The organism is Agrobacterium sp. K11, from assembly GCF_059429395.1.
The window spans coordinates 112888-169654 of record NZ_JCAHRB010000011.1 but is presented as its reverse complement, the minus strand read 5'-3'; the positions used below and the strand labels follow the sequence as shown (position 1 = coordinate 169654).

Genomic DNA, 56767 nt, shown 5'->3' with positions numbered 1-56767 from the left:
GCGACAGCGACTGCACCATGGTTGACCAGAAGGCCACCGAAAGCCGCCGCAGATAGGAAGGCTCGCCGGAAAAGGCCCGCCTTTCCATGCGGCTGCCGAAAAAGCGATAACCGCCCACCAGAAACAGCAGCGCCGCCATGATCGACAGCATCACCGCCCCGAACATCGGCAGGCGTTTGTAGTTCCAGACGAAACCCGCCCAGCTGCTGAAGGCGTTGTTGAGATTGGTCAGCTCGCTCACGAAGGCGGAAGAGGCGTCGCCCAGCGTCTGGGAAGAGACTTCGGTGCGCTTGAACAGGGTCGCGGCAAAAAGCGCCCGGCGAACTGCCGTTATGTTGTTGGAAATCTGCGCGGCGTTGGTGGCAGTACTCTCCACCTCGCCGGCAATGGCATTCACCTCGGCACGCTCCGCCGTCAGCCGGGAGCGCTCCTCCGTCACCATGCTCGCTTCGGGTGGCTGTCCTTCCGCCGGAGCAGCGCCAAGCGCGTCGAGACGCGTCTTGATCTGGTCCAGGCGGGTCCGCAACTTGGTGTTGGCGGCGGCAGCATCGGCTGCAATGGTATCGGCGCGTCCCTTCAGGTCCACCAGCTGCACGTCATCGCTGCCGCCCGCCTCAACCTGTTTGGCGATTGCCGAAATATCGGCCTTCCATTTTTCCAGATCCGTGCGCGCCTGCTCGACGATGGAAGCCTGGATAGCGACTGGTGCGGCCGCTGGCGCATCCTGCGCCGACGCCAAGGTTGCGGACGACAGAAAGCTGCCAAGGAGGGTGAATACCGCGACCATTATTGCAGCCAGGGCGGCCTTTCGCCGCCGACCGGATAAAGGTCCGCCGAACATCCGCCTACCGTCAATCATTCCGCCAAACATCAACCGCACATCCATGCCTTTCATATCTTCACCCAGCATCAGGCTATTTATCGCCTGCCGCGCGGAAAACCACCCGCAAAAAGCGAGGTTTTCGGGAGTCTACCTTGCTTTTCACCCGGAGAATCATCACCTTCAATAGTGCAGCAATCATGGGAGGAAATCATGGAATCTGCTGGTATTGGCTGGATCGCAGCTATCATCATCGGTGGTGTCGCCGGGTGGCTCGCCGAACAATTCATGAAAAGCAATATGGGTGTTTTCATGAACATCCTACTTGGAATCGTCGGCGCGATTGTCGCCAACGCCATTCTCTCGGTATTCGGAATCGTTTTGACCGGATGGATCGGTTATCTCATCGCCGGCTTCATCGGCGCCTGCATCCTCATCGTCATCGGCAGAGCCTTCCGGCGAGGATAGCAAAAGACAAAAATCCGTAAAATCCCGGATTTCCAGCCTTTTCCAGCGCGACTGAAATTTTTTCGTCACAAAAATCGAAGAAATTTCATTTCCGCGCTGGACAAGCCGAAACTTCCCCTTTATAGCCCCCCTCACACCGCCACACGGTGTCGGTCGGGTGATTAGCTCAGTTGGTAGAGCAGCTGACTCTTAATCAGCGGGTCGTAGGTTCGAGCCCTACATCACCCACCAAATTCTTCAAAAATGACAAGACGTTGCGGTGCTAAGTTAAAGCATCGCCTTCGACGCCGGGCACTGAAAAAATAGTTCGCATTCGGCGCCCCTAAACATGCGGCCGCGACAGCGGACCTAGCTCCCAAGAAAACCTACAACTTCGTTTCGGGTATGATTTTTGTCCCGATAAAGCGTGGCCCCAGGGGCCGCCCGGCAATACGGCTTGCGAATTCCTCGGTGAAAGGAACAGGCGTTGCCCGCTTCACCGCGTCGATGGCGGAATCGATAAAGGCTTGCCGTCTTGGACTGTCTTCCTGCGGGCGCGCGGCTGTGACGACCACCTTGCCCCTTATCTGCCCATCCTTATGCAGAATGAACTGAAGCGTCACGACAAGCCCCTCCGTGTCTTCCGGCGGCACCCAGCATGCGTAAATCGCATCGAACATTTCTTTGAGGTTGCTGACCGGAGCATGATCGTTGCAGACCCGCGACTGGCCCAAAGCCTGCGTCAGAAAACCCGCGTACAGGGTGGCCAGTGCCACGATACCCGGCAGCTTGAGGCCGCAGAAGAATAAAAACGAACGCTTGATCAAATCCATTATCCTCTGTCGGAAAGCGATCAGCCTGGCCCATCCACCAATTAACGTCATTTTTTGAAAGAATATTTTTGTCAGTAAAAACTCTTCGCTGATTCAGAAATCGATATATACAAAATAATAAAGTCCACGATACACACAGAAAAATCATAAATACATCAAAATAAAAATCAAAATAAATGAAAAAACAATTGAAAACAAAAAATAGTTTCGGAATAGAAAAATAATATATTTGTTTCATAAAAATAAAATCACAAATAAAGGCAAAAATTCGAAATACTTATTTATATATATTTGTAATATTTAAAATAGACTGGATATCTCGAAAAGTTACCCACAACGAACCCTTCGCAATTTAACCAAAACCCGCAGTTTGCATTGCAAGCCACTGGTTTGGTTGTATGCATTGCCAAGCCAGAACGATGGCGCAAAAGGGGGATATCATGAAATCAAAATGGGTAACGGCGGTGTTTTTCGGAGCTACGCTGACGGTTGCTGGTGCGGCGCAGGCGGACGACCTCGTCTTTTCGCTGAAGAACGGAACGAACTCCGTTCTCAATGCCTTCTACACCTCGCCGGTCGGCGTCGATGACTGGGAAGACGACGTTTTCGGAAAGAAGGCGCTTGGTCCGGGCGAAACGATGGAGATCACCATCGCCGATGGCCGCCGCGTGTGCAAATACGACATGCGTTTCGAATTCCAGGGCGATGAGCTGGAAGACCTCGAGGATACGCAGAACCTGTGCGAACTCGGCGAATATACCATCACCGAGTAAGAATCCGTCAATAACGGCCCTGCCCGATCATGGCGGGGCCTGCACCAACAAGCGGCCTTCAAAAAAAATCAGCCGCTCCGGCAACGCCGGTTTTGCAACACAGCTACTGAAACGACGAAATATCAGCGCGGCAGTGCCACCCGCTCCGCAAAGCGGTCTTAATCATGCCTATGATTGGCGTGATGAGATTGATGGTCAACATATTGCTTTTCGCCCTCGGCGCAGTCGGAAGCGGCGTATGTGCGTTTCTATTGTCGGGTACGCTTGCCGATTCCGGATTTCTCGGTTCCTGTTTCGAGGGAAGTTGTGCCTATGCGGCGCTTTTCATGGTGCTGCCCGTCACATGGTTCGTGCTTTTTGCACTTTATGTCATGGCATTGCTGGTCTGGAGACGAAAACCTTTCCGGAACGGAAGGCTCTGAAATAGGTAAGACGGCGCCGTCGCTACCGGACGTTCGTTGACAGCCATCGAGACTTGCCGTTAACGTCCCGCCTGCTGGGGGATTCGCTGCCATTGATATACGGGCCTGCCCGATATCATAGGCCTCTGAATGTGCATGTTTCCGATTTGCACGTCGCTTAACGACGTGCATGGCGGAAAACAGGGAGACCAAACGATGCGGGCCGCAATTAATTCTCCATCGCTTTCTATTGATACCATGGACTATCAGGCCGAGTGCCAATTCGCGCTGGAGCCCTCCATTCAAGGGCTGATCGAAAAAGCGGAAGACGCTGGCTGGAACCGCCAGCAAGCCGCGCTTGCCATCGTCGCGCTCGCCAGTGAACATCTGAGTGACCTGCTTCCCGGCCTCACCGTACCCGATCAACGCCCCCTGTCCTGACAGCCTCCCGCCCGCCGGAGCCGATCGGCACCCGGCATGATTGCCGAAGCATCCCGAAAATTGATTGATCAGGCCGGAGTATCCCCCGTCGCGCCCGCACGGGCCTTCGATGCTCCGTCGCAAGCGCGAGGGGAGAAAACGCTCCAGGCAAAGCCCTGCCCCCTCAATGCAGCCGGTAGCGCCCCCGTCACAGACCAACTCCAGGGCATTTCAGCTGCCCTTTAAGTATCGCTGTCACAGTGTTGACATAAGCGACCGATAATGAGAACATAAAGTGAACATTATGGAGGTCAGCGATGAACGCAGCAGACGCAACCATAGAAAATGCCCTGTCCGTGGTCGCTCGCTCCCGCGATATGCGCGAGCGCGCGCTCGAGAGACGACGGGAATTGCAGCGGCGAACGGAAGTCATCATCGCCCGGCCGCTCTACGTGCTGAAAAAGAATGAAGGCCCGAAGCAATTGTCGCTGAAACTCGACAGCTAGATGGCAAAAAGCAAATCCCGTGCGGATTACCTCACACACGGGATTTTCAGAATGAAACGATCATTGTCTTGTCTTATTGCATGCGTTGCATTGCGGCTTCGGGTTCGCCAGTCGTCGCAACCGTTGCCGCCGGAAGGCGATCGGTCTTTTTCAGTATGACGATGGGCTTGTCCACCGGATCCGTCGGCGGAACGATGCTTGCAGTTTTGAATTCACGGTCGACAGCAGGAACGGAAGCGTTGATCTTTTCATGACCTGCGCACTCCGCCAACGCTGCACTGGCGGAAAAACCAAGTACAGCGGCGATAATGAGAACTGATTTCATGTCATTCTCCCTTCGCTTTCGTGGCGAGCTCCCAATCTAAGGGGAGACGGTCCGGATTGAAAATCACACTTTAGAGACATCTAAAGCTCTCTGTCATTGCGGCAGTCGTCATCGGTGGCAATGGGTGAGGCGTGCCGCTTTATTTTTTCCGCAGATCCAGCGGATTTTGGCAAAGCGGCCTGCGGAATATCATCGCCACATAACTTCCCTTCAGGGAAATGAGGCTAGGCTTGTAAGTCGTGGCCTGTGCCGCGTTGGCGGCCTTTATCGTTCGTCCATCTGGAGAATTATGCTGCATGGCACGCCTCCTTCCATGAGCGATAACGAAAAAACACCGGTCTTGTTCCGCAGCGGCGAAACGGCGGACAATTGAAAAGATAAGGCACCGCCGCGTGCTTCGTCTCCACGCCGGTGATACGGTGGCACGAATAGTCGCATGAAGGCGAAGTCTCGCCGCATAACTCCGGCCTCGCCGCCTCATCCCGCTCCCGCTGAGAAGAGCGCTCCCAAACCCAACCATGACCCAAGGCTTGAAATTTTGCCCGAAACCGCTATATGGCTTTGCGAGAGGACGACCTCGGCCATTATGGCGACAGCATGCGGGACGGCCCGGTCACATACCGGAGAATAAATTGCGTTCCCTGCCCGATCGTATCCGCCACGCTCTCAGCTTCGAAATCATCGGCCTTCTGCTGGTCGTGCCGCTGGGTGCATTCGTATTTCACATGCCCATGGAAGATATCGGCGTTGTCGGCCTCGTCAGCGCCACGCTCGCCACCGCCTGGAACTATCTTTACAATCTCGGCTTCGACCATGCCATGCAGCGCCTGAAAGGCACGACGCTGAAGACGCCTGCTATCCGCGTCGCCCATGCCCTGCTGTTCGAACTGGGTCTGCTGATCGTGCTGATGCCCTTCATCGCCTGGTATCTCAGCATCAGCCTTGCCCAGGCGCTGGTGATGGATATCTCCTTTGCGCTGTTCTACGTAGTCTATGCCTTCGTCTTCAACTGGGGCTACGACCGGCTTTTCCCGCTGCCGGAATGGCAGTCGCAGGACGCCGTCTGATCGACGGCGGCACCGGCGTGTGCGTCAGGGTAGCGAAGCCGTGAAAAAGCGGATGACTTCGCTGTTCAGTCGACGATGAAACTCCGCCCGGTCAAACCCCGGAGTATCGCCGCATATCTCGGCCAGGGCTTTTTCCATCTCGGCGGGGCAAGGTGTTATGAACGAAAAATGCCCTGCCCCTTTCACCGTCTGATAGTCCGGTTTTGCTGGCAGGTCGTCGCGCAGTCCTAAAATATCCTCCGGCGCCACACCGTCGCCGCCGCGCTCTGAACTCCAGAGCTGAACGGGGATTTTGATATCTCGCAGATCGGCCCGCCCTGGAAAGGCGTTGAGGGGGTCTGCAATAACCACAGCCTTCACCCGCGCATCGTAGACCCGGTCCTCAGGCGAAGCAGACCTTTCCAGCATCTGAGCACACACTGCCGCCTGCCCATCAGGGCACGGCAATCCGGTATTTGGAAAATCCGGAACGCCGCCGGCAAGCACCAGCGCCGTATAACCGCCGCGCGAAAATCCGAACACCCCGATCCTTCCGGCATCGATAAAACGGGCATCGTTCCAGTTCGCCAGCATATGGTCGAGCAGGCGGACGATATCGGCCGGTCGTTCGGTCAGCGCGGAAAGATCGCCTGCCCGCTTCATGTCAATGGCGTTATCGCCGGGATGATTGATCGCCGCGACGATGAAACCGGCATCCGCCAGCGCCGCCGCGGTATCCCGATGGCTGAAATACGTACCGCCGAAACCGTGGGAGATGATGACGAGCGGATATTGCCCATCGACAACAGGGCAATCACGCACCGCTTGCAGAGCGAAGGGGCCGATGCGGGTCTCCACCGGAGTCGCCGCGCAGGGCGACCACACCGCCGCCCTCATGGAAGGCTTGCCGCCTGCCGAGGGAATCTCGATCAACCGAAGACCGGCTGCCAGAACGGTGCCCGTTCCGCACATGGCGGAAACAAGGGAAAGGCAAAGCAACACCAGAAATCGCATGACGGACCCGCGGATCGGAAACATTGAATGCAAGGCCGTCACCAACAGGCCTCACCCGCAACATAGAGCAATCTCTTGTAGCGGAAATGACCGTCGTCAGACTTAGAGCGACTTCAGCGTCCAGGCCACGATTTCGCGGGTGGCGGCGGCGAAAGCCTGGTCCAGCGCTTTGACGAAATTGGCATTTCCGGAACCGCTGACGCGTGCGCTGGCGCGGAATACTTCCTGCGCCTTTACCGTGCCGTTGCGATCGTTCAAGAGCTTCACCGAAATCTCGATATCGGCGGTGTTTTTTGCCGTATCGATTTCGAAGGTGCGAATATCGCTGACCACCTGGTAATCGATCGCCAGCCCCTGCCCCGGCCGGCCGACGCCACCGAGCTTGCCGGTATCCTCGAAGGCTTGCACCAGCTTGGATTGCACCATGCGCGGCAGGCGGTCGCTCCATTGCGAATTGCCGAGATATTGCACTTCCGAGCCGGAAAGGCGCACCACGATGTTTTCGCTATCAAGCGCTTTCAGCGCCGTCGGATCGGCGATCAGCAATTGCCGGCCTTTGAGCGACGGCCCCTGCGTCACAGTCGCCGAAGAGACGGAAAGGTCGAACGTATCGTTCGATGGGGTTCCCGCACAGCCCGCCATCGCAACCGCGAGCAGCGGAGCCAGAAGCAGGGCACGGCGCTTATGGCCGTTCATCAATCGTGTCATTGGCCCATACCCCTTTTAGCGCCTTGTTCTGCCGTCATATTGTTTCACGGTTTCGCCGCCGAAAATCAACCGCTGCGGATCGCGGTCGATATTGGTGATCGCATTGTTGAGATTGTCGACCGTCTGCCGCGTGCTGCCGATAAGCGCCTGGAAATCCTTCAGGCCCGAACTGGAGAAGCGCGTGAGATTGTCTGCAATCGGCCCGATTCGGGCATTGAGATTGTCGGCCACGGCCTTGAACGAGGTCAAAGTCTCGCGCGCCTTTGCAAACAGCGAATTGGCATCGTCGGTTCCAAGCATCCCGTCCACCTTGGCAAGAATGCCATCGACACGGCTTGAGGCAAGGTTCAGCTTGCGGCCCATGTCGGTGAAATCGGAGACCGCCTGGTCGATATCGGCCCGGCGTGCGCCGACATCGTCGGCAATTCGCTTGAAGTTCGCCACGGCATCACGCGCATCGGCAGTCGCTGCGGAAACATCACCCACCACGGTGCTGACCTTTGCGGGATCGACCGACGCCAAAAGCTCATCCGCGCGCTTCACCACCGTCTGCACTTCCGTGCTCGCCGCCTCGAAGTTGCGCGCCGTGCTCTGCACCGTTTCCATGATACCCTGAATATCGCTCGAAGCGGAAGCGACGTCCTTCGTCACCTTGTCGACATTAGACAGGATAGAATCGATCTTGCCGGCATCCACCGCCTTCACCAGATCTTCGACAGCAGTCAGCGTGCCGTCCAGGCGTACCGAGACCGATTGAACGGTGGTGGAAAGCGAACTGAGGCTGGCGATGAAACTCTTGATACCATCGGAATTTGCGGCCAGCGCATCGGAGAATTTCTCGGCGTTACGCACCGTCTGCGTCAGCGGCCCGCGGGCATCCTGCACGAAACCCTGCAATTCGCCGATGGCGCCATCGGCGCGTTTCAGGATCTTGTCGGCGGTGGCAAGAAGGTTGGTGACGCTGGAAAGATCGGCCGTCAGCTCGGCGGGAACGCCGCTTTCGACGGATTTCTGCAGAATGCGCTCACCATCCTTGTTGCCGCCGGATAGCTCGATATAGGCAGCGCCCGTCAGGCCCTGAATTTCAAGCACGGCGCGGGTGGACGGGAAAACCGGCGCGTCCGCCTGCACTTCGGTAAAGGCGATGGAATAGGCCGGATCGTCACGGTCGATCGCAAGACCGCGCACCGTGCCGACAGGAATGCCGTTGAAGCGTACCGGAGAGCCGACGGAAAGGCCGTTTGCCGAGCCGGGAATACGCACCACGAGCTGCGCCGTCGGTCCACCCCGGCCGAATTCTGCCATCCAGTAAACGAAGCCGAATGCGGCGGCGATCACGATCAGCGTGAAAATTCCGACTATGGTGTAGTTCGCCTTGGTTTCCATGCTTCTTGTTACTCCACCGGATTTTCGTGTCTGTCGTCCGGAAGAACGACAGAGCGCGCCCGTTTGCCACGGAAATAGGACTGCACCCAGGGGTCGTCACAGGCAAACATGTCCTGCAAGGTCCCTTCCACCAGCACCTTCTTCTGCCCTAGCACCGCAATGCGGTCGCAGACGGAGAACAGGCTGTCGAGGTCGTGCGTCACCATATACACGGTCAAACCGAGCGAATCGCGCAAGCGCGCGATCAGCATATCAAATTCCGCCGCCCCGATGGGATCGAGGCCGGATGTCGGCTCATCGAGGAAGACAAGGTCGGGATCGAGCGACAGCGCGCGCGCAAGCGCCGCACGCTTGATCATGCCGCCGGAAAGCTCCGACGGGTATTTGTCGCCCGCATCGGGCTTCAGGCCCACCATCTCGATCTTGAGATAGGCAAGCTCGTCCATCAGCTTTTTCGGCAGGTCCAGATATTCCCGCATCGGCAGCTGGATGTTTTCCTTCACCGTCAGGCCGGAAAACAGCGCCCCCTGCTGGAACAGCACGCCGAGCCGCTGGTCGAGCATCATGCGGTCGTCTTCGCTGGCCTTGTCGTAATCGGTGCCGAGAATGCGGATTGCACCCGCCTGGCGTGGCAGAAGCCTCAAGATCGCACGCATCAGTACGGATTTACCCGCGCCGGATGGGCCGATGAAGCCAAGGATTTCACCGCGATAGACATCCAGATCGAGATTCTCGAGCACGTTCCTGCCGTTGAAACCGACAGTCACACCCTCGACGGAAAGAACCGTCTCACGGCCGTCCTTTGCAGTTTTTGTCTCTTGCGGCTTCTGGTCCAAAGTTTCCAACGCGCCCTCCTTAAAAATCGATGGCTGCGTAGAAGATGGCAAAAAGGCCATCCACCAGAATGACGACGAAGATCGATTTGACCACCGACGACGTGACGTGTTTGCCGAGCGATTCCGCCGAACCGCCGACCTTCATACCCTCAACCGCCGCAACGATGCCGATGATCAGCGCCATGAACGGCGCCTTGATCATGCCGGCGGCGATGGTCGATTCCTCGACCGCGCCATGCAGACGCGACAGAAACACTTCGAAGGTGATGCCGGAATAGAGAAGCGTGACGATGGCGGCGCCGAAAAGTGCGGCGAAATTGGCAAGGATGGTCAGAAGCGGCAGTGCGATTGTCAGCGCCACGAGACGCGGAAACACCAGCACGCCAACGGGGTTGAGACCGATCACCTTCAGCGCGTCGATTTCCTCGCGCATCTTCATCGAGCCGATTTCCGCCGTGATCGCACTGCCGGAGCGACCGGCGATCATGATTGCGGTCAGAAGCACGCCGATTTCTCGCAATTGCAGGATGCCGACGAGATCGACGACGAACACTTCCGCGCCGAAGTAACGCAGCTGGAAGGCGCCCTGCTGGGCGATGATGGCGCCGATCAAAAACGACATCAGCATGATGATCGGCACGGCGCGCACGCCCATATGGTCGATCTGGTTGACGATGGCCGCCGGCGAGACGCCACGGCCGCGCCCGAGCTTCATCTGCGCGCCGCGCACGGCAGAACCCAGAATATACATGCCCGCGAGGAAATCCGCACCATTCTGGACGACAGCTTGTCCTATCGGCGAGAAGAAGCGTTCGGCAAGTCCCACCTTGGCGGCAGGCTCACCCTCCATCGCCGCTTTATCCGGCAATTGGCCGATCAGATCCTCGATTCGCTCGTTTCCGGTAAGCGTGACGGTAACGCCCTTCGCTTCCATATCTTCGCGCAATCGCCGGATGACCCAGGCGCCGGTCGTGTCGATTGCCTCCACCGAGGAAAGATCGATCTCCACCGGACCGGCAGGGCCGCTTTTCTCGATGTTTTCGAGGCGTGCAAAAATGCCGGAAAGATTGCTGTTGCGCCAGGAACCGCTCAAGGCATACCGCTGGCCGCCGCCGGAGACGGCGTCGTCTTCGGTGATTGCGGCCGGGTTCGCCTGTTGCCGTATATCCTGTTCTTGCATAATGCTCCGAGCGAGTGCAGCCGTCACGAGATTCTTAAAGGTTTCATAACGGTTTGGCCTTCGGCAAGCCACAGTGACAGCCGACAATTCGCGATAAATTTGGCGTCATGTGTCTTTTAACGCCTGTCAGGAAGTGAAAAAACATGCCCCGTTACCTTCAAGCCACAACAGAACGTTTCGCCGTTGCTGGCAGCTTCACTATTTCACGCGGCACTCGCACACATGCGGATGTCGTAACGTGCACCATCCGCGATGGTTCCTTTACCGGCAGAGGTGAATGTGTGCCCTACCCGCGTTATGGTGAAAGCATCGAAGGCGTTATCGCCGATATCGAAGCGATGGCTGAGCAGATTGCCGGCGGCCTGACACGGCATGAATTGCAGCAGGTGATGAAACCCGGCGCCGCCCGCAATGCAGTGGATTGCGCACTATGGGACCTCGAAGCCAAGATGAGTGGCAAAAGTGCTGCCGAACATAGTCTCGGACACGCGGCAAAACCGCTCCTTACCGCCTATACCATCTCGCTTGCCGATCCCGAGACCATGGCGGCGAAAACGGCGGAAAACGCTGGCCGCCCGCTGCTGAAGATCAAGACAGGAACGGCGGATGACGAGGCGCGCCTGCGGGCCGTGCGCACCGCAGCACCTGACGCGCGCATCATCATCGACGCCAATGAGGGCTGGAACGACGATAATATCGAATATTATCTGAAACTCGCAGCGGAACTGAACATCGCGCTCATCGAACAGCCGCTTCCCGCCGGCAAGGACGCCATCCTGGCCCGCATCGACCACCCGGTCCCCATCTGCGCCGATGAAAGCGTGCATTCCACCAAGGACCTCGCAGACCTGCGCGACCGTTACGATGCGATCAACATCAAGCTGGACAAGACTGGCGGTCTCACGGAAGCACTTGTCATGAAGGCAGAGGCGGAGCGGCTAGGCTTCATCATCATGGTCGGCTGCATGCTCGGCACCTCGCTCGGCATGGCTCCCGCCGTTCTGGCCGCTCAGGGAGCCGCCTTCTCCGATCTCGACGGCCCGCTGATTCTCAGGCAGGACCGGCAGCCGGGCCTCGTTTACGAGGGTTCGCTGGTTTATCCGCCGCAGCCGGAGTTGTGGGGATAAGAGCCCTCGTTCGGGTTTCGTGTGAAAGCACTACGCCGCACATCGCAATAGTCTTTGCAGTATCACGTAAACTGTATGACCAGCCTTGCCTCACACTCGGCGTCATCCTCGGGCTTGTCCCGAGGATCTATCCACGTCGCGCGAAATCAATCGGTTGCAAATCCTTGGGACAAGCCCAAGGATGACGACAGAGAGCTGAACCATCCCGCGCTTAGGGATCGCCCTGCCTGTTGAAACAACCCCAATCAGGCCGCGTGCTTGCCAATCAGACCTGGAATATCCACCGGCTCCATCTCGTCCGATGTCTGCGAAGGGACATCGCTCGTCTGCATCCAGGTGATCAGCTCGAAAGTGCCATCGGCATTTTCGGCAATCGCAGTGCAGCTTTCCACCCAGTCGCCGGTGTTGATGTAGCGGATGCCGTCCATGTCTTCCATCACGGCGTGGTGGATATGGCCACAGATCACACCATCCACATTGTTGCGGCGCGCCTCGTCGGCCACTACGCGCTGGAACTCGCCGATGAAGTTGACGGCGTGTTTGACCTGCAATTTCGCCCAGGCCGAGAACGACCAGTAAGGCAGGCCGATGCGGCGGCGCACCGCAGCAAGGACGATGTTAATCGCAATCGCCGCGTCGTAGGCCCAGTCACCGAGATAGGCGAGAAGGCGGGCATTGCGCACCACCACGTCGAACTCGTCGCCATGGATGATGAGATATTTCTTGCCGTCTGCCGCCTCGTGGATCATGCGCTCGGCCACTTCGATACCGCCGAAATGCATGCCCGGAAACTCGCGCAGGAATTCATCGTGGTTGCCGGGAATATAAACGATACGTGTTCCCTTGCGGGCCTTGCGCAACAACTTCTGCACCACGTCGTTGCAGCCCTGCGGCCAGTACCAGCTGCGGCGCAGGCGCCAGCCGTCGATGATGTCACCGACCAGAATGATCGTATCGGCCTCGTGATGTTTCAGGAAGTCGAGCAAAAAATCCGTCTTGGCCGCCTTGGAACCGAGATGGACATCCGAAATGAAAAGCGTTCTGAACTGTCTGGTTTCAATTTGACCGGCCACGGATTTAATCCCCTTGTTCGGTTGCGTCCCTGCGGCTTTCTTCCCTCTCAGAACCAGACTCGTGTTGCAGCAACATGACAATGGCCGGTTTTTGTATGGAATATGACTGATGGCATCACGAAAACGCGAATAAGCCATGCCCGCATTTGCATAAGGGGGCGGCAAATAACGGCTGTACCACGGGAAAGTTTGTTGTATTCAGAGGGCCGGAATTGAACCAGACATGACGGTGGAAGACATGACCTCTCACGATAAGAACAACACGCCCGCCAACACGGCAAAGGCCGACATCGAGGAACAGGCGCTCTTTTTCCACCGCTACCCGCGCCCCGGCAAGCTGGAAATCCAGGCCACCAAGCCCCTTGGCAACCAGCGCGATCTGGCGCTTGCCTACTCGCCGGGTGTCGCCGCCCCCTGCCTCGCCATCCATGAAAATCCGGAAATGGCAGCGGAATATACCGCCCGCGCCAATCTCGTTGCAGTGATTTCCAACGGTACGGCAGTGCTTGGCCTTGGAAATATCGGCCCGCTTGCGTCCAAGCCTGTTATGGAGGGCAAGGCCGTCCTCTTCAAGAAATTCGCCGGCATCGACGTTTTCGATATCGAGATCGATGCGCCCGGCATCAACGACATGGTCTCCACCATCGCAGCGCTGGAACCCACCTTCGGCGGCATCAACCTTGAAGACATCAAGGCGCCCGAATGTTTCGAGGTGGAGCGCCAGCTGCGCGAGAAGATGAACATCCCGGTCTTCCACGACGATCAGCACGGAACGGCGATCATCGTCGCCGCCGCCGTCACCAACGCGCTGGAACTGGCCGGAAAATCGCTTTCGAGCGTCAAGATCGTTGCGTCAGGCGCCGGTGCGGCAGCCCTTGCCTGCCTCAATCTGCTTGTCGCCATGGGCGCAAAGAAAGAAAACATCTGGGTCCACGATATCGAGGGTCTCGTTTATGACGGCCGCAACTCGCTGATGGACGAGTGGAAGGAAGTTTACGCGCAAAAGACCGACAAGCGGGTTCTGGCCGACTCGATCGACGGCGCCGATGTCTTCCTCGGTCTTTCGGCGGCAGGCGTGCTGAAGCCGGAACTTCTGGAGCGCATGGCGGAAAATCCGCTGATCCTGGCACTTGCCAACCCCAATCCGGAAATCATGCCGGAAGTGGCCCGTGCTGCCCGCCCGGATGCGATGATCTGCACCGGCCGTTCGGACTTCCCGAACCAGGTCAACAACGTGCTGTGCTTCCCCTATATCTTCCGCGGCGCGCTGGATTGCGGCGCAACCACGATCAACGAGGAAATGAAGATGGCCGCCGTGCAGGCCATCGCCGAGCTTGCCCGCGAGGAAGTCTCGGAAGTCGCCGCCAAGGCCTATAGCGGCGAAACGCCGATCTTCGGCCCGAACTACCTCATTCCCTCGCCTTTCGATCCGCGTCTCATCCTGCGCATCGCACCGGCCGTTGCCCGTGCTGCCGCCGCAAGCGGCGTCGCCGCCCGGCCAATCAGCGATTTCGAAGCCTATCTCGACCAGCTCAACCGCTTCGTCTGGCGTTCCGGCTTCATCATGAAACCGGTCTTCAACGCCGCCAAGGTTGCCGAAAAGAAGCGCATCATCTTTGCTGAAGGCGAAGACGAGCGCGTGCTGCGCGCCGCACAGGTGCTTCTGGAAGAAGGCACCGGCATCCCGATCCTCATCGGTCGCCCGCAGATCATCGAAACGCGCCTGAAGCGCTTCGGCCTGCGTATCCGCCCGAATACCGATTTTGCGGTGGTCAATCCCGAAGACGATCCGCGTTACCGCGACTACGTCGATGATTATTTCGCCCTGGTCGGCCGCGCCGGCATCAACCCGGAGGCGGCCCGCACCATCGTGCGCACCAACTCCACGGTCATCGGCGCGCTGTCGGTGAAGCGTGGTGAGGCGGATGCGCTGATCTGCGGTCTGGAAGGCCGCTACGACCGGCACCTGCGCGACGTGAACCAGATCATCGGCAAGCAGGAAAGCGTTCGCTCTTTCGCAGGCCTCAGCCTGCTCATCACCCAGCAGGGCGCGCTGTTCCTCACCGACACCTTCGTCAACAACGATCCGACCTCCGAAGAAGTGGCCGAAATGGCCATTCTCGCGGCAAAGGAAATCCGCCGCTTCGGCATCACGCCGAAGATCGCGCTCGCCAGCCACTCCAATTTCGGGTCGCGCGATTCGGAAAGCGCCCGCAAGATGCGCCGCGCCCTGAAGATCGTGCAGGCAGCGGCACCCGAACTGGAAGTGGACGGCGAAATGCAGGGCGGCTCGGCACTTTCGGAAGCGCTGCGCAAGCGCGCCATGCCCAACAGCGTGCTGACCGGCGAAGCGAACCTGCTGGTCTTCCCGAACCTCGATGCCGCAAACATCACGCTCGGCGTCACCCGCACGCTGACGGAGGGCCTGCATGTCGGCCCCATCCTGCTTGGCACGGCTCTTCCCGCCCATATCCTGTCGCCCAGCGTCACCTCGCGCGGCGTTGTCAACATGGCGGCCTTTGCCGTCGTGCAGGCATCGCACCCTTCGGTGTGATGAAGGCGTATTAACGCAGTTTTGAACATGCTGTTGCCGCATTGCGGCAACAGCTTATGTTATCTTCCTGAAACACGGATTTCCCGAAGCATAACACCCTCGCCACCGGCCGGGGACATCGAACGGATCGCACCATTGACCCGGCGCCGCAGCATTATCGGCCTCCTGCTTCCCCTTGTTTTCATCGCCCCGGCCGCTGCTTTCGCGGATCAGGTCTGCGATACGCTTTATGCGCAGCTGCGCGAACCGCCGCGTGTCATCGGCAACACCGCCGAGGTACGGCGTTACGCCAATGCGCTCACCCGCCAGAACATCGAGATCCGCAGGATCAGGAACGATCTGCGCCGTTACGGCTGTTCATCCGCAAGCGTCACCGTTTATGGCAGCCCGAATGCCGAACTCTGCGCAGAGATCAGCGACGCGATGGCGGATGCGCAGAGCGAACGCGATGCCATCATCCGTGACCGCGACTATGCCATGGCGGCCCAGGGCAGCGATGATAGCGACATCAGACGCCAGCGCATTCTCGCCGCACTCGACGCCAATGGCTGCAGCGCCATTCCGGAAACGGAAGCGCGCCAGCCGACGGCACCCGATGTGACACGTTACCCCGACGCCTTCGGCGAACAGAGCAATCCGCCGGGACAGGCAGGGCTTTCGCCCTACCCCAATGCCGCTGCTGAAGGCGGGCTCAGGACGCTGTGCGTGCGCACCTGCGACGGCTCGTTCTTCCCCATCGCTTCCAATGCCTCGCCGCTCGATTTCCGTGCGCAGGCCGAACAATGCCAGAAAATGTGTCCGGGTACGCAGACGGAGCTTTATTTCCACTCCATGACGGAGCAGGAAACGGCTGACATGGTCTCGGCTGAAACAGGAAAGCCCTATAAGGACCTGCCGACCGCCTTTGCCTATCGAAATGCCTCAACCAAAGCCCCAGGCTGCGCCTGCAACATGGCCGCCTATCACGAGGAGATGAAGCAGCAGGAGGCTGCGCGGCCGGAAGCTGAGAAACCCTATTCAAGCATCACGACCATTCCATCACCGCAAGGTGACACCTCCAAAAAACCCACCGAACTGCAGCAGGCCGCAAAGCCGCCGGAACAACCGGTTCCGGAACGCGACTATGACCCGAACAACAGCAGGGTCCGCGTCATCGGCCCTAAATTCCTGCCCGACCAGACAGGCCGGATCGACCTGAAGAACCCGGCGCTGAAGGGCATTCAGCCGCAGCAATAGCTCCCATCAGGCACACGGTATGGAGTTGGCAACGCTCTGTCTCACTCACAAGACGGTCGCGTCTTCTCTTTACCGTCCACCCCAGCGATTGCGAAACACCAGCTCCTCCAGCGGCACGCGCTGGCGCCACCCCTTCACCGCCAGTTCCGGCTCGGTATAAAGTGTATCGACGCGGCCGAGGCATAGCCAGGCGACGATCTCGATGTGGTCGGGAATCTCGAGAATGGTGCGAATGTCGCTATCGTGGAAAATGCTGACCCAGCCGACGCCGATGCCTTCGGCGCGCGCTGCAAGCCAGAGGTTCTGGATGGCGCAGACGGTGGAATAGACATCGGTGCGCGGATTGTGGGTACGGCCCAGCACCACCTTGCCGCCACGCGTCGGATCGCAGGTGACGCAGATGCTGAGCGGCGCCTTGCGGATGCCCTCAAGCTTGAGGCTGCGGTAAAGCGCCTGCTGCTCCCCCTCGAACATCGCCGCCGCCTCGCCATTGGCGCGGCTGAAGGCAACCCAGGCTGCCTGCCTGACCGCACCGTCAGTGACGAGCGTGAAATTCCACGGCTGCATGAAACCGACCGAGGGCGCGGAATGCGCCGCCTTCAGCAGGCGCTCGACCACATCTTCCGGCAATGGATCCGGAAGGAACTGGTCGCGCACATCACGGCGGGTTTCGATGGCACGGTAGATCGCCTCTCGCTCCCCCTCGGAAAACGGGTAGGCGGGCGAAAGCGCGTGATCGAATGCATTTGCGTCGAGCGAACTGGTCGCGAGTGGATCGGTCGGCATCGTCTATCCCCAACAATGCTGGCGCGCCGCCACGAAAACCGGCTCCGGTTTTCGCCTGCACGACGCGCTGCTGCAACAACCTGCCGCCGTCCACGCGGTCTGGTCTATCCTGTCAGGCCGGTCTTCTGACTCGGCTTCATCCGCCCACTTTCGCCTTCCCGAATGGATTCAGTGGCATCAAGAAAAAGGGCATCCGCCTCACAGCGCTGGGCACGTTCCGGTCTTGCACCGGATTCCCGATTCTCCCGCCCTAAAGGGCAGGCACCTGACGAAGAAGCTTATGAGCAACAAAGATTGCAAATACAAGTATCTTGCGCAGCGATGCGGCAATGTGACCGTGGCCACCTCACCGGCGTATTGCGGCCTTCAGCCGCCGCGCAGACGCGCGCCAGCTGAAGCACTCCCTACCGCATCACCCAACAGGAAAATACCGCACATAAGCGAACTCATCCCCGTCCGGTGACCAGTTGGGGGAATTCATCGTTCCCTGCCCGCCGAAAAGGTCAAACAGCGTTTCGGCATTGCCGCCATCCATATCCATCAGCCGCACGCGCACGTTGAGGTCGCGCGGATGGTCGAAGACATCGGCGTCGTAGGAGACGAAGACGACCTTGTCACCGCTGGGGGACGGATGCGGGAACCAGTCGCCATAGGCGCTGTCGGTGATACGCTCGACGGCCGAGCCATCCACCCGCACGCGCCAGATCTGCATCTGGCCGGTGCGGCTGGAGTTGAAATAGATCCATTCTCCATCCGGCGAATAATCCGGCCCGTCATTGCGGCCCTCACCATGGGTAAGGCGTGTCTCAACACCGCTGTCTATGTCCATGGAATAAATATCGAAAACCTGATCGCGAATGCCGCAATAGGCGAAACCTTTCCCGTCCGGCGACCAGCCGTGCCAGTAGGACGGAAGGTTCTTAGTCATCAGACGCGGCGTTCCGCCCGTCGAAGGCAGCAGATAGATGGCACTCTTGCCGAACTCCACCTTGTCGGAAATGGCATAAAGCGAACCGTCAGGCGAAATGCCGTGGTCATTGTTGCAGATTGTCGCAAAGCCGGTATCGACCTTTTCCGGCGAAGGGTCGCCGGCAAGTGACAGGCGATAAAGCAGACCGTCGCAGTTCAGAAGCAGGTATTTCCCGTCCGGCGACCAGTTCGGAGCCTCGAACAGCTCCGGCGTCTGCCAGACCACCCGCATCTGCCGAGTGCGGATGTTGAAGATTTCGATGGAACTGCGCATGCTGCCTCCCGGGCCTGTCGATCGTCTGGCGTGGAGCGTTGAATGGCACAAACATTCCGTTTGCATCCGCCACCGCCGTGATTATGATCCTATTGCCGCAGGCACCGCCCTGCAAATTCAAATAGGAAAAAACAGCAGCGTTCCGGCACCGCCCGCTCCCCTGCCCGTTTCTCCCAGATCCGAGGTTCCGCGATGAACACCATCGCCGATCACGGCATCCGCTTCGGTCGGATCGCCGCAATGCTTCCTGTCAAGAATATCGAGAAGGCCCATGACTTTTATGTCCGTGTGCTGGGCTTCGAAAAGACCTTCGAAAACGGCAACCCTGTCGGTTTCATGATCCTGAAACAAGGTAATGCCGAGTTGCACCTGACATTGCAGTCGACGCACAAACCGGCCCCCTTCAATGTGGCGCATATGCTGGTCAGCGACGCCGGCGCGCTGCACGCGCTTTGCAAAAGCCACGGGCTTCGCATCATCAAAAGTCTGCAGGACAAGGATTATGGCCTGCGGGCCTTCGTTTTCGAAGACCCGGATGGTAACCGCATCGATGTGGGGCAGGTTATTTAACGAGATAGGGAGACGGCGCGGCGTGTCCGCGCCGTTGGAGGAAAAGGATGCTTCTTCGCCATCGATATATGGCGAAGCCGCAGCATCCGCACTCCGTCACCCCGAACTAGATTCGGGGTCCAGCAAGCTCCCCCATGCCCTCCTTCGACTACCTGTCCCTGAAACGGTTGGTAATCGGATAACGGCGATCGCGGCCGAAGTTCTTCTTGGTGATCTTCACCCCGGGCGCGGATTGGCGGCGTTTGTATTCGGCGAGATAGAGCAGATGCTCGATCCGGTGCACCGTCGCGATATCATGGCCACGCGCGAGGATTTCCTCGACCGACATTTCCTTTTCCACCAGGCACTCCAGAATATCGTCCAGCACCGGATAGGGCGGCAGCGAATCCTGGTCTGTCTGGTTGGGTCGCAATTCGGCGGATGGCGCCTTGGAGATGATATTGGCGGGGATCACTTCGCCGGATGGCCCGAGCGCGCCCGGCGGCACATGGGAATTGCGCCAGCTGGAGATGGCGTAGACCTGCATCTTGTAGAGGTCCTTGATGGGATTGAAACCGCCATTCATGTCGCCATAAAGCGTCGCATACCCCACCGACATTTCCGACTTGTTGCCTGTTGTCACCACCATCGAGCCGAACTTGTTGGAAACGGCCATGAGAATGGTGCCGCGTGTACGGCTCTGCAGGTTTTCTTCGGTAATGCCTTCTTCCGTGCCTTCGAACATTTCCGAAAGCGCCGAAAGGAACCCATCCACCGGTTCGGCAATGGGCACGATATCGTAACGGCAGCCAAGCGCCCTGGCGCAATCGGCTGCGTCCTTTAGCGAATCCTCGGAGGTGTAACGATAGGGCAGCATGATGCAGCGCACCCGTTCTTCGCCCAGCGCATCAACAGCGAGCGCAGCGCAGATCGCCGAATCGATACCGCCGGAAAGGCCGAGAACAACGCTCTTGAAGCCGTTCTTGTTGACGTAATCGCGAAAGCCCAGCATGCAGGCGCGGTAATCCGCCTCCTCGCCTTCAGGGATTTTCGAGAAAGGACCGCTCTCGCAGCGCCAGCCTTCTGCGGTGCGTTTCCAATCGGTGACGGCAAGGGTCGCCTCGAACTGGCTCATCTGGAAGGCAAGGGTCTTGTCGGCATTGAAACCGAAGCTCGCGCCGTCGAAAACCAGCTCGTCCTGCCCGCCAAGCTGATTGGCGAAGACCAGCGGCAAGCCGCTTTCGATTACTTGCTTCAGCGCCACCTGATGGCGCACATCCAGCTTGCCGCGATAATAGGGCGAACCATTCGGCACCAACAGGATTTCCGCCCCGCTTTCGGCAAGCGTTTCGCACACACCCATATCGTTCCAGATTTCCTCGCAGATCGGAATGCCGATCCTGACACCGCGGAAATTATAAGGACCGGAGATCGAACCTTCGGCGAAAACACGCTTTTCATCGAACTCGCCGTAATTCGGCAGGTCGATCTTGTCACGCAGCGCGATGATCTTGCCGCCATCCAGAAGCGCAACCGAATTGTGCCGGCCCGTTTCGCCCTGACGCGGAAAACCGATGACGACGCCCGGCCCGCCATCGGCGGTTTCCGCCGCCAGTTCTTCCACGGCCTTCAGGCACGCTTTCAGAAAAGCCGGCTTCAATACCAGGTCTTCCGGCGGATAGCCGGATATGAACAGCTCGGTCAGAAGCAGGAGATCGGCACCCTGCGTCGCCGCATCGGCCCGTGCTTCGCGCGCCCTGGCGAGATTGCCCGCCACGTCGCCAACAGTCGGATTGAACTGCCCGACGGCAATTCGAAGATGGTTTTTGATGTCGTGTCTGTCGCTCATGGCTTTTCAATACCGCGCCCGTGCCCGCTCCGCAACGCGGCAATTGCATGCCGCACCACCTTGATAGGATGAAGCCGCAACCGGCATTCACGCTAAGGTTATCACCGCACCGGCCACACTCCGCAAAGTTCATGTCGCGTTCATCGCGCTTATGTGACAGTTACATGACAGTTTTGCGACGCCCCGATTCACCTCCCCGAATTGCGCGGTGTTGCCTCGTAATACCGGAGTATGAGTTTGAGAAATTCGGCGCCAAAAACAACGGCTTCCGAAAAGGCTGATTTTGTCTTTTCGCCTGCATGGACGCGGAGCCTTTCCAAGCTTTCGGGCAAGGCCTACACGCTTGCCAATCTGACGTTTTCGTCGGTCGTGCTTGTCGTCGCGCTGGAATGGATCGCCCGCGGTTCGCTAGTTGATGTCGGCACCTTCCTCACCTCATCCGCCCGCCCCGGCATGACCACCATCGCCGCCGTGCTGCTGCTGCTCGTAGCGCTGGATTCCATCCTCGGCCGCCGTTACCTGTCGCTCATCGCCGTTGCGCCGCTTTGCGCGCTGACAGGGCTGATTTCCGCGCAGAAACAGACCTATCTCTCCGATCCGCTTTATCCCTCCGACCTGCTGTTCGGCCGGCAGATCCTCGAGCTTCTGCCCACCATGCTGAAAGCCCAGCCGCTGACGGCCGTGCTGGTCGGCCTTGGCCTTTGCGCCACGGTTGCGGCCCTTTCCACCCTGTGGCTGCTGGCGCGGCGTTATTCGCCGGGCTTGAGCTGGCGCGAACGCGCCGCAGGTCTTGTGCTGGCGCTGCCGCTTCTGGCCGGCCTCGCCTCGCTCATGGACTATTCGCATTATTCGTGGGTGCGCGATCGTCTCAACATCATCCCCATGATGTGGGATCAACAGGAGAATTACCGCCATAACGGTTTCCTGATGGCCTTTGCCTTCAATATTCCCATGGCCAACGTCTCGGCGCCGCAGGGTTACGGCGAAAACAGCATCGCAGACCTGACCTCGGAACCCGCCGCCTTTGCCGCCAACACGGGCGATTACCCTGATGTCATCATGTTGATGAGCGAATCGCTTTGGGATCCGACACGGCTTGAAAACGTGAAGCTCTCTGCCGATCCGATGCCCAACATCCGCGCCAAGCAATCCGGCAACGTGTTCTCGCCGGAATTCGGCGGCATGACGGCGAATGTGGAATTCGAGGCGCTGACCGGCTTTTCCAACGCCTTCCTGCCCTATGGCAGCATTCCCTACCAGCAATATATCCGCCGCCCGGTGCCCTCGCTTGCCAGCTTCTTCCGTGGCGAAGGGTATTCGGCCATCGCCATGCATCCGTTTCAGGAATGGTTCTGGAACCGCAAGGAAGTCTACAGGAATTTCGGCTTCGAGGAGTTCCGCTCGGAAGAGACATTGCCGCCCATGGAAAAGCGCGGCAACTTCGCCTCCGACGACGCGCTGATGGACCAGATCATGGTGGCCGCGGACGATGCGCGCAACCCGCTCTTCCTCTTCGCCGTCACCCTCCAGGGACACGGACCTTACGAGGCGGGCCGTTATGCCAGCGACACCATCGGCGTAGAGGGCGATCTTTCCGCTTCCGCATCGCAGGCGCTTGGTACCTATGCGCAGGGCGTGGCGGAGGCCGACGACGCCCTTCTGAAGCTGATGCGCTGGGCAAAAAAGCGCGAGCGCGAAACCATCATCGTGCTCTTCGGCGATCACCTGCCGCCGCTTGGCCAGACATTCGTGGAAAGCGGCTACATGCCGGGCATGGTGGCCAGCCGCCGCGCGCCGCTGGAAGTCATGAAAAAGGAACACGAGACGCCGCTCGTCGTCTGGTCCTCGAAGACAGGCGTGCGCAAGAATATCGGCACCATCAGCCCGGCGCTGTTGCCCTATCACGTACTGAAAACAGCCGGTTTCTCAGACCCCTTCTATACGGGGACTTTGGGCGAAGTGCAGGATGCGTTTTCCGTCGTCGACCGGCATATGCTGGTGGCAACGGATGGCAAGGCCCTGCCCGACTGGTCGATTTCACCCAATTCCATTCCGGACGTGGTGCGCAATTATCGCCTGCTGCAATTCGACATGATGTTCGGCGAGCAATATGGCCGAGAGCGCTTCTTCCCCGGCTTCAACTGGGTAAATGACGCTACACCCTCCGTCTGATGGGGCTGGATGCCTAAACGGCATGGCAGCGGAAATCGTTTGAATTCCATTGCCATGCGGGTTTATCTCGACAGGGCCGTAACGAACCATCAGCACCACGAGAAGCACCGTGTCAGACATCTCCGACTATATCGTTTCGCACTTCAAGCGCTCCTCCCGGGAAATCGGCGAGGTCGAGCGTCGTATTCTGGAACTGTCGCACCAGAAAAAGCTGGTCTCGACCGACACCAATGCGGAATTTTCCGCCGGGGCAAACCTGGGCGACAGGCTGGCCGACAGCATTGCAAGGGTTGGCGGCTCCTGGGGATTTATCCTCAGCTTCTGCTTTTTCCTGGTGTTCTGGGCAATCATCAACACCATCGTGCTGACGACGCGGGCCTTCGACCCCTACCCCTTCATCTTCCTCAATCTTCTGCTCTCCATGCTCGCGGCCATTCAGGCGCCGATCATCATGATGTCGCAGAACCGGCAGGCCGCTCGTGACCGTTTCGAGGCCGCCAAGGATTATGAGGTGAACCTGAAAGCCGAGCTTGAGGTGCTGTCTCTGCACGAAAAGATCGACGTGAAGGTACTGGCCGAACTGGCAGCACTCAGGCAGGACCTCGCTGCCCTTCACCGCCATGTGACCCGGAAAGAAGACTGACGAGAAAGAACCGGCGCGCGAAAATCCATCCCCGCTTTTCCCCGCCCCGCCTTACCCTGTTATCTTGACTGCAGTCCTGCCGGGTAGACGCCAGACGTGGCGTAAACCGAAGGACGGTCCTGGTGGTGGGAACGGTGGCACGTTCATGGTGACAGGACCATTTCGCAAAAGGCCGTGCACTGCCTCTTGCGAAATACGGCTTTCTGGAAAGGCCCGGTCGCGCAAGCATCCGCCCACTCCAACCCCAATCAGCGCGTGACCGGGCACAACCCGTCTGAAACCACGAAAACCCGACGGCGAAGGCCGTGCCGGGCGCAAAGGCGCATCTTTGCGTCGCAAAACGACACGCGGACAAAACGGTTACGAATCCGTCAGATTATTGCGCTACAGATTGACGCAGGCGTTTGTTGCATTGCACTCTTGTGTGCAAGGCTGACAAGGGAATCACTTCCCCTGGTCAAAATGGCATCACGACCATTTCGCGGCAGCGCCATCCCGGATGCGACATCCGGTCATTGCAATACATTCTGTTCCGGGGTTTTCATGTACCAGTTCGATCTGATTGTTATCGGCAGCGGTCCGGCGGGAAGACGCGCCGCCATCCAGGCCGCCAAGCTCGAAAAGAGGGTTCTGGTCATCGAGAAGGGCAGCCGCGTCGGCGGCGTTTCGGTGCACACAGGTACCATCCCTTCCAAGACATTGCGCGAAACCGCGCTCAATCTCACCGGCTGGCGCGAACGCGGTTTTTATGGCCGCTCCTACCGCGTCAAGCAGGAGATCGACGCGGACGATCTGCGCCGCCGCCTGCTGATCACGCTCGACCACGAGGTCGAGGTGCTGGAACACCAGTTCGCCCGCAACCGCGTGCAGCACATCCGCGGCACGGCAAGCTTCGTCGATGCCAACACGGTGAAGGTGGTGAAGAACGACGGTGAAGTCATGAACGTCACCGGCGCTTCCATTCTGCTCGCCATCGGCACGCGGCCCTACCGGCCACCGCATATTCCCTTCGACGGCGCAGCAGTGCTCGACTCGGACGAGATACTCGAGATCAAGGAACTGCCGCGCTCCATGGTCGTTGTCGGCGCGGGCGTCATCGGCATCGAATATGCCACGATCTTCAGTGCGCTCGACACGCAGGTAACGGTGGTGGAACCGCGCGAAACCATGCTGGAATTCATCGACAAGGAAATCGTCGAGGACTTCACCTATCAGTTGCGCGACCGTAACATGAAGCTGATCTTCGGACAGAAAGCGGAAAAGGTGGAGCGCGACGACAGCGGCAAATGCCTCGTTTCGCTCAGCAACGGCCGCGTCCTTAAAGCCGAGACGGTGTTGTTCGCCGCCGGACGCGTCGGCGCAACCGATACGCTCAATCTTTCCGCCTGTGGGCTGGAAGCCGACAGCCGCGGCCGCCTGAAGGTCAATCCCGAGACCTTCCAGACAACAGTGCCGAACATTTACGCCGCCGGCGATATCATCGGTTTTCCAAGCCTCGCCTCCACCTCGATGGAACAGGGCCGTATCGCCGCCCGCCACGCGGTCGGCGCACCGGCCGGTGAACCGCCGCAGTTCTTCCCTTACGGCATCTATGCCGTTCCGGAAATCTCCACCTGCGGCCTGACGGAAGAAGAAGTCACTGAACGCCACATTCCCTATGAATGCGGCATCGCCCATTTCCGCGAAACCTCACGCGGCCATATCATGGGTCTCGACAGCGGGTTGCTGAAGATGATCTTCTCGCTGAAAACCCGCCGTCTGCTCGGCGTCCACATCGTCGGCGAAGGTGCCACCGAACTGGTGCATATCGGCCAGGCGGTGCTGAACCTGAAGGGTACGGTGGAGTATTTCGTAGAGAACACCTTCAACTACCCCACGCTTGCCGAAGCCTACAAGATTGCCGGTCTCGACGCGTGGAACCGCATGGGTGAGCTGAAGAAGGATTGAGGTTGGCTGTTGCGGGTGGAGATCGTTTGTAATGTGCGCAAACCTCTCCTCCGTCATGCTCGGGCCTGTCCCGAGCCTCTGCAACGTCGCGATTTTATGCGACATGATTAGATCCATGGGACAAGCCCAAGGATGACGCCGAATGCGACGCAAGAACGTCCATCACTTTCTGCTCATCCATACGATAACCGGTGACGCCCCTCACCATCGAATACTATACCGCGCACTCACACCCGGCCGAAAATGATCCGCATATCCCTGATCGAGCGTTCCGCGCACTGTCAGGTGATCGCCGATCTTCTGCTCCACGGCGACGCCGCTGCTGAACTCGTTAAAGCTGTTGCGGCTTGCCCCCGTCAGCACGAAGGCCGTGCCGGTTTCCGAGCGGGAAAGGCGCAGCGACTGCGATACGTCCAGGCCGTTCCATTGCTGCGCCGTGCCGTCATAACGCACCGTGAAATTGCGGTTGGCCTCGATATCCAGTTCCGGCGTAACAATGCGTTTCTGTCGCGACGTCATGGAAACGCTGCTCGACCCCGTCAACGCGTTGAAGAGGACACCGACATCACGGGCAAGCGACACGCCGGGCAGCTGCTCCGCCAAAAGCGTGACATTGCCCCACAACCTTACTGGCGTATCCACCACCTGCCCCGTCCTGGAGGCATTCATGCCCATTTCCAGCCCCGCCCGGATCGGCGTCTCGACCGGCAGCTTCGCACCGATACGCGCCGTATAGGAACGATCGGAATTCTTGACCGGCTTCCAGATCAAACCAGCCTCATCGGCATGGGCGTTGGTGCCAATCGCGGCGAACAGAGAAAACAACAGGGCGAAGCCCGTTCGTGGCGACATATCTTGTCCCCTGGCAAATTAAGGGCGCACCGGGTGAACCCGGCAGGCACGGTAAAAGCTTAAGGCCAAAGGTTTTGGCAGCGATGACAGCCGCGCGTTGGCGGCACATGTTTCCTTGACGGCTGCACAGGCAGCCAAGGCAAATCATGCTGCGCAGGGTGCCAGATGAACCGGAGATGAACAAGAGCAGATGCAGCAAAAAATCATGCTGCACTGCATTGTGATCAAAACGAAGGTGACGGGAAGCGCAGCGTGTTAATTTCCTGCCTTCGGAACAACGCAACGCGCCAGAATATCATCCACCACCACTCCCAAAGCCCTCGATGAATCAATGGCAGATGCACCGACAGGAAGGTCTTCTTTCGTTGCGTGAAGTTGCAGGACAAATTGTCTTTCGGCCAGATTGCCACCGAACTCATCCTCCGGCCTGGCAGCCAGCCGTCTTTGTAAGGTCGCTGCATCGATATCCAGAATGAAGACCTCATCGAACAGATCTACAAAGCGTCGAAAATTTCTCGATCCGCCACAGAAGAAGGTGACGGCGTGCTCTTGATCAGCCACAAGCTGCCGAACTTTTTCGACATTCCAGATATGATGTCGGTGACGGAAGGCGATCTTTGTGTCGTCGTCCTGAAACAGCGCGACATCCATGGGTTCGCCCGTTTCGGGGTCGCCTTTGTAAGCCAGTTCACGGTCGCCGTGAATCACATGAAAGCCGCGTTGCTGAAGTTCCGTTGCAACCGAGGTTTTACCAGCCCCGGAGACACCCTCGATCAAATAATTTCTTCTGCCCATCGCCGCGACTGCCCAACGCCCTGTCATGCCTTCTGAAGATAATATTCGAGAAAGACGTGAAGATGTCGGAGTGTCGAATTCTCCGGTTCATGTAACGCGAAATTGCGGTAGCTTGACGACTCAACGTTTTCCCACTGATAGTGAAAAAAAGGCGAAGCCTGCGCCTAACCTCCCAGACCTTCCCCAGCATGGTCTTGAACGGAGGCAAAGGGACTGTCGTTGTCTCAGGCTACTGTCTTGGTCCGATCGTTTCGGGCGGGTTGCTGGGGAATCGCGTCCGGGACGTGAAAGGCCAGATCATGACGCAAAATAATAATTTCAAACGCCGCGTAAGAGCTCGTGCAGCGAAAACCGGCGAGTCCTATACGGCGGCGCTCAAGCATATCCGCCGAACTCCCGACATGCCAGTTAGCCCTTCTTTACGAATGGCTGTCGCGCAAACGTCGCTGGTCGACGACCCTCGTATGGTTTCGGCACTGAAAGCAGCCGGGCAAGAAATACGTCGCCTCATGTGCGATGCCCATAAGGCCGGCGCCCGTCTCATCCATTTCCCGGAAGGGGCAACGTGCTGGCCCAATAAACGCATCATGTCCGAAACTGGGCCGAGAGAAATCGGGCCTTCCGACTGGACGCGCTTTGAATGGGAAACTCTGCGCAGAGAACTGGAAGCGAGCAGAAAACTGGCGCGAAGGCTGAAGCTTTGGACGATTCTCGGGTCCGTCCATCAGCTTACTCCGCCACATCGACCGTATAACAGCCTGTACGTCATCTCCGATCGCGGGAAGCTTATAACTCGCTACGATGAGCGCCTGCTGTCGAACACCAAAATCTCGTTCATGTACTCGCCGGGAACTGTACCGGTGACGTTTGAAATCGATGGCTTCCGTTTTGGTTGCGCGCTCGGCATGGAGGCGCACTACCCAGAAATATTCATGGAATACGAGAAGCTGAACGTCGATTGCGTGCTGTTTTCCACCGCAGGTGATGGCCCGTCCAATGCCCCGGCATTTGCAGCCGAAATATTGGGGCATGCGGTGAGCAACACCTATTGGGCCAGCTATTCCACCTTGGCGGCTCAGAGTACAGCTGCTCCCTCGGGAATCGCCGCACCGGATGGCCGTTGGGTGGCGCAATGCCCGATGAACGGTTTACCGGCTATCGCAATAGCAGACATTGCTATCGATCGTGAAAATCCCGCACGACCATGGCGGCGAAAAGCCCGTAGCGATCTATATGCGCCTCATCAGGTGAATAATGATCCCAGAAGCGATAGCCGGGAGCAATTTTAACAGGCGAGATCGGTCAGCGGCGCGGTTTGGGCCCGCTGACCACCGCGCAAGGCGGATGGACCGCATCGCGCAGACGAAACAAAAAAAGGCCGCAGCTTTCGCCACGGCCCTTCCATTCATTCAGCTTTCGCCCGCCAAGATTATTCGGCGTCGGCCTCAGTGGCCTTCTTCTTGGCCGGAGCCTTCTTCTTCGGAGCGGCTTCTTCGCCTTCAGAGGCGTCGTCAGCCTTGGCAGCAGTCTTTTTCTTGGCAGGCGCCTTCTTCTTGGTTTCCGTTGCTTCTTCGCCGTCGTCAGCCAGAAGCTCTTCCTTGGAAACGGTCTTGTCCGTTACCGAGATTTCCGTGAGCAGCTTGTCGATGACCTTTTCTTCGAAGATCGGAGCGCGCAGCGAAGCGGAAGCGCCGGGGGTGTTGCGGAAGAAATCGAGGATTTCCTTCTGCTGGCCGGGGAACTGCTGCAGCTGCTGGAACAGCGCGCGCTGCATTTCTTCTTCGGTCACTTCGACGCCGGCCTTTTCGCCGATTTCGGAGAGAACGAGACCGAGACGAACGCGGCGCTCAGCAAGCTTGCGATATTCTTCGCGGGCTTCTTCTTCCGTGGTGTCTTCGTCAGCGAAGGTCTTGCCGGACTGGGCAAGATCGGTGTTGATCTGGCGCCAGATGTTGTCGAATTCGGCATCGACGAGGCCAGCCGGCGTGTCGAACTTGTACATTTCGTCGAGCTGGTCGAGAATCTGACGCTTGACCTTCTGGCGGGTTACGTTGCCGTACTGGCTTTCGATCTGGCCGCGAACGATTTCCTTCAGCTTTTCAGCCGATTCGAGACCGAGCTTTTCCGCCAGTTCGTCGTTGATTTCAACAGCAGCGGCAGCAGCGACTTCCTTGACGGTGATGTCGAAGTTGGCTTCCTTGCCTGCGAGGTTCGCAGCCGGGTAGTCAGCCGGGAAAGTCACGGTGATGGTCTTTTCGTCGCCGGCCTTGACGCCAACGAGCTGGTCTTCGAAGCCGGGGATGAAGCGACCAGAACCGAGAACCAGTTCAGCGTCTTCAGCAGCGCCGCCATCGAAGGCTTCGCCGTCAACCTTGCCGAGATAGTTCATGGTGACGCGGTCGCCTTCGGCGGCCTTGCCCTTCTTGGCTTCAAAGGTACGGGCGCTCTCAGCGATCTTGAGGATCTGCTCGTTGATTTCGTCTTCGGAGACTTCAACAACTTCGCGGGTAACCTTGATGCCGTCATTGGCCTTCAGTTCGATGGCCGGAATGATTTCGTAGGCAACGGTGAATTCGAAATCGGTTTCAGCCGAAAGGATCTTTTCGGCTTCCTGCTCGTCTTCGGTCATGGAGATGGCCGGCTGCGTTGCAGACTTCTCACCGCGGCTGGAAAGGATTTCGGAAGGCTTTTCACGAACCAGCTCGTTGACGAGGTCGGCCATGATGGACTTGCCATACATCTTCTTCAGATGGCCCATCGGCACCTTGCCGGGACGGAAACCGTTGATGCGAACCTTGTCCTTGGCGTCAACCAGGCGCTCGTCCAGACGGGCCTTCATGTCGGCAGCCGGGATAACGACCTTGAGTTCGCGCTTCAGGCCTTCAGCCAGCGTTTCGATAACCTGCATTTTCTCAAACCTTCACATCATGGCGGCGGTGCTCAGACAGCCGTTGGTTTACTTTCGAGCACTGCGCCGGAAACGTCGTTCCCCGGCCGTGGCTTCCATTATTTCTTCACACAAGCGCCTGCCGGACAAAATTGCGCTCGCGCCGGAGACAGGGGCGCTAAGGGGATGATGAACCCCAAAGCTCCCTGCATCACTAAGGATGCACTCTGGCACAAGCGTGGCACAGCCATGCTTTACTTGTGGTGCGGGTAGAGAGACTCGAACTCCCACGCCGAAGCGTTGGTACCTAAAACCAATGCGTCTACCAATTCCGCCATACCCGCACGTTGGGCGGCGGTATGTCACAATGTTCTGGAAGGGTCAAGCACGCCTTATCGCCGCGTCCCGTTTCGCCCGGACTTTTCTTGGGTCCCCGCCCCAGCCGCAAAAGCCGGCCGGTACGTTCTTGCCGTTTCGTGCCCGCATGAAAGGGAACGGCGCGCCCGCAGACGATGACACGAGGGGCCGCAAAACTGCGCACGCCGTCTCCCTCTTTCCCGTCCGGCTTCACATGTTCCGACAGGAAAAACGCGCAACATTTATGCGGCTACATGACATTATATATAGGACATGCCGCCCGTCATTTTACGAGAATGCGCGCTTCCAGCCGAATCCCTTATACGAACGACCTTTGCATCCCCATCCTTGCCTCTGCCCTGCCCGACCCCTTGTATTCAGCCGAACCGCACGGCTTGGCAGCGACAGATGCCGCCAAGTTCACTAAAAGCACACAAATTGGTCACAAATTATGCATTAGCCGCCGCAATTGGGGTCATTTACCGGCTTGCTTTGCGTTTCATGCATAGGTGGCATCTTGCTTTGTCTGTTTTTGTTTTTATTAAACCGATTATATTCATGGTCATACAGAGATCGAGTTCAGCCCCGAGCCTAATCCTCCCAAGACGGGCCGGAAACGCTGGACAGCACGAAGAGGAAGATTACAATGAACATTACACGCTCGCTCACCAACTGGCGCAAGTATCGTCAGACAGTAACCGAACTCGGCCGCATGACCGACCGCGAACTGAGTGACCTCGGCATTGGCCGTCAGGACATCCGTCGCGTCGCACGCACCGCCGTCGGCATCTAATACGCTCCGCTGCTTGAAGCGGCGGATGCGAGACGACCCTCCCAAAAGGCCAGAGGCTCCCGCCTCCGGCCTTTTTTTCGTTCTGGCACCCTCTCGGGATCGAGCCGCGCCGCCCACCGGCATGTGCGCGTGACAAACAGATGAAAAATGCATCGATTAGGCGGCTGCATCCGGCATGTCTTGAGAGCCCCAACACCCTTCAAGCACCGCTGAGGGGAGCAAAAAGCCGGTCTAACACCGCCAATGGCCGCAACCCCCTTCAAAACCGCCCGAAAGACAGGCATTTCCGCTCATATTTTGCTCATGCGGTAGTCAAAGCCGCAAATTTAGCCGACATAGTGCACAAATGCATGGCAGTCGCCTAAATTCTGCACTGCACAACATGGCTCAATGTCTATATATAAAACCTCAACAGCCGAGAGCACAGAAACACTGAGCCGGCCGACGAAATCAAAGAAAGATTGAGGAAACGATCATGAACCCTATCCGCATCGCAAAGAACTGGATCTCCTACCGTCGCACGATCAACGAACTTGGCAGCCTGTCCAACCAAGCCCTGAGCGACATCGGCCTGACACGTTACGACATCCGTAACGTAGCTTCCCGTTCGTTCCGCTAAGGCGTAAAAGATCGTCCCGCTGCCCGACCTCCAGGGCGCGACGATTGAGCGACAGGTAAAAGAAAGCGGCGCCTCTGGCGCCGTTTTTGATTCTGGCGGTATTCGCCGGAGATTTTTGGCTTACAAGCATAGAGACCACATTCCCTCCGCCCCAATCGTGCCACCCGCAAAAACATTTGGCTGTCGCAGCCATGCATGGTAGTGCATCGCCCTGAAAAACGCGTCCTTCGGGACCCGCGCGGAACAATCACTCGAAAGACAGCCGCCGGAGGGGAGCTTTTGCCCCCACGCGGCCTATGGGCGCCAGCATGCAAGACAAGACCTATTCTCCCATTCACGTCGTGGGCGGCGGACTGGCCGGTTCGGAAGCCGCCTGGCAGATCGCTGAAAGCGGCGTTCCAGTCATCCTGCACGAAATGCGCGGCGTGCGCGGCACGGAAGCGCACAAGGGCGATACGCTGGCGGAACTGGTCTGTTCCAACTCCTTCCGCTCCGACGATGCGACCGCCAATGCAGTGGGCGTCATCCATGCGGAAATGCGGCTTGCCGGCTCGTTGATCATGGCCTGCGCCGACAGGCATCAGGTGCCTGCCGGCGGCGCGCTTGCCGTCGATCGCGACGGATTTTCTCAGACCGTAACAGACCGACTCGAAAGTCACCCACTGGTGACGATCCTGCGCGAAGAGGTTTCCGGCCTGCCGCCGAAGGAATGGGGCAGCAGCATCATCGCCACCGGCCCGCTCACCTCGCCGGATCTGGCGGCGGCGGTTCAGGCCGAGACGGGTGAGGATGCCCTGGCATTCTTTGACGCCATTGCCCCCATCGTGCACCGCGACAGCATCAACATGGATATCTGCTGGTACCAGTCGCGTTACGACAAGGTTGGCCCCGGCGGCACGGGCAAGGATTACATCAACTGCCCGATGGACGAGGAACAATACAACGCCTTCATCGACGCGCTGATCGCCGGCGACACGGTGGGTTTCAAGGAATGGGAAGGCACACCCTATTTCGACGGCTGCCTGCCAATCGAGATCATGGCTGAACGCGGCCGCCAGACGCTGCGCCACGGCCCTATGAAACCGATGGGCCTGACCAACGCCCACAACCCCACCGTCAAGGCCTATGCCGTGGTCCAGCTTCGCCAGGACAATGCGCTCGGCACGCTTTACAACATGGTGGGTTTCCAGACCAAACTGAAATACGGCGCGCAGGCGGATGTATTTCGCATGATCCCGGGTCTCGAAAATGCGGAATTCGCCCGTTTGGGCGGCCTGCACCGCAATACCTATATCGATTCCCCCGTCCTGCTCGATCCTTCGCTGAAGCTGAAATCCCGGCCTGACCTGCGTTTTGCAGGCCAGATCACCGGCTGCGAAGGGTATGTGGAAAGCGCCTCCGTCGGACTTCTGGCCGGCCGTTTCGCTGCCGCCGAACGGAAAGGCAAGACCCCGAGCCTGCCGCCCGCAACGACAGCCCTCGGCTCACTTCTCAACCACATCACCGGCGGGCATCTTTCCTCGAATGATGAGCCGGGCAAACGTTCCTTCCAGCCGATGAACATCAATTTCGGCCTCTTCCCAGAACTGGAGCCAGGCTCCATCGTCAAGCCGGAAGGCGTGAAACGTTTTCGCGGCAAGGACAAGACAATCATGAAACGCCAGCTCGTTGCAGCGCGGGCGTTGAGGGATTGTGCGACGTGGTTGAACGGGGGCGAAGTCACCCTAGAAACCGTCACCGATCATTATCGCTGAAACGCCACGGCATTGGCTAGGGTGAAGCCCCTGACCAATGCCGTCAGCGAACATTCCAGAAAAGCCAGTCCGACTTTCCCTTCTGATATTTGTAGTGTCGGGAGAAATACGGGTTTACCGCCGTCACGTATTCGAACTCGATATCCGTATTGCCCAGCAACGAAATGAGCGGGCGGTATTTGTAACGCCCCGAAATTACGATTACCGCTTCTTCGGTCTTGAAGTTTCCTTGCGTCAATATCTTGTCCCACTTCACGTTTTCGGCGTTGCCAAAAAAATTGTATGGGGCGAACTCGGTCACGGCGACCCCACCCACAAGCTTGGCGCTTCTGAGCGTCAGATCAAGCTTTTCAGATTCGAGCGGGCGCCCGGCAGCCATGACAAAGGATTTGACGCCCGTCCTGACGCGTTCCTCAAATTCCGGAAATCGGGCCGACCAACGGGCCGTATTGTCCACAACTGTTACGAAACGGTCATAGCTCATCCAGCCACGCCCGATTTCGATCACCATCGCCAGTACTAGAATGAGCAAAGGCATCAATAGCGCTAATTCCACCGCGGCAACGCCAGAGCGCGAACTTATCAGCGAGATGGATAGATATTTCAATCTCTTACCAATCATTCCGTCACCCGAACCGCGGTGATCGCCAGAGAGAGATTTTGCAATTGCGGCTTGCCCCCGGAACTGGGAACGAGCAGATGGGTGGTGGGAAGAATGAATTTCCAGTCATACCCCAGCGCCAGAAGATATTGCCCGGCGGCCTTGCTTGGCGCCTCGAATTTGTTCTCGACCGGAAATGTCACCGGTGTAGTAGCAAGGTTGGCATCAGCAATGGCAATGAGCGATATTTTCAGATCATCTTCAGTTGTCGCGAGCAGGAAATTCGAGGCAATAACCTGCCTGAACTCCGCCGCGGTGACGGACGTTCGGCCAGCCGCCGCCTTGCGCAGATATTCAGTCCCGGCAGTGGCCGCCGTCGACATATTGAGGCTGAAGAAAAGCACGAGACTAACTTCGATGATACCGAAGATCAGCAGGAGATAGACCGGCAAAAGCAAACCGAACTCTACGGCGGTAGCCGCACGGATATCCGTGGCAAGCGACCGGATGAGACTGGGGAAGTCACGATGCGATATCTTAAAACGAGTCAAGATAAGTGACCTCGAATGCCGTTATGATGCCACCCAGACTGTCGCTCGTTCCAGCGGCGGCGATCGACAGCTTGTATAGCGAATAAGTATCGACAGTGACCTCGTAGCTTCGGCGCTCCCATCGAATTTCATTCGCCTTCTGGCTCATCTGGATAATTTTTTTCTCTACACCCATTTGGGGCCGCAACACCTGCAGCGAAATATCGATGTCGTTCGAGCCTTCGTAATTTTGGTTTCGCCCGTTGTACCAGACCGAGATTTCGTATTTGCCGGGATGCATTTCCACATATTTGAAGATCGAGCTGTTGGCGTCGCGTCTTTTTTGCCCTTCCCAGTGACTGTCAAGTTCGACAGCGTAGCGGGTTGGCGGTATTCGCTCATTTTGGCCGTTGCGCATCGAGGGCGTGTTGCTCTTCTCTTCTGTAGTGCACTGCTGCCCCTGCTCGGAATTCAAGGCGTCCTTGCCATCCGGTTGCGCCTTGCTGCCGTTTTTCGAATCGTTGTTTTCATTGGGAAGAGTGGCCTGTGACTTTGGGGTGCATGTCATCCCGGCGCTTGTCTCCTTCTCCTTTTCCTGATCCCCGTAGCCCTGCCAGCCATGGTTCTTCCGGCAATCCGCATTGCTCCAATCCTGAAGTTCGATGCCCGGCCCCGTACCGCCATCCCATCCCAGTTCGGCATAGGTATAAACACCCCAGCAGCCGTTGGGTGTTTTGGCGGTTCTGCCGTTTTTCAGCATACGTTCCGTGCCGTTCAGCGTCTTTTCGAAGGTGTTGTTGACAACGACCTCACCGTCATGTGGATAAGGCGGTATACCGCCACAACGGTACGACAGCTGATAGTCAAGTTTTTCCGCCCCGAACATGCCACTGAACACGGTTTTGTAGCTGAACTTTGCGTCTATATCCGTCGTCAGCCAGTCGATTTTAACATCGCGACTGACCACATCTTGTTTGGTGGAACGTATCAGTGCGTCGAACGTGTCGAGCACGTTTTTACGGCGCACCTCATCCAGGGGTACGTTCGTGCGCGTCGGTTTTGTCGAACGCTCACATGCCTGTGCAACCACCCGCTTCGACTGGCTAAAATATGCCAAAGCCCGGCCGCCTTCGAAAAGAAACCCGAAAAAAAGCAGGAAAACCGGCAACAGCAACGCCGTCATAATGGCGAAACTGGCCCTTCGGTCGTGCAAAAACGCCCCGAAAATCTCCGCCAGACCGTCCAGTTTTGTCTTAAAATTCAACATTTGAAAATGCCGTTTCATGAAATTGGCTATCACCCGCCTTAAAATAAATCGCCTAGTTTCCCTCCACGCATCCGGACAGACACAACGCCACAGCCGGAGGGAATATTGGGGCAGCAGCAAACAAACTCAGCAAAGGCTGATGTACCGCGATCATGGCGGCACGCGGCAAATGAGCCGAACCACTTGCAAGCAAGAGATGCAAAAACTAATAACAGCCGCCGAAATACAGCGCCGACTGCGGGTTATGCTCCATTCGAAATTCTATATTGTGGTATAAACACCAAATTTGTAAATTAATGGTCACCTTTATTCCGAAAAATATATGTAAAAACATACACTTAAATCACGTATTCATAATTTAGAATAGTTGAAGTAAACCATATAAAGACAACGCGAAACATTGCCCTGATGGCAGGCCCGCGACGATGCGCAAATTCCTCACAGGTGTGACGGGCATTGCCGTCTTTTGAATACGGCAAGACGGATTTGTACCTTGCCCCTGCCGCCAAGCTCGGGCAAAACAGCCCTTTCCAATCACGAGACCATGCCAGGAGATAGAATATGGACGTTCGCGCCGCAGTTGCCATTCAGGCAGGAAAACCGCTTGAGGTCATGACCGTTCAACTCGAAGGTCCCCGCGCTGGCGAAGTGCTGGTCGAGGTCAAGGCGACAGGTATCTGCCACACCGATGATTTCACCCTCTCCGGTGCCGATCCCGAAGGTCTGTTTCCGGCCATCCTCGGCCATGAGGGTGCAGGCATCGTCGTTGATGTCGGTCCCGGCGTCACCTCGGTCAAGAAGGGCGATCATGTCATCCCGCTTTACACGCCGGAATGCCGCGAGTGCTATTCCTGCACATCGCGCAAGACCAATCTCTGCACCTCCATCCGCGCCACCCAGGGCCAGGGCGTGATGCCCGACGGCACCTCGCGCTTCTCGATCGGCAAGGACAAGATCCACCACTATATGGGCTGCTCGACCTTCTCGAACTTCACCGTCCTGCCCGAGATCGCTCTTGCCAAGATCAATCCCGATGCGCCCTTCGACAAGGTCTGCTACATCGGCTGTGGTGTGACGACCGGCATCGGCGCCGTCATCAACACCGCCAAGGTGGAGATCGGCTCGACGGCAATCGTCTTCGGTCTCGGCGGCATTGGTCTCAACGTTCTGCAAGGCCTGCGTCTTGCCGGCGCTGACATGATCATCGGTGTCGATATCAACAATGACCGCAAGGCCTGGGGCGAGAAGTTCGGCATGACCCACTTCGTCAACCCGAAGGAAGTGGGCGACGACATCGTGCCCTATCTCGTCAACATGACGAAGCGTAATGGCGACCTGATCGGCGGTGCGGATTATACGTTCGACTGCACCGGCAATACCAAGGTCATGCGCCAGGCGCTGGAATCTTCGCATCGCGGCTGGGGCAAGTCTGTCATCATCGGCGTTGCCGGTGCGGGCCAGGAAATCTCCACGCGTCCGTTCCAGCTGGTCACCGGCCGCAACTGGATGGGCACGGCCTTCGGCGGCGCGCGTGGCCGCACCGACGTACCGAAGATCGTCGACTGGTACATGGAAGGCAAGATCCAGATCGATCCGATGATCACCCACACGATGCCGCTCGAAGACATCAACAAGGGCTTTGACCTGATGCACAAGGGCGAGAGCATCCGCGGCGTCGTGGTCTATTGATCGGCTGACAAAATGGCAGGCGCGCACCGCGCGTCTGCCATATGAATTGACCGACCTTTCCGCTTACAGCCGTGCCGATTAACGGGACGGTAAATCTATCGTCGTATGCCGATATTGCGCGGTGGAGTTGAAAAATCCCTCCCTGCCCGAAACGACGCCAGATAGCGGGAGCGACCTCTGAAAACCGTACCGATCGACAACGGAAACCGCGTCGCTGCCGTTGCACTTCTGGCGAAAGGTTTTCCGGAAAAGAGCGAGGCTTTCTGGGCGCTCGGCGTGTCCCTTATAAGCGACCATCATCAGCGGCAGGATCTCGGCCCCATCGGGCAATTGCTGATGAAGGGCGACGATGCCGTTGGCGTTCTTCTGACGATCCGAAGCCGCCTGGCCGAGACCGGCAGGACAGTCGTCAACCTGTCCAGCTGGTATGTCGAACCTTCCAGCCGCTGGTTTGCACCGCGTATGCTGCAAATGGCGACATCCTCCGAAGAAGACATCTTCACCGATCTCACCCCGTCTCCAGAAGCCTGCAAGCTGAACGAGAGACTGGGGTTCACAACGGTGACGAATTGCACGCTTTTTTATCCCCTGCCTTTAAAGGCATTCGGCCCGGCCAGGGCGCGGCTGCGCCCGCTTGCCGAAGTGCCGCAGGGCACGCTGTCTGCCGCCACGCGCGACATGCTGGAAGATCATGCGCGTTTCGGCTGCATCGTGGCAGTCATGGAGGCGGATGGCAGCCATTATCCGCTGGTGTTTTTAAAAACCATAACCAAAAGGCTGCCCTCCGCCCGCCTCATCTATTGCGAGGACAGACAAGTCGCCCAGAGGCACATTTCGGCAATTGCCCGCCATCTTCTTGGCAAAGGCCGGCTTGCATTGACCATGGCGGCTTCCGATGAGAAGCGAGACGCCGGCGGATTTGCCATACTCAAATCCTCGCCAATACAAGTAAAGGGAGCATGGAACCCACGGTTTATTAACGAAACATATTCAGAATTGGTGTTATTGCCACCCTGGGTATTGGGACGCTCTTAAAAGACGCGCGCTTAAACCTTGCCTGAAAAGAAGAAAATGCGCTTCGGCCGAGACTAGTCCCGACTGCGCGAACGAGCGGAGAATAAGCATGCTTTCAGCGAAACCCAGGGAAGTCGATGTCTCCGAGACCATCTATTCCTACCTCTCGCAGCGTTTCCCGGCTCATGCCCCGTTTTCCGCAGATACGCAATTGCTCGAAGGCGGCGTGATCGATTCGCTCGGTTTTCTCGAACTGATGATCTTTCTCGGCGAGGGTTTCGGCATCGTTCTCAATGATGAACATTTCACCCCGGAAAATCTCAGCACGCCGGCCGATCTGATTGCCTTCGTCACGCAGGAACGGCGCAGATGACAACCCACATCCTGCTGCACCACCTGCTCACCGCGCGGGCGGAAAGCGGCGATGAGGCGCTTGTCTACAAAGAAAAATCACTGAGCTATCGCGAATTTTCCGAAGCGGCCGCACGTTGTGCGGCGGCATTGCAGGAGGCCGGAACGGAGCGCGGCGACCGTGTCGTCATCTTCCTGCCGCGCGGCATCGAGGAATGCTGGTCGATCTTCGGCGTGAGCATGGCTTCCTGCGTCTTCGTGCCGGTCAATGCGCTTTTGAAGGCGCAGCAAATCCGCCATATCGTCGCGGATTGCGGCGCAAAAATCGTCATCAGCAGTGCTACGATGATGGATGAGCTGAACGCGGCTGTGGAAGACCTGCCCGAAGTCACTGTACTGCTGGCGGAACAAATCGACCGCCGCCCGCCCGTGCCTGCCAAAGTCTCCCCGTCAATTGGCGAGGACCTTGCAGCAATCCTCTACACATCCGGCTCCACCGGCTCGCCGAAGGGCGTGATGCTGTCGCACCGTAATCTTCTGGCCGGAGCGCGCATCGTGCGCACCTATCTGGAGATCACCGGAAAAGACCGCATTCTCTCCATTTTGCCCTTCAGTTTCGATTACGGCCTGAACCAGTTGCTGACGGCGGTTGAACAGGGTGCGACCACTGTTATCTCCACCTTCAGGCTCGGCGACGACATTGTCAGGGACTTGCGCGACCATGCCATTACCGGGCTTGCCGGCGTACCAACCGTTTGGGCTATCCTGACGAGGGCCGCGCCGTTGCTGGCGAAAACGCCGTTGCCGCAGTTGCGTTACATCACCAACTCCGGCGGACGCGTGCCGCAGGAAACCGTGAGGGCGCTGCGCAAAAAGCTGCCGGACACCAAAATCTATCTGATGTATGGCCTAACCGAAGCCTTCCGATCCACCTTCCTGCCGCCTGATGAAATCGACCGCCGCCCGACTTCCATCGGCAAGGCAATCCCGGAATGTGAAATCTTCATCGTCACCGCCGAGGGACAGAGGGCAAAACCGGGTGAGCCCGGCATTCTCGTCCATCGTGGCCCGACCGTGTCGCTGGGTTACTGGAACCGGCCGGAAGATACCGCCAAGGTGCTGCGCCCTCACCCTTTCATTCCGGCTGCACGCGGCGGCGAGACCGTGTGTTATTCCGGCGATCTGGCGGTTGAAGACGAGGACGGCTTTTTCAGTTTCGTTGCCCGCAACGATGCGATGATCAAATCCTCAGGCTATCGCATCAGCCCGACCGAGGTGGAGGAAAGCCTGATGTCGACTGGCCTTTTCCAGCAGGTCGCCGTCATCGGCCTGCCGGACCCCTTTGCAGGCGAGAAAGTGCATGCCGTGGCAACCGCCGCCAACGAAAATATCGATGTTTCGGCAGCTCTCAAAAAAGCCGCCGAAATGCTTGCCCCCTTCATGATTCCGCGCGCCATCGAACTGGTCGACCGGCTTCCGGTCACGGCCAATGGCAAGGTGGATTACCGCGCGCTGGTGCGCGAACGGACGGATAATGGCGCCCACGGATAAACCCCAAAGCCACGGCCCTGCCCTTGCCGCCGCGCAATTCGCAGTCGACGAAAACGATCTTGTCATCGGTGGCCGTGCCGTGCGCGATATCGTCGCTGAGACCGGAACGCCGTGCTTCCTCTATGACGCGAGCGCCATGCGCCGCGCCTATCGCGATCTCGCAACCGCGCTCAGTGGTTTTGCCGATATCTTTTATTCGGTGAAAGCCAATCCCGTGCCCGCCATCATCTCGCTTTTCCGAGAAGAAGGCGCTGGCGCGGAAATCGCCTCCGTCGGTGAATATCGCGCCGCCATCAAGGCGGGCATACCGCCGGAAAAGATCATCTTCGCCGGCCCCGGCAAGCGTCAGGCCGAATTGCTTGAGGTGATCGAGGGCGGTATCGGCGAAATCCATATCGAGAGCGCCGAGGAAATTGCCCGTATCGAAGCCATCGGCAAACCGGTCAAGGCTTCGATCCGCATCAATCCGGTGCCGGATGCGCAGGCAGGCGCCATGCGCATGGGTGGCAAGGCCACCGCCTTCGGTTTCGACGAGGAAGAACTCGAAAACGTCCTGCCGCTGTTCAGGGACATCAGGCATATCAATCTCGTCGGTGTCCATATTTACGGCGGCACGCAAATCCTCGATGCCGACATGCTTGTCTCCCAATGGAGACACTCCATTTTGCTTGCCGCACGCATGGCCGAAATGCTCGGCAGGCCACTTGAAACCATCGATCTCGGCGGCGGCCTCGGCATCCCCTATTTCGCCGGGGAAACGCCGCTCGATCTTGCAGCGGTCAGTGCCGCCATTCCCGATCTCAAGGCCTTGATGCATGCGCATCCGCTGATTGCGAATGCTCACATCATCGTCGAACCCGGCCGCTTCCTCGCCGGTCCCGGCGGCATCTATGTGGCGGAAGTCAATTCGGTAAAGACCTCGCGCGGCACCACCTTCGTGGTAACGGATGGTGGCATGCATCACCATCTGGCAGCCTCCGGCAATCTCGGCCAGATCGTCAAGCGCAACTACCCCATCGTCGCACCGGCCATGATGCAGGCAGACTATGAGGAAACGGCAACCATCGTCGGCCCGCTCTGCACGCCACTCGACACGCTGGCACGCAATGCGGCCCTGCCGAAGCTGAAGGCTGGTGATCTCCTGGCAATCCTGCAATCGGGCGCCTATGGCGCCACCGCCAGCCCTTCAGGCTTCCTAAGCCATCCGGCGGCGAAGGAAGTGCTGGTGGAGAATGGTGCGTTTGAGGTGATAGGGCGCTGAGGATGTGTGGTCGCGAAACCCGTACCCGGTTTTCCTAAGGGCACACTTTTGGCTGCTTACCTCGGAGCCTCCTCAACCTCCCTCATTCCTGTGCTTGTCACAGGAAAGGAGATCACCCCCGTAACAGCCTGTCCCCAACCGCAAACTTGGATTTCAGCAGACACTCATCATATTCCGCCTCGGCATCGGAATCGAACACAATACCGCCGCCAACATTGAAGATCGCGCGGCCGCCATCGAACAGGGTCAGCGTGCGGATCGCCACCGAAAAACGCATTTCTCCATTCGGAGACATGAAGCCGATCGCGCCGCAATAGGCGTCGCGCGGCGTCTGTTCCAGTTCGCGCAGGATCTTCATCGCCCACATTTTCGGCGCGCCGGTCACCGAACCGCAGGGAAAAAGCGCCGCAAAAATATCTTCCACCGTCACATCAGGCAAAAGCTTCGCGCGCACATGGCTGACCATCTGGTGCACGGTGGGATAGGTCTCGATATCGAACAGTCGCGGCACATGGAGGCTGCCGACTTCGGTGATGCGGGAAATATCGTTGCGCAGGAGATCGACGATCATGCGGTTTTCGGCAAGCGTCTTTTCATCCTCAAGCATCGCCGCGATGATCGCCCGGTCCTCTTGCGCATTCGCACCGCGCGGCGTCGTTCCCTTCATCGGATGGGTTTCAATGAAACCTTGCCCGTCCACCGAGAAAAACAGTTCCGGTGAGCGCGACAGGATCACCGGTCCACCGAGATCGACCAGCGCGCCATATTTAACCGGCTGGCGCTCAACCAATGACCAGAAAGCCGTGAGCGGATCGCCGCTCCAGCGAGCGTGAACGGGCATCGTCAGATTGCCCTGATAACAGTCGCCGCGACGCAGATGCCCGTGCAGCCGCTCGAAGCGCTGGCAATAGTCTTCAAGGCTCCATGCGGGCGCGGGATCGGACAGAAACGCATCGGCATCCGGCAGACTTCCGGGCCGTGCAAATCGCCCCTCATCCGGCTGTGGGCCGGAAAAGACGCCGAAGCGAAGGAACGGCACGTTGCGAGGCTCGGCAGCAAAGTCCGCAAGTTTCGGCTCGAACAGGAAACCCGCCTCGTAGGACATATAGCCGGCAAGGTATTTCCCGGCGCGGCGCAGCTGCTCCATGCGTTTCAGCGCCGCGAAAAACGCCTCTGGCTCATCCGCGACGATGATCTCCTCCGGCTCGGTGAAGGCTGTCACCGTGCCGGTCGTGTCATCCCGGAAAAGAACGTAAGGCGCATGTGCCAAGGAAAGCGTCCGAACAGGAGAAAGGGTCGGGAAAAATCAGATCGGGTCTATGTCGCCCCGCGCCCACATCTCTATGGTTTCCGCATAAAAATCAGCGAAACGGCCTTCCTCGATCGACTTGCGGATACCCTGCATCAGCTCCTGATAATAGGCAAGATTGTGCCAGGAGAGCAGCATGCCGCCCAGCGCCTCGTTGGAGCGCGTAAGATGATGCAGATAGGCGCGGGAGTAATCACGCGAGGCCGGGCAGTTTGACTGCTCATCGAGCGGCCGCATATCCTCCGCATGGCGGGCATTGCGGATATTAACCCTGCCGCGACGGGTGAAGGCAAGCCCGTGACGACCGGAACGGGTCGGCATCACGCAGTCGAACATGTCGATGCCGCGCGCCACCGATTTCAGAATATCGTCAGGCGTACCGACGCCCATCAGGTAACGCGGCTTTTCGGTGGGCAGCACCGGCAGCGTGATGTCGAGCATGCCCAGCATCACATCCTGCGGCTCGCCGACCGCAAGACCGCCGACAGCGTAACCCTTGAGATCAAGCTGCCTCAGCCCTTCGGCGGAGCGAATGCGCAGATCCGGCTGGTCGCCGCCCTGCACAATGCCGAACATGGCCTTGCCGGGCTGTTCACCGAAGGCGACGCGGCAACGCTCCGCCCAGCGCAGCGACATTTCCATGGCGCGCTCGATTTCCTTGCGCTCGGCCGGCAGCGCGATGCATTCATCGAGTTGCATCTGGATGTCCGAATCAAGCATGCCCTGAATTTCGATCGAGCGTTCCGGCGACATATGGTGCAGCGAACCGTCCACATGGCTCTTGAAGGTCACACCCTTCTCGTCCAGCTTGCGTAGGCCGGAAAGCGACATGACCTGGAAGCCACCGCTGTCGGTGAGGATCGGATGCGGCCAGCGGATAAGCTCATGCAACCCGCCAAGCCTTGCCACGCGCTCCGGGCCGGGCCGCAGCATCAGGTGATAGGTATTGCCGAGAATGATATCGGCCCCGAGCTCGCGCACCTGGTCGAGATACATGGCCTTGACAGTACCGACAGTGCCAACAGGCATGAAGGCAGGTGTGCGGATGACGCCGCGCGGCATGGCGACTTCGCCAAGGCGGGCGCCGCCGCTCGTGGCTTTCAGGGTAAAGGTGAATTTGTCGTGCATCAGTTCTTCCGGAACAACAGGCTTGAATCGCCATAGGAATAAAAACGGTATCCGGTTTCGATGGCATGCGCATAAGCGGCACGCATCGTCTCGAGACCGCAAAAAGCCGAAACGAGCATGAACAGCGTCGATTTCGGCAGGTGGAAATTGGTCATCAGAATATCGACCGCGCGGAAACGGTATCCGGGCGTGATGAAGATGCCCGTCGCGCCCGACCATGGCTGAATGACGCCATTCTCATCAGTGGCGCTTTCGATAAGCCGCAGCGAGGTGGTGCCGACAGAAACGATCCGCCCGCCGCGCGCCTTGACGGCATTGAGCTTTGCCGCAGTCTCTTGCGAAACATGGCCGATCTCGAAATGCATCTTGTGATCGTCGGTATCGTCGGCCTTAACTGGAAGGAAGGTGCCTGCCCCAACGTGAAGTGTCACGAAATGTCGCTCGATGCCGGCTTCGTCCAGCGCCGCAAACAGATCGGGCGTGAAATGCAGGCCGGCAGTTGGTGCGGCAACGGCGCCCTTCTCGCGGGCATAAATTGTCTGGTAATCGGTCTGGTCCTGCGCATCTTCCGGGCGCTTCGCGGCGATATAGGGCGGCAAAGGAATATGGCCGACGGAGGCGATCGCCTCGTCCAGAACAGGTCCGGAAACGTCGAACAGCAGCGTGATCTCGCCCTCCTCGCCCTTTTCCTCGACGGTGGCCTCCAGATGGGCAAGGCCGCAGGCATTGTCGCGCTCATAACCGAAACGGATGCGGTCCCCCTGCTTGATGCGCTTGCCCGGCCGCGCGAAAGCCTTCCAGCGCGACTGGTCGGCGCGCATGTGCAGCGTGGCTGAAACTGCCGTTTCAGGCGCACCTTCGCGCAGCCGCACGCCTTCAAGCTGGGCTGGAATGACGCGGGTGTCGTTAAATACCAGCGCGTCGCCGGGCTTCAGGAAGGAAGTCAGGTCGGATACGATGCGGTCTTCCATGTGGTTCGCATTCGGATCGACCACGAGAAGACGCGCACTATCGCGCGGGTTCGCCGGGCGAAGGGCGATATTGTCCTCGGGGAGATCGAAATCGAACAGGTCTACGCGCATTGCAAGGGCTCTCGAAATATCAAAACCCGCCCTGCATGGCATGGGGCGGGTGGTGGGTGATGACAAGGCTTCCGACTACACTCGAAGTCATCCTCGGCTTGTCGCGAGGATGACGTCTGAGAGGTTGGCGCCATCATCAATGTGAAACGCCCCGCAGTTTCCTGCGGAGCGGGTAAACACTTTATACGCTATTATCAGGCCGCCGAAGCAAGCTTCATCGAAACGATCGAATCGGGGTCCTTCACAGGCTCGCCGCGCTTGACCTTGTCGATGGCTTCCATGCCTTCGATGACCTGGCCCCACACGGTGTACTGCTTGTTCAGCCACGGCGAATCGGTGAAGCAGATGAAGAACTGCGAGTTGGCGGAGTTCGGGCTCTGCGAACGGGCCATAGAGCAGGTGCCGCGTACGTGGGAAATAGCCGAGAATTCAGCCTTGAGGTCAGGCTTCTCGGAGCCGCCCATGCCGGCGCGGGCCGGGTTAAAGCTTTCCGAACCCTTCTTGCCGAACTTCACATCGCCCGTCTGGGCCATGAAGTCCTCGATGACGCGGTGGAACACGACGCCGTCGTAAGCGCCTTCCGATACCAGTTCCTTGATACGGGCAACGTGGCCCGGAGCAACTTCCGGAAGCAGCTGGATCACGACCTTGCCGGTCGTCGTTTCCATGATGATGGTGTTTTCCGGATCCTTGATCTCGGCCATGATTATTCTCCTCTGTTCGGGCTCTATTGCCCTACCTTACTTCTTGCCGACGGTGACCTTGATCATCCGGTCGGGGTTGGAAACTTCGCCGTTGCCGCCGGCGCCACGCTTGATCTTGTCCACGGCTTCCATGCCGGACACGACCTTGCCGACCACGGTGTACTGGCCGTTCAGGAACGGACCGTCGGCAAACATGATGAAGAACTGCGAATTGGCGGAATTCGGATCGCTGGAACGGGCCATGCCGACAACGCCGCGCGTGAATGGTGTCTTGGAGAACTCAGCCGGAATGTCGGCCAGGTCAGAGCCGCCGGTGCCGGCACGCTGGGCGTTGAAGCCCTTCTCCATGTTGCCGTACTGCACATCGCCGGTCTGCGCCATGAAACCGTCAATGACGCGGTGGAAGGCCACGTTGTCATAGGCGCCCTTTTTCGCCAGCGCTTCAATCTGCGCCACGTGCTTGGGCGCGACTTCAGGCATCAGTTCGATGACGACGGGGCCGTCCTTCAGCTGGACGGTCAGGAATTCGGCAGCCGAAGCGAAGGTGCTGGCGGCAAGCGCGCCCGCAAACAGGGCGCCGGCAAAGGCAAATCGAACGAGTTTCATTGGATTGGCTCCGGAATGTGAGGCTGAAGTCAGCGCTTCAGCTTGGCGTTGAGGGCTTCAAGCACGGCTTTGGGAACGAAGGCATCCACATTGCCGCCCATGGCGGCGATCTGCCGGACCAATGTGGCTGTAATGGGTCGCGACGACGTACCCGCCGGCAGGAACACGGTCTGTATATCAGGTGCCATCTGGCGGTTCATGCCGGCCATCTGCATTTCATAATCGAGATCGGTGCCGTCACGCAGGCCGCGCAGAAGAAGGCGCGCGCCATGCTGGCGGGCTGCATCGACGACCAGATTGTCGAAGGAAACGACCTCGACGCGCGCCGCTTCACCAGGCAGGCTTTCAGAAAGCGCCCGGCTTATCAGCGTCGCCCGCTCCTCGAAGCTGAACAGCGGTGCTTTTCCGGGATGGATGCCGACGGCGACGATGACTTTGGACGCCACGTTCAGCGCCTGGATAAGCACATCCAGATGTCCGTTGGTCATCGGATCGAAGGATCCTGGATAAAAGGCAATCGTCATATCGCTCTCAAGTGGTGGGCGTTATGTGCCGCCTTTTGTCATGGAGATGGGCGCGGCGCAAGACTTTTACAACCCGGACGCCCTCCCGGTGCGGTCTGAACAACGGATGAATGCGCCGTTCAGTGCGGTTTCAGGGCTCATTTATATAAATACACGGCATCGGGAAACCGAAATGCCCCTCACCTCGTTAAGCCCCCGGAGAAATGAAAATGCTGGCCTTTATGATCGTCTTTTCGGTCATCGCATCATTCGCAGCCGAGTATCTTTTCCTCGAATGAGGCCAGTCGCCGGTTTCCTGAACGCCAGATGAACAAGCCATTCAAGGAAGTTTCACAGGCGCGATGCTAATCGATTTTTAAGGTTGACGCGGAACATGATTGGACGTGGCGCGTTAATATCAAACCAAAGGAACAGACAGATGTTTGTAAGAGAAAAACAGTCTACTTCGGCGAAAATCAGCGTCATCAGCACCGCCTGGACAGTACTGGTCATCGCAATGGTAGCAACAACGTTTAGCCTTTATGATCAGAAGCCTGCTGCCCAGGGACCGGACTATCCACAGATGACCGCCCGCTACCAGTCCATGACCTATTACTGATGAGGAACTAGGATTTCCTCGCTACCAACGGAGATGATATCATGTTCACATTCCTGACTCTGCTTCTTGCCCTGATCAGCATCATGTTCGTGACGTCGATGATCTCCGCAGTCGCCGAGATGCGACGTGAAGACGAGGAATTCAAGGCCTCGGTAAGACGCAACCGCGCGTTCTGACCGCAACCATCAGACTTAGCCGTCTTTCAGAATATGATTCTCCGCAACCGCCTGGACGCTCCGGGCGGTTTTATTTTGCCGCCTTAAGGGCCAGTATGGCGAAGATGAAGGCGTAAAAACCTAGCCCCAATCACATAAGCGTTTTCAAAACCCCGTTTTTCCAAGGCAAATTCCCTTCAATTTCCCATTGGATTGATTTAAGGAACGCCGATACGTTGCGGGCCGGACGGCTGGCGACCGCAATGACGTTCCTGTGAGGTTTGCATAACGATGCTCGATTCCCTGAGAAATGCTTCTCGAACCATGGCAGCCAAGCTGCTGCTTCTCCTGCTTGTTGTTTCGTTTGGCGTCTGGGGCGTCTCCGCATCACTCGTCACCTCCAATTCGCATGCGGTCATGACCGTCGGCGACCAGACGGTCAGCCCACAGGAATTCCGCCTCGCCTATCAGCGTCAGGTTTCCGATCTCAGCCGTCAGTTCGGTGCGAGACTGACCACCGAGCAGGTCAAGGCCTTCGGCATCGACCGTCAGGTGTTCAGCCAGCTTGCGGCGGGTGCCTCGCTGGACGAACTGGCGTCGAAGATGAATCTCGGCCTTTCGGAAGACCGCCTCGCCAATCTCATCGCAGAAGACCCGGCATTCAAATCGGTTAATGGTCAGTTCGATCGCACCCTGTTCACCGAACGGCTGCGCAACTCCGGCCTGCGCGAAGACGACTATATCAAGGAACGCAGCAAGGTCGCGGTCAGAAGCCAGATCGTTGAAGCCGTTTCCGATGGTTTCAAGGCACCGCAGGTACTGGTGGACGCACTCAAGCAATACCGCAACGAACAGCGCTCGGTCGATTACGTCATCCTGTCCAACGCCGTCATTGCGCCGGTCAAGGCGCCGGGCGACGACGTGCTTGCACCCTGGTTTGAAACCAACAAGGCGAAATATCGCGCGCCCGAATTCCGCAAGTTCACCTATGTGAAGCTGGAACCATCGGACATTGCCGATCAGGCTTCGGTGACGGATGCGCAGATCGCCGACTATTACAACAGCCACAAGGACAGCTTCCGCACCGCCGGTCGCCGCACCGTCGAGCAGCTGACCTTCCCGGAAAAGGAAATGGCAGAAGCCGCCGCGGAGCAGATCCGCCTCGGCAACACCACCTATGATCAGGTGGTTAAGGATCAGGGCAAGACCGCCTCCGACGTGACGCTTGGCGAATTCACCAAGGACACGATCCCCGACCAGTCGATTGCCGATGCTGCTTTCGCCGTCCAGAAGGATGGCGGCGTGTCTCCGGTCGTGGCAGGCTCCTTCGGCCCGGTCATCCTGCGCATCACCGGCATCAAGCCGGAAACCACCCGCACGCTGGAAGAAGCGAAAGAGGACATCCGCAAGGACCTCGCCACCGCTGCTGCAGCCGAAGAAGTCACCAATGTGCATGACCGTTACGAAGACCTGCGTGCCGGCGGCTCCTCGCTTGCCGATGCGGCAAAGCAGCTGAACCTCAAGCCCGTCACCATCGACGCCATCGATGCCGCCGGTCTTGATGAAAAGGGCGACGCCATTCAGGACCTGCCCTCGCCGCAGCTTGCCCAGGAAGTCTTCAAGACCGAACCCGGCACCGAAGCCCTGCCGATCAATCTCGGCCGCGAAGGCTACATCTGGTTCGACGTCGATCAGATCATCCCCGCCCGCGACCGCACGCTTGCCGAAGTGCGCGACGATGTCGTGGCCGACTGGACGGCAGAGCAGCAGCGCACGGCGCTTGCCACCAAGGCCGACGAGCTGAAGGCACGCGTTGAAAAGGGCGAGACACTGGCAGCGGTGGCTGGCGAACTCGGCCTTGCCGTCGAGCAGAAATCCGGCCTGCGCCGCACCAGCGAGGACGCGATTTTCGGTCGCCAGACGATTACGGCGGTATTCTCCGGCGCTGAAGGCATGACGGGCACAGCGGCAGACGCCGATGGTTCCAGCCGCATCCTCTTCAAGGTCACGGCAGTCGACACAAACGCGCCTGCCGATGCGCTTGCCAATGACGATCAGCAGTTCGCCGCCATCGCCCGCGCGGCCGGCGATGACATGCTCGACCAGATGGTCAACCGCCTGCAGAACGACTACGGTGTGACCATCAATCAGGCCCTCGCCGATCAGGCGATGGTCGGCTTCTAACCGGGGGGCGGAAACGATGGCCGAACTGAAACCGCTGATCGCAAAGGTCGCAAACGGGGAAAGCCTGAACCGTGAGGAATCGCGGGCCGCTTTCGACATTCTGATGTCGGGCGAAGCAACCCCGTCGCAGATCGGCGGTTTCCTGATGGCACTGCGCGTGCGCGGCGAGACGGTAGACGAGATTGTCGGCGCCGTCTCCTCCATGCGCGCGCGCATGCTGCCGGTTTCGGCCCCCGAAAACGCGATCGACATCGTCGGAACCGGCGGTGACGGCATCGGCACCTACAATATCTCGACGCTCGCCTCGATCATCGTTGCCGGCACGGGCCTTCCCGTTGCCAAGCACGGCAACCGGGCGCTAAGCTCCAAATCCGGCACGGCGGATGCGCTGTCCGCACTCGGCGTGAAGCTGGATATCGGCCCTGACCTTATCGCCCGTTGCATCAGTGAGGCGGGACTCGGCTTCATGTTCGCACAGCTGCACCATTCCGCCATGCGCCATGTCGGCCCGAGCCGCGTCGAACTTGGCACGCGCACCATCTTCAACCTGCTCGGCCCGCTTTCCAACCCGGCGGGCGCGAAGCGCCAATTGCTCGGCGTCTTTTCGCCGCGCTGGCTGGTGCCGCTTGCCGAAGTGCTGCGCGATCTCGGCTCGGAAAGCATCTGGGTCGTACATGGCGACGGCATGGATGAAGTCACGACGACAGGCGTCACCCATGTGGCGGCGCTTGAAAACGGCAAGATCCGCACCTTCGACCTGACGCCGAAGGATTTCGGTGTTGAACCCGCTTCCATGGCAGACCTCAAGGGTGGCGACGGCATTGCCAATGCAGCGGCACTTCGCGAGGTTCTGTCCGGCAAGCGCAACGCCTATCGCGACGTATCGCTATGCAACGCCGCGGCAGCCCTCGTCATTGCCGGCAAGGCCGAAACGCTTGGCGAGGCGATGACGACCGTGAGCCAAGCGCTCGACAGCGGCGCGGCGGCAGCAGCGCTCGACCGCCTGGTCGCCGTCTCCAATGAAACAGTCTCCGGGCAGGCCGACCACTAAAAGGAATGAGAGCGAAACCATGAGCGACATTCTGAAAAATATCGAGATCTACAAGCGCGAGGAAATTGCCGCCGCCAAGGCCAGGGTTTCACTTGCCGATCTCAAGGCGATGGCCGCAGGCCAGACTGCGCCGCGCGGTTTTTACAAAGCGCTGCGAACAAAGCAGGCTGAGGGCAAATTCGGTCTGATTGCCGAAATCAAGAAGGCCAGCCCCTCCAAGGGGCTGATCCGCCCGGATTTCGATCCGCCGGCACTGGCCGCCGCCTATGAGGCTGGTGGCGCCGCCTGTCTTTCCGTGCTGACGGACACGCCGAGCTTTCAGGGTGCGCCGGAATTTCTGACGGCTGCCCGCAATGCCTGCACGCTGCCTGCGCTGCGCAAGGATTTCATGTTCGATACCTATCAGGTGCATGAGGCCCGCGCCTGGGGCGCGGACTGCATCCTGCTCATCATGGCGTCTCTTTCCGACGATGAGGCGAAACGCCTTGAAGACGAGGCTTTTTCACTCGGCATGGACGTGCTGGTCGAGGTGCATGATGCGGAAGAAACCGAACGGGCGCTGAAGCTCGCCTCGCCGCTTCTCGGCATCAATAACCGCAATCTGCGCACTTTCGAGGTCAGCCTCGAAACCAGCGAGAAACTGGCTGGCCTCGTGCCCGCCGATAAGCTGCTTGTCGGCGAAAGTGGCATCTTCACCTATGAGGATTGCCAGCGCCTCGAAAAGAGCGGCATCAGCACCTTCCTCGTCGGCGAAAGCCTGATGCGCAAGGACGATGTGACGGCAGCTACCAAAACCCTGCTAACCGGCCAATCCGGCGTTCTGGCGGCGGAATGATGCGCCGATGAGCGAGGCGACAAAGCTCACCCATATCGATGCGAGCGGCGAGGCACATATGGTCGATGTCGGCGACAAAGCCGAGACCGTCCGTATCGCCGTTGCCGAAGGCTTTGTGAAGATGAAGCCGGAAACGCTGGCGCTCATCCGCGATGGCAATGCCAAGAAGGGTGACGTCATCGGCACAGCCCGGCTCGCGGGCATCATGGCAGCCAAGCAGACGGCAAACCTCATTCCGCTCTGCCACCCGCTGATGCTGACCAAGGTTGCGGTGGACATTACCGAAGACGCTGCCCTGCCCGGCCTGCGGGTGGAGGCCATGGTGAAGCTCTCCGGCAAGACGGGCGTGGAGATGGAGGCGCTGACCGCCGTGTCCATCGCCTGCCTGACCATTTACGACATGGCCAAAGCCGCCGACAAGGCGATGGAGATCGTCAATATCCGCCTTCTCGAAAAGAGCGGCGGCAAGTCGGGCGATTTCCGGCGACAGGAGACATGAATGAAGCCACTGCTGCCCGTGGATGAGGCCGTAACGCGCCTTCTGGAGGCGGCGGTTCCTGTGGTTGACAGCGAAACCCTTCCGCTCGCCGAATGCGATGGCCGCGTCCTTGCGGCTGACCTTGCGGCGCGTCTGACCCAGCCGCCTTTCGATGCCTCGGCCATGGACGGCTATGCGCTGCGCAGTGCCGATGCGCCACAAATCGGGTCAGTCCTCACCGTCATAGGCCAGGCTGCCGCAGGCCACGCTTTCGCGGGCACGGTGGGTAAAGGCGAGGCCGTGCGTATCTTTACCGGCGCACCGGTGCCAGCGGGTGCGGATGCCATTCTCATTCAGGAAGATGCCGAGCTTTTCGGCGAGGGCAAAATCCGCACCGCTTTCGACATCACCGCCGGGCGACACATTCGCCCGCGCGGACAGGATTTTGCCGAGGGCGACACGGTTTTGAAGTCCGGGCGCGAACTCGGCTTCACCGATCTCACCGTTGCGGCGGCGATGAATCACGCAACGCTTGCCGTCTATCGCAAGCCACTGGTCGCCATCCTTGCCACCGGCGACGAATTGCTACCGCCCGGAAGCACGCCCCTTCCCGCCCAGATCATCGCCTCGAACACCTTCGGTGTCGCCGCACTTGCGCGGGCAGCCGGTGCGGAGGTTCTCGATCTCGGGATTATACCCGACAACGACACGCTGATCCGCGCCACCATCGGCAAGGCTGTCGCGGCAAAGGCCGATGTGCTCGTGACGCTCGGCGGCGCCTCTGTCGGCGACCATGATCTCGTTCAGGCGGCGCTTAAGGCCGAAGGCATGCAGCTCGATTTCTGGCGCATTGCCATGCGTCCTGGAAAACCGCTGATGGTGGGCACCATCGATGCCATGCAGGTTCTGGGCCTGCCAGGAAATCCAGTCGCGAGCCTCGTCTGCGGCCTGCTGTTCCTCGAGCCACTGCTCCACAGAATCGCCCGCCGCATTCCGCCGCAACGCGTCACCACAGCCCGAACCGCCACACCGCTGAAGGCGAACGATCACCGGCAGGATTATCTTCGCTCCCGTTTCAGCGCCGATGACAACGGCGCTCTGGTGGCGCAAGCCTATGCCAAACAGGATTCATCCATGATGAACATACTGGCACATTCAGACGGCCTGATCGTGCGCCCGCCAAATGCGCCGGCAGTTGACGCAGGTGCGGAATGCTCGGTGATACGGCTTAGAGCCTGACGGGACATATTCCGGCGGCGCACAAAACAACGCATTGTTTCAAAATCTTGCGCAATTTCCACCGCAAGTAGTCACAGAAATGAGACGAACTGCAGCCACTCCTGTTGAGACGACGTAATAAAAACTGTAACGTTGCTGTAGCCGGACATGCGCGAAGAAGTTCGTTACTTATAAGCGGCGTCTCGCCAGATGAAAAACTCCGTGCCTCAACCATCTCCCGATTATCACCCTACGTTGTTGTGCCGAAATAAATCACCCTAAAATCACTATCGGGATTGACAGAATAAATACGAAGCTGGCACCAAGACGAGCAGTAGAAATCAAAAAACTCCGGAACTTCCTCGAAATGAGAATTACTTATAATTATCAGCTAAATAAGATAAAAATTGCCGAAGATCAAATTTCAGGGAACAAAAATTAGTTTCCCATAAATTAAGCTTTTCAAAACGGCCTACATAATAATAATCATAGTCGATAAGCAGACTCACTGGAGTTTCTTGATGAACACGGCATCCACGCCCAAATCCACGGGGCCCGACATCGCCGGGCAGATTGCCTACGCCATGCGGAGCATGGGTGTGTCGCCGATCCCGCGCAACTATAGCCTTTTTTACGAAGCCTATATTGGCTCGAACCCGGCGCTGACGAGAGATCTGGCGGCACTGGGAAACCGGGTGACGCAGGAGGATCTGGACGAATTGTCCGCGCGGTACGGGGAAGGCAATCCCATTGCCTCGATCGACGACGCGCACGAGAAGCTGCGGCGTGAACTGGAGGCACTTCTCGGAACGCTGAGGCGCGAACAGTCCTCCATCGAGAACTACAACAGAATTCTCGGCGAGACCCGTCAGCGCATTGACGACAAGACCGTATCGAGCACCAATATCCTGAAAAATGCGGTCTCGCTGCTGGCCGAGGCCACCGGCTCGAAAATCATCGATGGCGAAAAGGCGTTCAACGACGTCAACCGCCATGCCGAGGAAATGCAACAGGTGCGTCTGGAGCTGGATGAATACAAGCGCATCGCCAATACCGATTCGCTGACGCGCCTTTCCAACCGTCGCGCTTTCGATGACAGGCTGGCCTCCGTCTACAACAGCTCCATCGGCCTGCAATATACGACGCTCATCCTGCTCGACATCGACCATTTCAAGCGGATCAACGATACGTTCGGCCACCCGGTCGGCGACAAGATACTGGCCACAGTCGCCTCCGTCATCCGCGCCAATGTCCGCAAGGACGGCTTCGTCGCCAGAAGCGGCGGCGAGGAATTCGCCATCATTCTTGATGGCAACACGCCGGAAGAAGTCATGGTGATCTGTGAGCGCATCCGCCTGTCGCTGGAAAGCACACCGTTCCGCAATTCAAGATCGGGCGCCGACTACGGTACGGTGACGATCTCGATAGGCTTCGCCTCCGCCTCGCAGGCAAACAATCCGGGCGAACTTTACGGACATGCCGATATGGCACTTTACCACGCCAAGGAAACCGGCAGGAACCGTTCCGTTATTTACGAGGACGGCATGCAGAAGAACTATATCGGCAAGAACTGGCTGATTTATCGGACGTGAGAAGGATGGCGCCGGTTAGGGAGCATAGTGAATGCAGTGCTCCCTCCGCCCCCACGCCCTGTTACGTGAGCACCTGTTGCTGCGGCAAAAGACACGTCACCACATGGTCTTCGCCGCCCGAACCGCCCATTCGCGGTCATAAGTCTCCTGATCGAACTCCGCCTTGGCGGCTTTGAGCAGGCTGCCTGGTGTGGGCAGTGACGCGGGTTCCACGAAGTTGTCGGGGTTCCACAGTTCCGAACGCATCAAGGCCCTCGCGCACTGGAAATAGACCTCATCGATTTCGACCACAATGACGGTGCGCGGGTGTTTTCCGTCCATTTCGAAGCTTTGCAGCAGATCGGGTGCGACCGAAACGACAGCGCGGCCGTTGATGCGCATCGTTGTATTCGAGCCCGGGATCAGGAACATCAGCGCCACGCGTGGATCGCGGACGATGTTCAAAAGCGAATCGACGCGGTTGTTGCCGCGCCAGTCGGGCAAAAGCACCGTCCTGTCGTCGGCCACCCTTACCACACCGCCCTTGTCGCCGCGCGGCGAACAGTCCATGCCTTCCGGCCCGACAGTCGCCAGCGCCAGAAATGGCGAAGCCTCGATCATCTGCCGGTATTCGGCGGTCAGCGTGGCTGTCACCTTCGCGATAGATGCCTCGCTTGTGCCATCGTAAATGGCCTTCAATTCCTCAACCGTGCGAATGACCGTCATTGTGCGCTCCAACTCCTGCAATCAATCTGCCCCCCATAAATCAGGGCGCGTTATTCCTCTGCCGCTTCCGCTTTTTCCCGCTCCGCCCGCTCGCGCGCGGTGCGTGCAGCAACGAGGTCCGCCGGCTGGGAATTGCCGCGGATCAGCGACCGGCCCGCATAAATACCGCCGACGACTTCCATCGCGAAACGTTCCTCGTCGCGGTCGCGGAATTCCTCCACCAAGCGGGCAGCATCTTCCCGCTCCTCGCCCATGGCGCCAAGCACTTCCTCGCTAAAATTCATCGCCGATTCCAGAGTCTCGCGGATCTGGTAATCCACGCCGGCCTTCACAAGATCGATTGCGTGGCCACGGTCATAGGCACGGGCAAGAACGGGAACCAGCGGAAACTCATGCTTGACGA

56 protein-coding genes, 2 tRNA genes and 1 riboswitch (2 of these 59 running past the window's edge) are annotated in these 56767 nt (G+C 58.5%); of the genes, 31 read left to right on the top strand and 27 right to left on the bottom strand.

Going from position 1 to position 56767, the window contains the following annotated elements; translation table 11 throughout:
- Nucleotides 1–910, bottom strand: partial view of a mechanosensitive ion channel family protein gene (locus tag AC5SEO_RS20675; protein WP_065660903.1) — the beginning only. It extends 1760 nt beyond the left edge of the window; 910 of the gene's 2670 nt are visible here — the first part of the coding sequence; the start codon lies at nt 908–910; its stop codon lies off the left edge, out of view.
- A gap of 123 nt (nt 911–1033) precedes the next feature.
- Here AC5SEO_RS20675 and AC5SEO_RS20670 point away from each other — a divergent pair, with 123 nt between their 5' ends.
- Nucleotides 1034–1288, top strand: coding sequence for a GlsB/YeaQ/YmgE family stress response membrane protein (locus AC5SEO_RS20670; RefSeq protein WP_003515453.1), 255 nt, complete (start codon nt 1034–1036; stop codon nt 1286–1288).
- 155 nt (nt 1289–1443) lie between these two features.
- Nucleotides 1444–1519 (top strand) — tRNA-Lys (locus AC5SEO_RS20665).
- Nucleotides 1520–1653: 134 nt separating this feature from the next.
- Here the strand turns inward: AC5SEO_RS20665 and tolA are convergent.
- Nucleotides 1654–2100, bottom strand: a complete 447-nt coding sequence (gene tolA, locus AC5SEO_RS20660; RefSeq protein WP_174068383.1) for a cell envelope integrity protein TolA — start codon at nt 2098–2100, stop codon at nt 1654–1656.
- Between the two features lie 440 nt (nt 2101–2540).
- Here tolA and AC5SEO_RS20655 point away from each other — a divergent pair, with 440 nt between their 5' ends.
- The 4 genes from AC5SEO_RS20655 to AC5SEO_RS20640 all read left to right on the top strand — a co-directional run bounded on the left by AC5SEO_RS20655 (nt 2541) and on the right by AC5SEO_RS20640 (nt 4200).
- Nucleotides 2541–2873 (top strand): hypothetical protein, encoded by a 333-nt coding sequence (locus AC5SEO_RS20655; protein ID WP_025593566.1) that lies wholly within the window; start codon nt 2541–2543, stop codon nt 2871–2873.
- Nucleotides 2874–3043: 170 nt separating this feature from the next.
- Nucleotides 3044–3295 carry a hypothetical protein gene (locus tag AC5SEO_RS20650; protein ID WP_111796373.1) on the top strand — a complete coding sequence of 84 codons (252 nt, stop codon included), beginning with the start codon at nt 3044–3046 and terminating at the stop codon, nt 3293–3295.
- 195 nt (nt 3296–3490) lie between these two features.
- Nucleotides 3491–3715 (top strand): hypothetical protein, encoded by a 225-nt coding sequence (locus tag AC5SEO_RS20645; protein ID WP_003515467.1) that lies wholly within the window; start codon nt 3491–3493, stop codon nt 3713–3715.
- Between the two features lie 296 nt (nt 3716–4011).
- A complete protein-coding gene (locus AC5SEO_RS20640; RefSeq protein WP_003515469.1) occupies nt 4012–4200 on the top strand; it encodes a hypothetical protein in 189 nt (62 codons plus the stop codon).
- A gap of 73 nt (nt 4201–4273) precedes the next feature.
- Here the strand turns inward: AC5SEO_RS20640 and AC5SEO_RS20635 are convergent, their stop codons facing one another.
- Nucleotides 4274–4525 (bottom strand): hypothetical protein, encoded by a 252-nt coding sequence (locus tag AC5SEO_RS20635; RefSeq protein ID WP_003515471.1) that lies wholly within the window; start codon nt 4523–4525, stop codon nt 4274–4276.
- Between the two features lie 632 nt (nt 4526–5157).
- Here AC5SEO_RS20635 and AC5SEO_RS20630 point away from each other — a divergent pair.
- Nucleotides 5158–5592, top strand: coding sequence for a PACE efflux transporter (locus AC5SEO_RS20630; RefSeq protein WP_174049501.1), 435 nt, complete (start codon nt 5158–5160; stop codon nt 5590–5592).
- A 24-nt stretch (nt 5593–5616) separates the two neighbouring features.
- Here the strand turns inward: AC5SEO_RS20630 and AC5SEO_RS20625 are convergent, their stop codons facing one another.
- From AC5SEO_RS20625 to AC5SEO_RS20605, 5 genes are all read right to left on the bottom strand, one after another.
- Entirely contained in the window at nt 5617–6585 is a 969-nt protein-coding gene (locus AC5SEO_RS20625; protein ID WP_174068384.1) for an alpha/beta hydrolase family protein, read from the bottom strand.
- A gap of 102 nt (nt 6586–6687) precedes the next feature.
- The gene (locus AC5SEO_RS20620) at nt 6688–7293 is read right to left on the bottom strand and encodes an ABC-type transport auxiliary lipoprotein family protein (protein ID WP_019566194.1); all 606 of its coding nucleotides are present in this window, start codon (nt 7291–7293) and stop codon (nt 6688–6690) included.
- A 15-nt stretch (nt 7294–7308) separates the two neighbouring features.
- Complete coding sequence (locus tag AC5SEO_RS20615; RefSeq protein WP_003515479.1) at nt 7309–8679, bottom strand: MCE family protein; 1371 nt, start codon at nt 8677–8679, stop codon at nt 7309–7311.
- A gap of 8 nt (nt 8680–8687) precedes the next feature.
- On the bottom strand, nt 8688–9524 hold the full coding sequence (locus AC5SEO_RS20610) for an ABC transporter ATP-binding protein (RefSeq protein ID WP_003515481.1): 837 nt from the start codon (nt 9522–9524) through the stop codon (nt 8688–8690).
- Nucleotides 9525–9534: 10 nt separating this feature from the next.
- Nucleotides 9535–10695 carry an ABC transporter permease gene (locus AC5SEO_RS20605; RefSeq protein WP_003515483.1) on the bottom strand — a complete coding sequence of 387 codons (1161 nt, stop codon included), beginning with the start codon at nt 10693–10695 and terminating at the stop codon, nt 9535–9537.
- A 143-nt stretch (nt 10696–10838) separates the two neighbouring features.
- Here AC5SEO_RS20605 and dgcA point away from each other — a divergent pair, with 143 nt between their 5' ends.
- Nucleotides 10839–11822, top strand: coding sequence for an N-acetyl-D-Glu racemase DgcA (gene dgcA, locus AC5SEO_RS20600; RefSeq protein WP_113291759.1), 984 nt, complete (start codon nt 10839–10841; stop codon nt 11820–11822).
- A 245-nt stretch (nt 11823–12067) separates the two neighbouring features.
- Here dgcA and AC5SEO_RS20595 read toward each other — a convergent pair whose 3' ends face one another.
- Nucleotides 12068–12904 carry a UDP-2,3-diacylglucosamine diphosphatase gene (locus AC5SEO_RS20595; protein ID WP_025593573.1) on the bottom strand — a complete coding sequence of 279 codons (837 nt, stop codon included), beginning with the start codon at nt 12902–12904 and terminating at the stop codon, nt 12068–12070.
- A gap of 229 nt (nt 12905–13133) precedes the next feature.
- Here AC5SEO_RS20595 and AC5SEO_RS20590 point away from each other — a divergent pair, with 229 nt between their 5' ends.
- Nucleotides 13134–15449 carry an NADP-dependent malic enzyme gene (locus AC5SEO_RS20590; protein ID WP_003515491.1) on the top strand — a complete coding sequence of 772 codons (2316 nt, stop codon included), beginning with the start codon at nt 13134–13136 and terminating at the stop codon, nt 15447–15449.
- Nucleotides 15450–15584: 135 nt separating this feature from the next.
- Nucleotides 15585–16685 (top strand): DUF2865 domain-containing protein, encoded by a 1101-nt coding sequence (locus tag AC5SEO_RS20585; protein ID WP_065658610.1) that lies wholly within the window; start codon nt 15585–15587, stop codon nt 16683–16685.
- 69 nt (nt 16686–16754) lie between these two features.
- On the opposite strand, the gene bluB is transcribed toward AC5SEO_RS20585, so the two are convergent.
- Nucleotides 16755–17471, bottom strand: coding sequence for a 5,6-dimethylbenzimidazole synthase (gene bluB / locus AC5SEO_RS20580; RefSeq protein ID WP_025593576.1), 717 nt, complete (start codon nt 17469–17471; stop codon nt 16755–16757).
- A 98-nt stretch (nt 17472–17569) separates the two neighbouring features.
- A riboswitch (cobalamin riboswitch) is annotated at nt 17570–17755 on the bottom strand.
- Nucleotides 17756–17883: 128 nt separating this feature from the next.
- Nucleotides 17884–18714: a TolB family protein gene (locus AC5SEO_RS20575; protein WP_065702470.1), complete on the bottom strand. Its 831-nt coding sequence runs from the start codon at nt 18712–18714 to the stop codon at nt 17884–17886.
- Between the two features lie 192 nt (nt 18715–18906).
- Here AC5SEO_RS20575 and AC5SEO_RS20570 point away from each other — a divergent pair, with 192 nt between their 5' ends.
- Nucleotides 18907–19284, top strand: a complete 378-nt coding sequence (locus AC5SEO_RS20570; RefSeq protein ID WP_065660897.1) for a VOC family protein — start codon at nt 18907–18909, stop codon at nt 19282–19284.
- Nucleotides 19285–19432: 148 nt separating this feature from the next.
- Here AC5SEO_RS20570 and AC5SEO_RS20565 read toward each other — a convergent pair whose 3' ends face one another.
- Entirely contained in the window at nt 19433–21112 is a 1680-nt protein-coding gene (locus tag AC5SEO_RS20565; protein ID WP_013636243.1) for an NAD+ synthase, read from the bottom strand.
- A gap of 231 nt (nt 21113–21343) precedes the next feature.
- On the opposite strand from AC5SEO_RS20565, the gene AC5SEO_RS20560 reads away from it, so the two are divergent.
- The 3 genes from AC5SEO_RS20560 (at nt 21344) to sthA (ending at nt 25874) form a co-directional block, all read left to right on the top strand.
- A complete protein-coding gene (locus AC5SEO_RS20560) occupies nt 21344–23284 on the top strand; it encodes an LTA synthase family protein (protein WP_162692071.1) in 1941 nt (646 codons plus the stop codon).
- A gap of 109 nt (nt 23285–23393) precedes the next feature.
- Entirely contained in the window at nt 23394–23927 is a 534-nt protein-coding gene (locus tag AC5SEO_RS20555) for a DUF1003 domain-containing protein (protein ID WP_003515504.1), read from the top strand.
- A gap of 543 nt (nt 23928–24470) precedes the next feature.
- Entirely contained in the window at nt 24471–25874 is a 1404-nt protein-coding gene (gene sthA, locus AC5SEO_RS20550; RefSeq protein ID WP_003515506.1) for a Si-specific NAD(P)(+) transhydrogenase, read from the top strand.
- A 201-nt stretch (nt 25875–26075) separates the two neighbouring features.
- Here the strand turns inward: sthA and AC5SEO_RS20545 are convergent, their stop codons facing one another.
- A complete protein-coding gene (locus AC5SEO_RS20545) occupies nt 26076–26726 on the bottom strand; it encodes a hypothetical protein (protein WP_003515508.1) in 651 nt (216 codons plus the stop codon).
- Between the two features lie 255 nt (nt 26727–26981).
- The gene (locus AC5SEO_RS20540; protein ID WP_174068385.1) at nt 26982–27521 is read right to left on the bottom strand and encodes an AAA family ATPase; all 540 of its coding nucleotides are present in this window, start codon (nt 27519–27521) and stop codon (nt 26982–26984) included.
- 299 nt (nt 27522–27820) lie between these two features.
- Between AC5SEO_RS20540 and AC5SEO_RS20535 the strand changes: the two genes are divergently transcribed.
- A complete protein-coding gene (locus tag AC5SEO_RS20535; protein WP_111799599.1) occupies nt 27821–28810 on the top strand; it encodes a carbon-nitrogen hydrolase family protein in 990 nt (329 codons plus the stop codon).
- A 140-nt stretch (nt 28811–28950) separates the two neighbouring features.
- Here AC5SEO_RS20535 and tig read toward each other — a convergent pair whose 3' ends face one another.
- Together tig and AC5SEO_RS20525 are read right to left on the bottom strand one after the other, a co-directional pair.
- Complete coding sequence (gene tig, locus AC5SEO_RS20530) at nt 28951–30429, bottom strand: trigger factor (RefSeq protein WP_174068386.1); 1479 nt, start codon at nt 30427–30429, stop codon at nt 28951–28953.
- 240 nt (nt 30430–30669) lie between these two features.
- Nucleotides 30670–30752 (bottom strand) — tRNA-Leu (locus AC5SEO_RS20525).
- A gap of 659 nt (nt 30753–31411) precedes the next feature.
- On the opposite strand from AC5SEO_RS20525, the gene AC5SEO_RS20520 reads away from it, so the two are divergent.
- The 3 genes from AC5SEO_RS20520 (at nt 31412) to trmFO (ending at nt 33931) form a co-directional block, all read left to right on the top strand.
- Nucleotides 31412–31558 carry a DUF1127 domain-containing protein gene (locus AC5SEO_RS20520; protein WP_013636249.1) on the top strand — a complete coding sequence of 49 codons (147 nt, stop codon included), beginning with the start codon at nt 31412–31414 and terminating at the stop codon, nt 31556–31558.
- Nucleotides 31559–32033: 475 nt separating this feature from the next.
- Nucleotides 32034–32177, top strand: a complete 144-nt coding sequence (locus tag AC5SEO_RS20515) for a DUF1127 domain-containing protein (RefSeq protein ID WP_003515516.1) — start codon at nt 32034–32036, stop codon at nt 32175–32177.
- Nucleotides 32178–32473: 296 nt separating this feature from the next.
- Nucleotides 32474–33931, top strand: a complete 1458-nt coding sequence (gene trmFO / locus AC5SEO_RS20510) for a methylenetetrahydrofolate--tRNA-(uracil(54)-C(5))-methyltransferase (FADH(2)-oxidizing) TrmFO (protein WP_174068387.1) — start codon at nt 32474–32476, stop codon at nt 33929–33931.
- 43 nt (nt 33932–33974) lie between these two features.
- Here the strand turns inward: trmFO and AC5SEO_RS20505 are convergent, their stop codons facing one another.
- The 3 genes from AC5SEO_RS20505 to AC5SEO_RS20495 are packed head-to-tail and all read right to left on the bottom strand — an operon-like array spanning nt 33975 to nt 36347.
- A complete protein-coding gene (locus AC5SEO_RS20505) occupies nt 33975–34553 on the bottom strand; it encodes a TadE/TadG family type IV pilus assembly protein (protein WP_013636251.1) in 579 nt (192 codons plus the stop codon).
- Complete coding sequence (locus AC5SEO_RS20500; protein WP_003515522.1) at nt 34550–35083, bottom strand: TadE/TadG family type IV pilus assembly protein; 534 nt, start codon at nt 35081–35083, stop codon at nt 34550–34552. The genes AC5SEO_RS20505 and AC5SEO_RS20500 overlap by 4 nt, the downstream gene beginning before the upstream one ends.
- Nucleotides 35070–36347, bottom strand: coding sequence for a pilus assembly protein (locus AC5SEO_RS20495; RefSeq protein ID WP_236771217.1), 1278 nt, complete (start codon nt 36345–36347; stop codon nt 35070–35072). Before AC5SEO_RS20495 ends, AC5SEO_RS20500 begins: the two co-directional genes overlap by 14 nt.
- Before the next feature lie 543 nt (nt 36348–36890).
- Here AC5SEO_RS20495 and AC5SEO_RS20490 point away from each other — a divergent pair.
- The 5 genes from AC5SEO_RS20490 (at nt 36891) to AC5SEO_RS20470 (ending at nt 42195) form a co-directional block, all read left to right on the top strand.
- Complete coding sequence (locus AC5SEO_RS20490; RefSeq protein ID WP_013636254.1) at nt 36891–38018, top strand: S-(hydroxymethyl)glutathione dehydrogenase/class III alcohol dehydrogenase; 1128 nt, start codon at nt 36891–36893, stop codon at nt 38016–38018.
- Between the two features lie 276 nt (nt 38019–38294).
- Nucleotides 38295–39053: a hypothetical protein gene (locus AC5SEO_RS20485; protein ID WP_162714049.1), complete on the top strand. Its 759-nt coding sequence runs from the start codon at nt 38295–38297 to the stop codon at nt 39051–39053.
- Between the two features lie 88 nt (nt 39054–39141).
- Nucleotides 39142–39405, top strand: a complete 264-nt coding sequence (locus AC5SEO_RS20480; RefSeq protein WP_003515534.1) for an acyl carrier protein — start codon at nt 39142–39144, stop codon at nt 39403–39405.
- Entirely contained in the window at nt 39402–40934 is a 1533-nt protein-coding gene (locus AC5SEO_RS20475) for an AMP-binding protein (RefSeq protein WP_174068388.1), read from the top strand. Before AC5SEO_RS20480 ends, AC5SEO_RS20475 begins: the two co-directional genes overlap by 4 nt.
- Complete coding sequence (locus tag AC5SEO_RS20470) at nt 40918–42195, top strand: type III PLP-dependent enzyme (RefSeq protein ID WP_174068389.1); 1278 nt, start codon at nt 40918–40920, stop codon at nt 42193–42195. Before AC5SEO_RS20475 ends, AC5SEO_RS20470 begins: the two co-directional genes overlap by 17 nt.
- A 112-nt stretch (nt 42196–42307) precedes the next feature.
- Here AC5SEO_RS20470 and AC5SEO_RS20465 read toward each other — a convergent pair whose 3' ends face one another.
- From AC5SEO_RS20465 to coaD, 6 genes are all read right to left on the bottom strand, one after another.
- Nucleotides 42308–43465, bottom strand: coding sequence for an aminodeoxychorismate synthase component I (locus AC5SEO_RS20465; protein ID WP_174068390.1), 1158 nt, complete (start codon nt 43463–43465; stop codon nt 42308–42310).
- A 36-nt stretch (nt 43466–43501) separates the two neighbouring features.
- A complete protein-coding gene (tgt, locus tag AC5SEO_RS20460) occupies nt 43502–44632 on the bottom strand; it encodes a tRNA guanosine(34) transglycosylase Tgt (RefSeq protein ID WP_141193760.1) in 1131 nt (376 codons plus the stop codon).
- A complete protein-coding gene (gene queA, locus AC5SEO_RS20455; RefSeq protein ID WP_003515544.1) occupies nt 44632–45714 on the bottom strand; it encodes a tRNA preQ1(34) S-adenosylmethionine ribosyltransferase-isomerase QueA in 1083 nt (360 codons plus the stop codon). The genes tgt and queA overlap by 1 nt, the downstream gene beginning before the upstream one ends.
- Nucleotides 45715–45908: 194 nt before the next feature.
- Complete coding sequence (locus tag AC5SEO_RS20450; protein ID WP_003515547.1) at nt 45909–46418, bottom strand: peptidylprolyl isomerase; 510 nt, start codon at nt 46416–46418, stop codon at nt 45909–45911.
- A gap of 36 nt (nt 46419–46454) precedes the next feature.
- A complete protein-coding gene (locus AC5SEO_RS20445; RefSeq protein WP_003515549.1) occupies nt 46455–47024 on the bottom strand; it encodes a peptidylprolyl isomerase in 570 nt (189 codons plus the stop codon).
- Between the two features lie 29 nt (nt 47025–47053).
- Entirely contained in the window at nt 47054–47548 is a 495-nt protein-coding gene (gene coaD / locus AC5SEO_RS20440; RefSeq protein ID WP_003515552.1) for a pantetheine-phosphate adenylyltransferase, read from the bottom strand.
- A gap of 418 nt (nt 47549–47966) precedes the next feature.
- Here coaD and AC5SEO_RS20435 point away from each other — a divergent pair, with 418 nt between their 5' ends.
- The 8 genes from AC5SEO_RS20435 to AC5SEO_RS20400 all read left to right on the top strand — a co-directional run bounded on the left by AC5SEO_RS20435 (nt 47967) and on the right by AC5SEO_RS20400 (nt 55659).
- Nucleotides 47967–48146 carry a hypothetical protein gene (locus AC5SEO_RS20435; protein ID WP_003515553.1) on the top strand — a complete coding sequence of 60 codons (180 nt, stop codon included), beginning with the start codon at nt 47967–47969 and terminating at the stop codon, nt 48144–48146.
- Between the two features lie 41 nt (nt 48147–48187).
- Nucleotides 48188–48322 carry a hypothetical protein gene (locus tag AC5SEO_RS20430; RefSeq protein ID WP_003515556.1) on the top strand — a complete coding sequence of 45 codons (135 nt, stop codon included), beginning with the start codon at nt 48188–48190 and terminating at the stop codon, nt 48320–48322.
- A gap of 270 nt (nt 48323–48592) precedes the next feature.
- Nucleotides 48593–50485 carry a peptidylprolyl isomerase gene (locus AC5SEO_RS20425; RefSeq protein WP_495364011.1) on the top strand — a complete coding sequence of 631 codons (1893 nt, stop codon included), beginning with the start codon at nt 48593–48595 and terminating at the stop codon, nt 50483–50485.
- A gap of 16 nt (nt 50486–50501) precedes the next feature.
- Nucleotides 50502–51536 (top strand): anthranilate phosphoribosyltransferase, encoded by a 1035-nt coding sequence (gene trpD / locus AC5SEO_RS20420; protein ID WP_013636264.1) that lies wholly within the window; start codon nt 50502–50504, stop codon nt 51534–51536.
- 19 nt (nt 51537–51555) lie between these two features.
- Entirely contained in the window at nt 51556–52371 is an 816-nt protein-coding gene (gene trpC, locus AC5SEO_RS20415; protein WP_111796362.1) for an indole-3-glycerol phosphate synthase TrpC, read from the top strand.
- Between the two features lie 7 nt (nt 52372–52378).
- Nucleotides 52379–52870 carry a cyclic pyranopterin monophosphate synthase MoaC gene (moaC, locus tag AC5SEO_RS20410; protein ID WP_111804522.1) on the top strand — a complete coding sequence of 164 codons (492 nt, stop codon included), beginning with the start codon at nt 52379–52381 and terminating at the stop codon, nt 52868–52870.
- A complete protein-coding gene (locus AC5SEO_RS20405) occupies nt 52871–54088 on the top strand; it encodes a molybdopterin molybdotransferase MoeA (RefSeq protein ID WP_038491207.1) in 1218 nt (405 codons plus the stop codon). It abuts the gene before it with no gap.
- Nucleotides 54089–54588: 500 nt separating this feature from the next.
- The gene (locus AC5SEO_RS20400) at nt 54589–55659 is read left to right on the top strand and encodes a GGDEF domain-containing protein (protein WP_065687305.1); all 1071 of its coding nucleotides are present in this window, start codon (nt 54589–54591) and stop codon (nt 55657–55659) included.
- A gap of 96 nt (nt 55660–55755) precedes the next feature.
- Here the strand turns inward: AC5SEO_RS20400 and AC5SEO_RS20395 are convergent, their stop codons facing one another.
- On the bottom strand, nt 55756–56364 hold the full coding sequence (locus AC5SEO_RS20395; protein WP_003515570.1) for a pyridoxamine 5'-phosphate oxidase family protein: 609 nt from the start codon (nt 56362–56364) through the stop codon (nt 55756–55758).
- 50 nt (nt 56365–56414) lie between these two features.
- Nucleotides 56415–56767 carry the 3' portion of a monovalent cation:proton antiporter-2 (CPA2) family protein gene (locus AC5SEO_RS20390; protein WP_003515571.1) on the bottom strand. Its footprint extends 1459 nt past the window's final position, so the window shows 353 of its 1812 coding nt (coding positions 1460–1812); the start codon falls outside the window, past its right edge; its stop codon occupies nt 56415–56417.

Bases quoted from the DNA above. Each gene is read 5' to 3' on its own strand.
- AC5SEO_RS20670 (WP_003515453.1), top strand. From the start codon at position 1,034: ATGGAATCTGCTGGTATTGGCTGGATCGCAGCTATCATCATCGGTGGT.
- tolA (WP_174068383.1), bottom strand. From the start codon at position 2,100: ATGGATTTGATCAAGCGTTCGTTTTTATTCTTCTGCGGCCTCAAGCTG.
- AC5SEO_RS20655 (WP_025593566.1), top strand. From the start codon at position 2,541: ATGAAATCAAAATGGGTAACGGCGGTGTTTTTCGGAGCTACGCTGACG.
- AC5SEO_RS20650 (WP_111796373.1), top strand. From the start codon at position 3,044: ATGATTGGCGTGATGAGATTGATGGTCAACATATTGCTTTTCGCCCTC.
- AC5SEO_RS20645 (WP_003515467.1), top strand. From the start codon at position 3,491: ATGCGGGCCGCAATTAATTCTCCATCGCTTTCTATTGATACCATGGAC.
- AC5SEO_RS20640 (WP_003515469.1), top strand. From the start codon at position 4,012: ATGAACGCAGCAGACGCAACCATAGAAAATGCCCTGTCCGTGGTCGCT.
- AC5SEO_RS20635 (WP_003515471.1), bottom strand. From the start codon at position 4,525: ATGAAATCAGTTCTCATTATCGCCGCTGTACTTGGTTTTTCCGCCAGT.
- AC5SEO_RS20625 (WP_174068384.1), bottom strand. From the start codon at position 6,585: ATGCGATTTCTGGTGTTGCTTTGCCTTTCCCTTGTTTCCGCCATGTGC.
- AC5SEO_RS20620 (WP_019566194.1), bottom strand. From the start codon at position 7,293: ATGACACGATTGATGAACGGCCATAAGCGCCGTGCCCTGCTTCTGGCT.
- AC5SEO_RS20615 (WP_003515479.1), bottom strand. From the start codon at position 8,679: ATGGAAACCAAGGCGAACTACACCATAGTCGGAATTTTCACGCTGATC.
- AC5SEO_RS20605 (WP_003515483.1), bottom strand. From the start codon at position 10,695: ATGCAAGAACAGGATATACGGCAACAGGCGAACCCGGCCGCAATCACC.
- dgcA (WP_113291759.1), top strand. From the start codon at position 10,839: ATGCCCCGTTACCTTCAAGCCACAACAGAACGTTTCGCCGTTGCTGGC.
- AC5SEO_RS20590 (WP_003515491.1), top strand. From the start codon at position 13,134: ATGACCTCTCACGATAAGAACAACACGCCCGCCAACACGGCAAAGGCC.
- bluB (WP_025593576.1), bottom strand. From the start codon at position 17,471: ATGCCGACCGATCCACTCGCGACCAGTTCGCTCGACGCAAATGCATTC.
- AC5SEO_RS20575 (WP_065702470.1), bottom strand. From the start codon at position 18,714: ATGCGCAGTTCCATCGAAATCTTCAACATCCGCACTCGGCAGATGCGG.
- AC5SEO_RS20570 (WP_065660897.1), top strand. From the start codon at position 18,907: ATGAACACCATCGCCGATCACGGCATCCGCTTCGGTCGGATCGCCGCA.
- AC5SEO_RS20565 (WP_013636243.1), bottom strand. From the start codon at position 21,112: ATGAGCGACAGACACGACATCAAAAACCATCTTCGAATTGCCGTCGGG.
- AC5SEO_RS20560 (WP_162692071.1), top strand. From the start codon at position 21,344: ATGAGTTTGAGAAATTCGGCGCCAAAAACAACGGCTTCCGAAAAGGCT.
- sthA (WP_003515506.1), top strand. From the start codon at position 24,471: ATGTACCAGTTCGATCTGATTGTTATCGGCAGCGGTCCGGCGGGAAGA.
- AC5SEO_RS20545 (WP_003515508.1), bottom strand. From the start codon at position 26,726: ATGTCGCCACGAACGGGCTTCGCCCTGTTGTTTTCTCTGTTCGCCGCG.
- AC5SEO_RS20540 (WP_174068385.1), bottom strand. From the start codon at position 27,521: ATGGGCAGAAGAAATTATTTGATCGAGGGTGTCTCCGGGGCTGGTAAA.
- AC5SEO_RS20535 (WP_111799599.1), top strand. From the start codon at position 27,821: ATGACGCAAAATAATAATTTCAAACGCCGCGTAAGAGCTCGTGCAGCG.
- tig (WP_174068386.1), bottom strand. From the start codon at position 30,429: ATGCAGGTTATCGAAACGCTGGCTGAAGGCCTGAAGCGCGAACTCAAG.
- AC5SEO_RS20520 (WP_013636249.1), top strand. From the start codon at position 31,412: ATGAACATTACACGCTCGCTCACCAACTGGCGCAAGTATCGTCAGACA.
- AC5SEO_RS20515 (WP_003515516.1), top strand. From the start codon at position 32,034: ATGAACCCTATCCGCATCGCAAAGAACTGGATCTCCTACCGTCGCACG.
- trmFO (WP_174068387.1), top strand. From the start codon at position 32,474: ATGGGCGCCAGCATGCAAGACAAGACCTATTCTCCCATTCACGTCGTG.
- AC5SEO_RS20505 (WP_013636251.1), bottom strand. From the start codon at position 34,553: ATGATTGGTAAGAGATTGAAATATCTATCCATCTCGCTGATAAGTTCG.
- AC5SEO_RS20495 (WP_236771217.1), bottom strand. From the start codon at position 36,347: ATGAAACGGCATTTTCAAATGTTGAATTTTAAGACAAAACTGGACGGT.
- AC5SEO_RS20490 (WP_013636254.1), top strand. From the start codon at position 36,891: ATGGACGTTCGCGCCGCAGTTGCCATTCAGGCAGGAAAACCGCTTGAG.
- AC5SEO_RS20480 (WP_003515534.1), top strand. From the start codon at position 39,142: ATGCTTTCAGCGAAACCCAGGGAAGTCGATGTCTCCGAGACCATCTAT.
- AC5SEO_RS20475 (WP_174068388.1), top strand. From the start codon at position 39,402: ATGACAACCCACATCCTGCTGCACCACCTGCTCACCGCGCGGGCGGAA.
- AC5SEO_RS20470 (WP_174068389.1), top strand. From the start codon at position 40,918: ATGGCGCCCACGGATAAACCCCAAAGCCACGGCCCTGCCCTTGCCGCC.
- tgt (WP_141193760.1), bottom strand. From the start codon at position 44,632: ATGCACGACAAATTCACCTTTACCCTGAAAGCCACGAGCGGCGGCGCC.
- queA (WP_003515544.1), bottom strand. From the start codon at position 45,714: ATGCGCGTAGACCTGTTCGATTTCGATCTCCCCGAGGACAATATCGCC.
- AC5SEO_RS20450 (WP_003515547.1), bottom strand. From the start codon at position 46,418: ATGGCCGAGATCAAGGATCCGGAAAACACCATCATCATGGAAACGACG.
- AC5SEO_RS20445 (WP_003515549.1), bottom strand. From the start codon at position 47,024: ATGAAACTCGTTCGATTTGCCTTTGCCGGCGCCCTGTTTGCGGGCGCG.
- coaD (WP_003515552.1), bottom strand. From the start codon at position 47,548: ATGACGATTGCCTTTTATCCAGGATCCTTCGATCCGATGACCAACGGA.
- AC5SEO_RS20435 (WP_003515553.1), top strand. From the start codon at position 47,967: ATGTTTGTAAGAGAAAAACAGTCTACTTCGGCGAAAATCAGCGTCATC.
- AC5SEO_RS20430 (WP_003515556.1), top strand. From the start codon at position 48,188: ATGTTCACATTCCTGACTCTGCTTCTTGCCCTGATCAGCATCATGTTC.
- AC5SEO_RS20425 (WP_495364011.1), top strand. From the start codon at position 48,593: ATGCTCGATTCCCTGAGAAATGCTTCTCGAACCATGGCAGCCAAGCTG.
- trpD (WP_013636264.1), top strand. From the start codon at position 50,502: ATGGCCGAACTGAAACCGCTGATCGCAAAGGTCGCAAACGGGGAAAGC.
- trpC (WP_111796362.1), top strand. From the start codon at position 51,556: ATGAGCGACATTCTGAAAAATATCGAGATCTACAAGCGCGAGGAAATT.
- moaC (WP_111804522.1), top strand. From the start codon at position 52,379: ATGAGCGAGGCGACAAAGCTCACCCATATCGATGCGAGCGGCGAGGCA.
- AC5SEO_RS20405 (WP_038491207.1), top strand. From the start codon at position 52,871: ATGAAGCCACTGCTGCCCGTGGATGAGGCCGTAACGCGCCTTCTGGAG.
- AC5SEO_RS20400 (WP_065687305.1), top strand. From the start codon at position 54,589: ATGAACACGGCATCCACGCCCAAATCCACGGGGCCCGACATCGCCGGG.
- AC5SEO_RS20395 (WP_003515570.1), bottom strand. From the start codon at position 56,364: ATGACGGTCATTCGCACGGTTGAGGAATTGAAGGCCATTTACGATGGC.